Source organism: Sphingobium sp. FG11, assembly GCF_057809915.1.
This window is the reverse complement of sequence record NZ_JBMDKW010000003.1, coordinates 112,195-168,265: the sequence shown is the minus strand read 5'-3', so window position 1 is coordinate 168,265 and position 56,071 is coordinate 112,195. Positions and strand designations below refer to the sequence as shown.

Sequence of the window (56,071 nt, the reverse complement as noted above, 5' to 3'; positions counted from 1 at the left end):
CCGGTCAGGCATTCGCTGTGCAAACGCACCACCGGCGGCGACGCATCGCGCTGGCCGACGATCAGTGCGACATGCTCGCGCGGTTCTTCCGGGCTGCGGAACGCGACGATCTCGGCGCTCTGGCTCGCGGAAACCGGCAATTGCGCGCGCGTGGCGATCGACAGGTGGATCGCGTCGTCATAGGCGGCGATCGCCTCCGCGCTTACCTCCGCCTCATGCGCCCCGGCGTCGCCCGCCACGAAGAAGGCGGGGAGGATTCCGGCCAGCCGGGCGAGTCGCAAAGCGGCCTTCGCGGCATCCGGCGCGGATACCGGTTTGGCCGTGAATGGCCCCTTGAGCGGCGAGCCGAGATCGCGCACCGGATCGGCGATCGCGGTGGCGACGTCGCGATCGATCCAGGGCGAGCGCGCAATCAGCACCGGCATGTCGGGGTCGGCCGCCGCGCGCTGGTTGGCGAGCTTGAGCGTCTGCGCCCGGCTCGCGGCAATGAGGATGTCCGCAGTCCCCGCCGGGTCGAACATCGCCAGCGTCACGGCGTCGGCGCCCTCCACCGCCATCAGGCGCAAGGCGCCGTCGGCGGCCTGCACCGTCACGGTCCAGCCGCGGCGCAATGCGTCGATGGCGCGGGCGGCGTCGCGGCCGTTCATGCGCGACGGTCGATCAAAAGGCGAACTCGGTGATGATCGGCACATGGTCGGATGGGCGAGTCCAGCCGCGTGCCGGCTCGACGACATGATGGCCGACCGCCTTTTGCGCGACATCGGCGGTCATCCACATATGGTCGAGCCGCCGGCCCCGGTCCGATTCCACCCAGTCCTTTGCGCGATAGCTCCACCAGGTATAGAGCCGCTGCGGCGCGGGAAAGAAATGCCGGCCGATATCGACCCAGTCGTTCGACGCCTGTAACCGCGCCAGGATTTCACATTCCTGCGGCGTATGGCTGACCACGCCGAGCAGTTGCTTATGGCTCCATACGTCGCATTCTAGCGGGGCGATGTTGAAGTCGCCGGTCAGGATCGTCGGCTGATCGTCCAGCGCGGCTGACCATTGGATCATCCGTTCGAGGAAATCGATCTTCTGGCCGAATTTGGGATTGAGATCGCGATCGGGAATGTCGCCGCCCGCCGGCACATAGACATTTTCAATCCGCACGCCATTGTCGAGCCGCACGCCAATATGGCGCGCTTCGCCATTGGCCTGCCAGTCGAACCGATCATCCTCATGCATCGGCACCTTGCTGAGAATCGCGACGCCATGATGCATCCGCTGCCCGTTCAGCATCTGATAGACATAGCCACGTTTGCGGAACAGATCGGCGGGGAAGATGTCGTTCACCACCTTGGTTTCCTGAAGGCACAGGATATCCGGGGCTTGCTCGACCAGGAAATGATCGACGATGTCTACGCGGGCGCGAACGCTGTTGATGTTCCAGGATGCGACGCGGAGAGTCTGTGCCATGCTGCTCCCCTAGGAGCGTCAAACTGGCCGCGCAAGAGCCAGACAGTCTGCTGCAACGCACGCCGGACAAGGTAAGACCCCCGCTCCGGGGGCATGGAACGGGGGTCTCGATCGCGCCCTTGAAGCGCTTCGCGATGCGGACTGCTACCGGGTAACAGGGGGGAAATCCCGGTGATCGTCCGCGTCGTCCAGCTCTAGATAGCGGTCGTCATATGAGCGGCAGATGAACGATTTCCGCCATTTTTCGGCCCGTCGCATCCCTAGCCCGGTTCATCACCCACCCGGACGGCCTCTGGGCCGAGGATCGGTCCAGCGAAACGCCGAATCGGGAATAGGCACGCCGTAACGCTGGTTCGCCAGCCTTACCGCGGTGCGGTTATTCTGAGAATCGAGCGCCACCCAGCCATAGAGGGTCAGACCGGCCGGAGCGGCGGCCTCCCGTTTGAAGATGAGCGTGATCGTCCCGAATTCGGGCCGTTTGGGATCGCGCGCCTGAACGCTCAAAACGCTGGGATCGCCGGTCGGCACCGTCTTGGCGAAGCGCGACAGGTCCTTGGATGGATCGAGCAGCGCGCCCAGCGGCGAACTGCCGATCGGCCAGCGCTGGACCTGCCGGACCTCATAATCGATCATGATGAGCGCCTTGCCATCGCCCACGATCAACAGGGGCACGCCCTTTTGATATTGAAAGCGGATCTTGCCCGGCTGGAGCAGGGTCAGCTTGCCGGTCAGGGTCTGGCCATTACGATCTGTCTGCGAAAAATCGGCGGTCATCGATTTGACCGAACGGATATAGTCATTGACCTGACCGATGTCGGACGAAACCGCCTGTTGCGCGATCGCAGTGCCGACCGGGAGCGGGAAAAGGGCAAAGGCGAGGGCCAAAGCGGGCTGCGCGAGGATGCGCTTCATGGGATCTTCTCCGGATTGTTCGGTCTGACAGGATAGAAGTCGGGCTTGAACCCGCTGTGAACCCGCTCGTTCCGGCAAAGCAACAGCCGCGAGCGCCGCGGCGGGCGCAATATCAAAAAAAAGGCCGGTCCAAAGACCAGCCTATGAAAGTTTTAGGAGAGGATGCCTGAAAGGCCTGACCCTATTGCCGCACCGGGGTGGGTGCTGCAAATGCGAACAACTCATAAGCAGTTGCGTTTTTCACAACCATGGTTCGCGATCATAACGGATTGCCATTTTCATCGCGCAACACCTCGCGGCGGCCGACATGGTTGGGCGCGCCGACCAGACCTTCTTCCTCCATCCGCTCGATCAGGCGGGCCGCGCTGTTATAGCCGACGCGCAACTGGCGCTGGAGCCAGCTGGTCGAGGCTTTCTGGTTTTCGAATACGAGCTGGCACGCCTTGCGGAACAGCTGCGCGTCCGGGCTGTCGTCGCCCAGATCCACGCCGTCGAGCGCGAAACTGCCTTCCTCCGGCTCTTCGGTGACGGCCTGGATATAGTCGGGCTGGCCTTGCGCGCGCCAGTGATCGGCAACCACCCGCACTTCATCGTCGGACACGAAGGGGCCATGCACGCGGGTCAGGCCCTTGCCGCCATGCATATAGAGCATGTCGCCCTTGCCCAGCAGTTGTTCGGCGCCCTGTTCGCCCAATATGGTGCGGCTGTCGATCTTCGACGTCACGAAGAAGCTGATGCGGGTCGGTAAATTGGCCTTGATGACGCCGGTGATGACGTCGACCGACGGACGCTGGGTCGCGAGGATCAGGTGGATGCCCGCCGCCCGCGCCTTTTGCGCCAGCCGCTGGATCAGGAATTCGACTTCCTTGCCCGCCGTCATCATGAGGTCGGCGAGTTCGTCCACCACCACCACGATCTGCGGCAACGGCTGGAAATCGAGCTGCTCCTCCTCATAGATCGGCTTGCCCGATTCAGGGTCATAGCCGGTCTGGACACGGCGGCCGAGCGGCTTGCCCTTGGCCTTGGCGGCACGCACCTTCTCGTTATAATTGGCGAGGTTGCGAACGGAAATCGACGCCATCATGCGATAGCGATCCTCCATCTGCTCGACCGCCCATTTAAGCGCGCGGATCGCCTTTTGCGGCTCGGTCACGACCGGCGAGAGCAGATGCGGGATGTCGTCATAGGTCGACAGTTCCAGCATTTTGGGATCGATCATGATGAGGCGTAGCTGATCGGGCGTCATGCGGTAAAGCAGCGACAGGATCATGGCGTTGAGACCGACCGACTTGCCCGACCCGGTGGTGCCCGCGATCAGCAGATGCGGCATCGGCGCCAGATCGGCGATGATCGGTTCGCCCGAGATATTCTTGCCAAGGATGATCGGCAGCGTCGCTTCGGCGCCGAACTCCTCGGAGGTGATGAGTTCGCGGAAGGACACGCCTTCGCGATGGGCATTGGGCAATTCGATGCCGATGACGGTGCGGCCGGGAATGGTCGCGACGCGGGCCGAAAGCGCCGACATGTTGCGGGCGATGTCGTCGGCCAGGGCGATCACCCGGCTCGCCTTGATGCCAGGCGCCGGTTCCAGCTCATACATGGTGACGACCGGACCGGGGCGAACCTCAACGATGTTACCCTTCACATGAAAGTCGTCGAGCACGGATTCGAGGAGGCGGGCGTTGCGTTCCAGCGCCGCCTTGTCGATCTTGCCAGCCTGCGGCGGCGGCACAGGGTTGAGCAGATCGGGCGATGGCAGCGAGCTGTTACCGAACAGATCGTCCTGCGACACCGGGGCCATCAGGCGCTGCGCCGGGGCGGGCTTGGGGGTCTGGATCGTGATCGGCGGCTTGGGTTCGTTCGATACGGTCTTGCGCGGCGTGATGATACGGTCCGCCTCGGACTCGTCCGCCTGCTCTTCTCCACTGACGAAGGCCAGAGTCGGACGCGGGAGGCTTAGGCGCGGCAGACTCGGACGGCGCAACGCGATGATCGGCTTTTCCAGCGCCAGGCTGCGATAGCAGATCAAAAGCCCCGTGATGGATGAGAGGATGACGATGATTCCGGTGATCCACCCCTGCCCCGCTGCAGGGGCCTGCGCGGTCAGGCTCATGATGCCTTTTGCACTCACCAGGGCGACGATGCCGCCCCATCCGGCGGGAAGCCCCACCAGCGGATCACGCTGAAACAAGGACAGCGCAAGGCCGATGAGAAGGATGCCGAACAGGCATTTGCCGAATTGCCGCTTCCATCCCGCCATATCCTGATCGCCCCACAGCCGGCGGGCGGTGATCGCCATCAGCGGCAGCAGCAGCGCGACGGGCACGCCCAGCAGCCAAAGCAGAAAATCGGCGGTCCATGCGCCGGGGGCCTGCATGATATTCTGCACATGGTCGCCGGCCACCGTGTTCATGGACGGATCGCTCGGCACATAGCTGAGCAGCGACAGGGCCAGGAACAGCGTCGCCAGCACCAGCGCGATCGCACCGATCAGCGCGCCGCTGCGCATCAGGCTGCGCTTGAGCATTTCGCGCCATTCCGGCGCGCGCTTCACTCCGCGGCTGACAGCCATCGTCCCTCTTGTCCCCCAAATGTTCCGTTTCGGCACAATGAACCCGGCGGTGAGTCCGCGTCAACCCCGGCGCGTCCTCGACCCGTCGCAGAGACTGTTTGCTTCACGCAAGGCCGGGTTCCACATGCGGCGCGATGCCGGGGCGGGCCGCTGCGGCGAGCAGACAGGCGACGACGATCAGTGCGGCGCCCGCCACCGTGGCGAGCGTCAGCGTCTCGCCGAACACCAGCCATCCCATCAGCGCCGCCCAGACGAAGGCGCTATATTCGATCGGGATCAGCCGCTGCGCCTCGGCCCGTGCATAGGCCCAGGACAGTGCCGCCAGCGACGTGAAGGCCAGCGCCGCCGCGGCGAAAATCAACGGAATCGCGGGGAGTGGGGGCAACCGGGCGTAGAAGGGCGCGCCCAGCGCATAGACCGCCAGCATCACCAGATGCTGAAAGCAGGCGACTTCCACGGGTGAGGCGAGTTGCGCCTGCTGCCGTTGAAGAATGAGGTTCCATGCGAAGAGGACGGCGGAGAACAGCACGGCCGCCGCGCCCAGCAGCGCGTCGGCGTCATAGTTGCCGCGCAGCCGCCCCGACAGGATGATACCCACGCCGATCAGGCCCAGGAGGGAAGCGCCGATCGCCTGCCGTCCGATCCGCTCCTGAAGCAACAGCGCCGCCAGATAGAGCGCCACCAGCGGCGCGATGAAGGACAGGGCGATCGCCTCCGCCAGCGGCATCCGCATCAGCGCCCAGAAGAACATCCCTGCCATTCCCGCGACCACCGTCCCGCGCAACAGGTGTAATCGGAGCGCAGCGCGGGAAGGCCACGGCCGGCGCGTGACGCGCATCAGAATGATGCCCAGAGTCGATCCCGCCAGCGCCCGCCAGAACAGGGCATTATAAAGGCCGATACCAAGGCTGAGCCCCTTCATCGCCGCATCCATCACGGAAAACAGCGCAACGCCGACACAACAGACGGCGAAAGGAATGGCAAAGGATCGCTGCATGGGGAGCGGCGTTATTCCGCCGCCTGCGCCTGCCCTGCGTCGGTGCTTTGCGCTTCCAGCGCCGCCGCCTCGATCTCCGCCGCTCTCGCTTCCACCAGACCGACGATATGATCGACCAGACCCTCGTCATGGATCGTGTGGTCGGTGATGCCCGACAGATAGACCATATGCTTGCCCGCCCCGCCGCCCGTCAGGCCGATATCGGTCTCGCGCGCCTCGCCGGGACCGTTGACCACGCAGCCCAATACGGACAGCGACAGCGGCGTGTTGATATGTTGGAGCCGTTCCTCCAGCGCCTGCACGGTGCGGATGACGTCGAAGCCCTGCCGCGCGCAACTGGGGCAGGAAATGACCTTCACCCCGCGCGTGCGGATACCGAGCGATTTCAGTATCTCGTAGCCGACGCGCACTTCCTCCTCCGGCTCGGCCGACAGCGAGACCCGGATGGTGTCGCCGATCCCCGCCCACAACAGATTGCCGATACCGATCGCGCTCTTGACCGTGCCGCCGATCAGCCCGCCCGCCTCGGTGATGCCCAGATGGAGGGGACAATCGACCGCCTCGGCAAGCTGCATATAGGCCGCGACCGCCAGGAACACGTCGCTGGCCTTCACCGCGACCTTATATTCGTGGAAATCCTGATCCTGGAGCAGCTTGATATGGTCGAGCGCGCTTTCCACCAGCGCTTCGGGACAGGGTTCGCCATATTTTTCCAGTAGCTGCCGTTCCAGCGAACCAGCGTTGACGCCGATGCGGATCGCGCAGCCATTGGATTTGGCCGCATCGACCACTTCCTTGACCCGCGCCTCGCTGCCGATATTGCCCGGATTGATACGCAGGCAGGCCGCGCCCGCATCGGCTGCCTCCAGCGCACGTTTGTAATGGAAATGGATGTCGGCGACGATCGGCACGCGCGCGGCGCGGACGATCTGTTTGAGCGCGGCGGTCGATTCCTCGTCTGGGCAGGACACGCGGATGATATCGACACCGGCATCCTCGCAGCGGCGAATCTGGTCGATCGTCGCCTTCACATCATGAGTCAGGGTGTTGGTCATGGTCTGCACCGTCACCGGCGCGCCGCCGCCCACCGGCACATTGCCGACCATGATCTGGCGCGAGGTCCGCCGCGCAATATCGCGCCAGGGACGCAAGCCGGGATTATGATCGGACATGACAGGGAGGCTCCAGATGCTCGGAAGCCTCTATAAGACTTAAGAGTATGTTTGGAAATGCGCGGAAGAGCGCATTTCATGAGACCGCACCAAAGGCGCATTTCCAAACAACAGCTAAATGCGTCGGTTAGAAGCGCGCTGTCAGTGATGCCGCGATCTGATCGGCATTGCCGCTGGCTTGCGAACGCGTAATCGCGGTCCCAGCGGAATAATGGTCGATCCGAACGATGTCGGCTTTTGCCACGAACACATGGGCATAGCTGAGGTTCAGGGCGAGGGCACGAGAGGCGTTCCACGTGGCGCCGCCGGTCAGCCAGACGCGGTCGCCATCAGGCACCCGCGTCGTCAGCAGCTGTTTGTTGGTCGGCGTCCGGTCGAACATCGTTCCCGCCCGCAGGGTCAGCGCCGGGCTGACATCATATTCCCCGCCGACGCTGGCGCTGTAACTGTCATGATAGCGCAGATCCTTGACCGACATGCCGGCGGCGGTGGTGATGGCGATATTCTTGAACCGCGACCAATTATACCAGCGCCCGGTCAGCATCGCCCGCAGCCGCGGCGTCAGGCTGTGAGTCATGCTGACCGTGACGATGTCAGGCAGATCGAGCGGGGCCGTGAGAGAGAGCGGTCGCGTGAGATATGATGGCAGTGACGGGCCGGACAGGGTCTGATCCCCCTCCACCCGATGCGTCATCCGCGAGCGGTAATGGATGCCCAGATTGGTCCCGCCCTTGGTATAGAAAAGACCGGCGTTCCAGCCGAACGACCAGTCATGCCCCTTCGCCGTCACCAGAAGATCGTGCATCGATCCCGGCAGGAAGCTCGACGATGCGGGAGGATTGAACGGCACACCGATCAGGGCCGGATTGGGCACGGCATTGGTCAGCGTCACCTTCACATATTGCACGTCGACGCCGCCGCCGACCGAAAGGGAGTCGGTAAGCTTATAGGCCAGCGACGGCTGAATATTATAGGTTTTGAGATCGGTGTAGACACTATCGTAGCGGCCGAAAAAAGCATCGCCATAATCGAGCTTCAGGCCGAAGGGCGCATTGACGCCGATACCCAGCCACAGCCGCTGGCTCAGCTGTGCGGTGGCATAGAAGCTGGGAATCGGAATGACCTTGTCAAACGGATTGCCTCCATCAGTGCCGGTGATCGGTGCGGAGCGAGGCACAACGGGAAAGCCCAGGATAGGGAGTGTAGCAGGCCGGTTTTCGGTCGCGCTCGAACCCCGATTCGCCTGATGGGCGGACGCCATCAGCGCGACCCCGCCCACCGATGTTTGGATGCCGGGCAGATTGGTCATTGCCGCCGGATTGAAATAAACCGTCGAGGGATCATCGCCTGCTGCCGCAGCGCCGGCCATGGCGCGCCCCGTTTCCTTGGGCGACAGTTCCTGAAGATAGAAGCCACCCGCCAACGCCTGGACGGGAATAGCGAGCGAAGCGGAAAGCAATATTGCAGCAAGTGAGTGGCGGCGAACCGACATAAACCATCCTCTGTCATCAACAAAACGGAGCGCCTGACCGCCTAAATCGGCCCAAGACGAAGGAGGAGATGGTAGCTGGATTAGGGTTAATAGAGCGTCAAAACGGACCTCTGCGCGCAATTGGGCGCAACGGAAATGCAGGTCAGCAGATAAAAAAAGGCCGCCCCGAAGGACGGCCTGTAAAGTTTTAGGAGAGGATGCCTGAAAGGCGATTTCCTTTTGCAGCGCAGCAAAGTGCATCGCAAATGCGAAAAATGTCGCGCGATTGCAAAAGATGCAATCGTTTGTTCCAACCTCCCATTCCGTAACGGAAATCACGAACAGCGAGGTTGAAGAAATTTTAACCCAAACTCAAATCGCCGCCGGACGCGCTACCGCCCCGCCGTAGACCCGCTTCGGCGAGTTGTGCGTCGATTCGCGCCAACAGCCGGTCCAACCCTTCCCGGCTGGTCGATTCGGCTCGCGCGGTCAGCATGTCCTGCGTGTTGGACGCGCGCAGCAACCACCAGCCGTCGGGCGTCCGGACGCGGACGCCGTCAATGTTCATCATATCCGCGCCCGCAGCCCGCAGACGCTCTCCAATCTCCGCCATCACCGCGAATTTGCGGCTCTCGGGCACAGGAAAGCGAAGCTCGGGCGTATTCACCATGAGAGGCATCACGTCCCGCAGCGCCGTGACGCTTCGACCCAGCACCGTGGCGGCACGAATCAGGCGGACGGCGGCGTAAAGACCATCGTCGAACCCGTAATAGTCATCAGCAAAGAAGATATGGCCCGTCATCTCGCCGGCCAGTGGGCTGCCTGTCTGCTTCATTTTGGACTTGATGAGGCTGTGGCCCGTCTTCCACATCAGCGGGCACCCGCCCAGTTCGGCAATATGGTCGAACAACGCCTGGCTTGCCTTCACATCGGCGATAATCGTGGCGCCGGGCGCCTCTTTCAGCACCAGTTCCGCGAAAATTCCGAGCAGTTGATCACCCCAGATGATCCGCCCCTGCCCGTCGATCACCCCGATCCGGTCGCCGTCGCCATCGAAGGCCACGCCGAAATCGAGCTTTCTGGTGAGGACGAGCGACCGCAGATCCGCCAGATTCCGCTCTTCGGTGGGATCGGGATGATGATGGGGAAAATTTCCGTCTATATCGGTGAACAACAGATGATGCTCACCGGACAGCAATTGCGTCAGTTTCTCGACCACCGGACCGGCCGCGCCATTGCCCGCATCCCAGCCGATGCGGAAAGCGCCGCCGTCGAACCCGTCCATCAGCCGGGCGACATAGCGGTCCATGATATCGAGATTGTCGCTGCCTCCCGCGCCCTCCGCCCAGTCACCGGCGGCGGCCATCGCCCCCATATTGCGGATATCCTCCCCGAAAAACGGGCGATGCTGAAACACCAGCTTGAAGCCATTATGATCGGGGGGATTATGGCTGCCTGTTATCTGGATGCCGCCATCTACCTCGGCCGTCATTTCGGCATAATATAGCATCGGCGTAGGGCCAAGGCCGATGCGCAGCGCGTCGATGCCGCTATCGCATAGACCCAGCACCAGCGCCGCTTCGAGCGCCTGCGACGTCAACCGCCCGTCATAGCCGACCGCAACCCGCGATCCACCGGCTCGCCCGATCAGGGTGCCGAACGACCGGCCGACCGCATAGGCATCCGCCACCTCCAATGTTTCGCCGACGACGCCGCGCATATCATATTCGCGCAACAGGCTCGGATGGAAGATGTGGCTCATGACAGTCCTGTGGTCAGCGATCGCGCCCGTCCTGCGCACTCAGCAGCAGGTCGCGCGCGGCGTTGATCTGCGCCGCCAGCGCCTGCGTGCCGCCGCGATCGGGATGGACCGATGCGATGAGCCGCCGATGCGCGGCCCGGATAGCGTCGGCGTCCGCACCCGGAGCAAGCCCCAGCAGCGCGCGGGCGCTGGCGAGATCATCCACCGGCGCAGCGGAGCGGATGCGGGCCTTGCGCGCGCGCCGCCCTGTCTGCGCCAGAAAGAACAAGCTTGCGCCAAGCAGCAGTGGCGCGCCAGCCAGCGGCTTGCCCTTGGCCGCCATCACCGCGCCGACCAGCGCCACGCCGAGCGTCATCCCGTCCTTCATCGTCATCCCCTGCAATCGCCCGGTCCAGATCAGCCAGACCGCCAGCCCGGCCAGCAGCAGGGCGAGCAGCCCCATCAGGCCGCGCCGGCCATGTCCATCGGCACGGCGTCGGCGCGCATCGGCAGCGCAAGGCCCGCGACCATCTCGCGCAGTTCCTGCCGTGCGGCAATGTGGCTGACGCCCAGATCGCCAAGCTGGCCCTTGTCGAGCAAGGTCAGGCCAGAGGGGAAGAGTTCGCGGAAGATGACCCGCTCCGACAGGCCAGGAATGACGCGAAAGCCGACCCGGCGGGAGAGTTCGGCGAGCGCGTCGCCGACCCGTTTCTTGTTGCGTGCGTCATGATGCTGGACGCGGTTGCGCAGCACCACCCAGTCGATCGACACGCCGTCGGCCTTGGCTCTCGACTTGCGCGCATCGAAGATCAGTTCGGAATAGAAAGACAGCCGCTTGACCTTGAAGGTTTCGGCGTCGACCTGACCAATCAGATCGAAATCGACGAAACTGTCGTTCATCGGCGTGACCAGCGTATGGGCGCGGGCCGCCATGTGACGGGCGAAGGCGTCGTCGCGGCCGGGGGTATCGACGATCAGGAAATCCCGGTCCTGCGCGACCGCCGCTACCTCGTCCTCCAGCGCGGCGATGCTGTCGCCACGCAGCACGGCGAAGTCAGGCGCGGGAAGGGGAACGGATCGACGGCGCGCAGTTTCGGCGCGATTTTCCATATAACGGGTAACGGTGCGCTGACGCGGATCGAGGTCGATCATGCCGACGCGATGTCCCAGCACGGTGAGCGCGATAGCGGTATGAACCGCCGTCGTCGATTTGCCGGTGCCGCCTTTTTCGTTGGCGAAAACGATCATATGCGGCTGTGCGTTCGCCATCGGACCCCTGATAACCCCTTCATCGTCGCAATGATCGTTGACGCTCGCGCCGGGCCATGCCAGCCGAGAGATCGCCTTGCCCCCTGCCCTTATCGGAGCCCCTCGTCCCGTGCAAATCCTCCGTGACCTGACCGCCCTTCGCGCCGCCGTTCGGAGCCTGCGCGACGATGGGAAATCGCTCGCGCTGGTGCCGACCATGGGGGCGCTGCATGACGGGCATATGGCGCTGGTCGAGGAAGCGCGGCGGCGGGCGGATCATGTCGTCGCATCGATTTTCGTCAATCCAAGACAGTTCGGTCCCAATGAAGATCTGGCCGCCTATCCGAGACGGGAGGCGAAGGATGCGCAGATGCTGGCCGCGGCAGGGGTCGACATCCTCTGGGCGCCGTCGGTTGAAGTCATGTATCCGGCGGGGTTCGCCACCAATATCTCCGTGGCTGGCGTGGCCGAAGGACTGGACGGCGCCGCGCGGCCGGGCCATTTCGACGGGGTTGCAACCGTCGTGACCAAGCTGTTCAATCAGGTCCGGCCCAACATCGCGATCTTTGGCGAGAAGGATTATCAGCAACTGGCCGTGATCCGGCGGATGGTCGCCGATCTCGATCAGGATATCGAGATTGTCGGCCTGCCGACGCAGCGGGCGGAGGATGGCCTCGCTTTGTCATCCCGCAACGCCTATCTGACCGGGCAGGAGCGTCAGGATGCGCTGGCGCTGCCGCGCGCGCTGGGCGAGGCGAAGCGGCTGATCGAGAAGGGAAGCGGCGTCGAGGCGGCAATCGCCCGCGCGGTCGCGATGCTGACGGCGCATGGGTTCGATCCGGTCGATTATGTGAGCCTGTGCGACGCGGCGAGTCTGGAACCGATGACCGTGCCGGACCGGCCGGCACGGCTGCTGGGCGCAGCGAAACTCGGCACGACGCGGCTCATCGACAATATCGCGGTCGATCCGGCCTGACTAAAACGGCTTTACGATCACCAGCACCACGACCACCGCGACAACGATGCCGGGGACTTCGTTGAGCAGGCGCAATTGCTTGTCGCGCAAAGGGCGTTCACCGCGCGCGAGTTTTTTAGCGTAGCCCGAAATCCAGCCATGATAGCCCGAAAGCCCGAGCACAAAGAGCAGCTTGAGGTGGAACCAGCCATAATGCCACGCGCCGATCTCCACCATCAGCATCAGGCCGAAGACCCAGACCAGCACCAGCGAGGGATTGAGGATGATCCTGAGCAGCTTGCGCTCGCGGTCGATCCAGGTGCGATCCTCGTCCGATCCCACAGCCGTTTCCTGATGATAGACGAAGAAGCGCGGCATCATGAACAGGCCCGCCATCAGGAAGATGACGAAGATCAGATGCGCGGCTTTCACCCACAGATAAGCGGCCCCGAGATACGGCATCAATCGGTCTCCTTGCCCCCGGCATGGGTATCCCGCACATAGCTAAGCAGCGCGTCGACATGCGCAATGGGCGTGTCGAGCAATATGCCATGGCCAAGGTTGAAGATATGCGGCCGTCCGGCAAAAGCAGCGCGGATCGTATCGACGGCCTGCGTCACCGCGTCACCGCCCGCGATCAGGGCCAGCGGATCGAGATTGCCCTGCACCGGCAGGCCTTGCGGCAGGACCGCATTCGCCCAGTGCGGATCGACGCTTTCATCGACGCCGATCGCATCGACCCCGGTGCCGGCGGCATAGGCGGCGAGTTTCTCGCCCGCGCCCTTGGGGAAGCCGATGATCGGCACATGCGGATGCAGCGCCTTTAATTTGCGCACGATCGCGGCGTTCGGCTGGATCACCCAGCGATCGAACTGGAGCGGGGCGAGGCTGCCCGCCCAACTGTCGAACAATTGCACGGCTTCGACGCCCGCCCTGATCTGGCCGTCGAGATAGATGACGGTCGCATCGACGATGGCGTCGATCAGTGCGCCGAAGCGCACGGGGTCGGCATAGGCCAGGCGACGAGCCGCGCCCTGATCCTTGCTGCCCTGTCCCGCGACCATATAGGTGGCGATCGTCCAGGGGCTGCCGGCAAAGCCGAGGAAGGTCACAGCGGGGTCGAGCGCTGCCTTCACCTGCCGCACGGTTTCGTACACCGCCTCGAAGCGGCTGAAATCCGGGGTGAGGGCGGACAGATCGGTTTCGGTCAGGATCGGCGCGAGGCGCGGGCCTTCGCCGGCCTCGAACCATAGATCCTGCCCCATGGCATAGGGCACGATCAATATGTCGGAAAACAGGATCGCGCCGTCGAACCCGAACCGGCGCAGCGGCTGGAGCGTGACTTCGGCGGCGGAGGGGCTGTCATAGACGAGTTCGAGGAAGCCACCCTTGTCCGCCCGCAGCGCACGATATTCAGGCAGGTAACGGCCCGCCTGACGCATCAGCCATATAGGCGGCGGCGTCACAACCTTGCCCCGCAGGACCGAAAGCAACGGCTTGGCGGAGTCCTCGCCAGGGGAAAGATCGGGTCCCGACATATATACTCTTATAGAATGATTCAGAAAGGATGATGGAGATAGTAGGGCGGTTGGCAGCGGGGTTTATGCGCAGCGCCCCGATTTGCCAACAGCTTGACTCCGCGAGGGAGCGGTTTGCCGTCCGAGTCAGTCGACTTATCCCCGCTATCCACAGGCTGTGGATGAAATTGGCGGCCTGTTGGGAGGTTGTGGACAAGATTCCGGCGAATGGGGAGCGATGGAGCCCCGCGTTTTTTTGCCGCTTTCGTCCCTTGCTTTATCCACAGCCTGCTAACAGAGATATGCAGGTGTCCCGCATCCACCTTCATCTCCTTTCGGACTCGACCGGCGAAACGCTGGAGAATATCGCCAAGGCGGCGATCGGCCTGTTTGAGAATGTGGATGCGATCCGCCATTTCTGGCCGATGGTGCGATCCGATGTCCATCTCGACCGGATCATGGAAGAGATTGCGCAAAATCCCGGCCTGGTGCTGTTCACCCTGACCAACCAGCCTTTGCGTCGCCGGCTGGAGACGCGCTGCCGCGCGCTGGGCCTGCCCCATGTCGCCGCGCTCGACAGCGTGACCGATGCGCTCTCCAACATATTGGGGCAGGAGACCCGCACCCGGCCGGGGCGCAAACATATATTGGACGAAGCCTATTTCGCGCGGATCGAGGCGATTCAGTTCACCATCGCCCATGATGATGGTGTCGGACATGAAAATTGGGAAGAAGCAGACATCCTGCTCGCGGGAGTGTCGCGCGCCTCGAAAACACCGACATCGATCTATCTCGCCAATCGCGGTTACAAGACCGCCAATATCCCGCTGGTGCCGGAATCGCCGCCGCCGCGCAGTCTCTACAGCCTGAAACATCCGATGGTCGTGGGCCTGACCGTCAGCCCCGACCGGCTGATCCAGATTCGGCGCAACCGGCTGCTTTCGCTCAACCAGGCGCCCGAGACCGCCTATGTCGACAGCGAGAAGGTCCAGGCCGAACTGGCCTTCGCCCGGCGGATGTTCGCGGACAATGGCTGGCCGGTGATCGACATGACGCGCCGGTCGATCGAGGAAGCGGCGGCGGCGATCATCAACCTGTTCAACGATCATGTGCTGGCCGAAGGCAGCGCGTCATGATCGTGCTGGCGTCGCAGAGCGCGAGCCGCCGGGCGCTGCTGGCAGCGGCGAAGGTGCCGTTCGAGGCGCTGTCGCCGGGGGTGGACGAGGAGGCGGCCAAGGAGGCTTTGCGCGCCGACGGTCTCGACGCGCGGGCGCTGGCCGATGCGCTGGCAGAGCTGAAGGCGCTCAAGGTCTCGCGCCGCGTGCCGGGCGCGCTGATCCTAGGGTGCGACCAGACGCTCAGCCTGGATGACGGGACTCAGATCGACAAGGCAGAGAATCGCGACGATGCGGCGCGGATCTTGCGGCTGTTGTCGGGGCGGGTGCATCATCTGCACAGCGCCGCAGTGATCGTGCTGAACGGCGATGCGATCTGGCGTCATATCGAGCGGGTGCGGATGACGGTGCGCCCCCTGTCGGACGCGTTCATCGACGCCTATCTGGATGATGACTGGGAGGAATGCCGCTGGTGCGTCGGCTGTTACCGGATCGAGGGGCCGGGCGCGCAATTGTTCAGCAAGGTCGAGGGCGGCCAGTTCGCGATTCAGGGCCTGCCGCTGCTGCCGCTGCTTGACTTTCTGCGTGTGCGCGGCGTTCTAGCGGCATGAGTAACGGACTTCCCTATGCCGAGGTGATCGGTGATCCGATCGCCCATAGCAAATCGCCCCTCATTCATAATTTCTGGCTGAGCGCCCTCGACATCGAGGCGGAATATCGCAAGACCCATGTGACGCCGGACGGGCTGGCCGCCTATTTTCTGGAACGGCGCGGCGATCCCGACTGGCTTGGCTGCAATGTGACGATTCCGCACAAGATCGCGGTGATGGACTATACCGACGATCCGGGCGGGGTGCGCGCACGGATCGGGGCGATGAACACCATCGCCTGCGAGACCGGCGGGCCGCTGGTCGGCACGAACACCGATGCGGGCGGCTTCCTCCAGCCGCTGTTGCGCGACCAGTGGCGAGGCAAGAGCGCGGTGCTGATCGGCGCGGGCGGCGCGGCGCGGGCACTGTTGTTCGCGCTGTCGAGTCTGGGCGTGCCCGACATCGTTGTGATGGCGCGCGACGCCGCCAAGGGACAGGCGCTGCTGGATCGCGCAGGAGTGAAGGGCCGGGTCATCGGCATGGGCGATCCGCTGCCGCCGGTCGATCTGCTCGTCAACAGCAGTCCGCTGGGCATGGTGGGGCAGGCGCCACTGGACCTGGACCTGTCGCCGCTGCCCGAAAGCGCGACCGTCTATGACATCGTCTATGCGCCGCTGGAGACGGGCTTGCTCAAGGCGGCGCGGGCGCGGGAATTGAAAACGCTCGACGGGCTGGAGATGCTGATCGGGCAGGCGGCGCTGGCCTTCGACATTTTCTTCGACGCCACCGCCCCGCGCGAGCGCGACGAGGAGTTGCGCGCTTTGCTGACGGCAGCCTGAGCGCCATGAAAATCTATGGCCTGACCGGCTCGATCGGCATGGGCAAGTCGGCGGTCGCTAATATGCTGCGGCGAGAGGGCGTGCCGCTGTTCGATGCCGACGCGCAGGTGCATATCCTGCAGGGACCGGGTGGCGCGCTGCTGCCAGCGATCGAGGCGCGCTTTCCCGGCACGACCGCGGCTAAAGGCGTCGATCGCGGGAAGCTGGGCGCGGCGGTGTTCGGCCATCCGCAGGAACTCAAGGCATTGGAGGGGATCGTCCACCCTGCCGTTCAGGCGGCGCGACGGACATTCCTGCGTCGCAACCGGGGGCGCGCCTTTGTCATCCTCGACATTCCGTTGCTGTTCGAAAAGCACGGGCAACGGCGGCTGGACGGTGTCATCGTCGTTACCGCGCCGGCATGGAAACAGCGTAAACGGGTGCTCGCCCGTCCGGGCATGACGGCGGCCAAATTCCACCGGATCCTCCGACTGCAAACACCCGACGCGCAAAAGCGCCGGCTGGCGGATCATATCATCAACACCGGGACGACATTTGCCGACACGCGAAGTCAGGTAAGGGCGCTCGTCGCTTGCCTTGGCCGCAAGACAGGCAGATAAGAGTAGGTCCGGACCAGAATCGCATGACGAGGGCAATGCGCGAGATCATTTTCGATACCGAAACGACCGGGTTCGATCCCGCTTCCGGCGACCGGATGGTCGAAATCGGATGTGTGGAACTGATCAATCGCGTGCCGAGCGGCCGGACCTTCCACGCTTATTATAATCCCCAGCGCGACATGCCGTCCGCGGCCGAGGCGGTGCATGGTCTGTCCAGCCTGTTCCTCTCCGACAAGCCGCTGTTTTTGCATGGCGTCGATGAACTGCTCGACTTTCTGGAGGACAGTCCGCTCGTCGCGCATAATGCGCGGTTCGATTTCGGTTTCCTCAATCACGAACTGCGCCTGTGCGCCCGGCCCGATATCGCGATGACGCGGATGATCGATACGGTCGCGATGGCGCGGACCATGCATCCGGGCGCCAAGCACAGCCTGGATGCGCTGTGCAGCCGCTATGGCATCGATCGCAGCCATCGCGTCAAACATGGCGCACTGCTCGACGCCGAATTGCTGGCGCAGCTTTATATCGAACTGACCGGCGGCCGTCAGATCGGCCTGGGGCTCGCACAGGAGGAGAAAGCACTTATCGACGGGGAACCGGCCGCTCTGGCCGCCGTTCGCCCCTTACGTCCCGCGCGCGTCTTTACGGCGAGCGCGGAAGAGCTGGAACGGCACGCAGCGTTCATCGCGACGCTCGATAAGCCGCTCTGGCTAGAGGGGAGCCGGGCGGCCTGATCGGCCGGGTCGGATCCCATGCCAACCGGGCCGCTGATCCGGCGACCCGGCAAGAACAAGGAGCAGGCATATGGATATTCGTGTTTCCGGGCATCAGGTCGATACTGGCGAGGCGCTCAAGGAGCATGTGTGGGCGCGGCTGGAGGCGATGGCCGAAAAATATTTTTCCCGCACGATTTCTGCGCATGTCACCTTCCGTCCCGCTCCCCACGGTGCGTTTCATTGCGATATCGTCTGCCATGTCATGACCGGCCTGATTCTGAAAGGCGCGGGCGAGGCGCAGGAGGCGCATCCCGCCTTCGATCAGGCGGCGACCAAGATCGAACGCCAGCTGGTCCGCTATATGCGTCGGCTGAAGGACCGGCACAGCCAGGCCGTGGCTGCCGAGGCGCAGCGGGTCAGCAGCTATGATCCGGAAGCGGTGGACGGCGCGGGCTACACCATCTTTGCGGGCGCGCCCGAGGAAGAGGAACCGCATGATGCGCCGCTGATCGTTGCGGAGACCCGTGTAGACATTCCCGAAGCGAGCGTATCCGATGCGGTCATGATGCTCGATCTGCGCAACACCAACGCGCTGCTGTTCCTCAATGCCGGAACCGCCGCCTATAATATGGTCTATCGCCGCCATGACGGGACGATTGGATGGGTAGAGCCGCGCGGCTGACCCCTGTCCGGCCCCGGAGCCACCAGTTGACCTTGGTCGGCGGGCGGCTTATGGGGCCGGGCTTCATTTGTCCGGGTGGCGCGCAAATCGAAAGCTGGCGCGGCTCGGCTGCGCCGGATTGACCATGGTTCATTTCAACGACATCGTTTCAGCGGACGCGCTTGCCACCGGACTTTCGGCCAATGGCAAGAAGCAGCTGTTCCAGAAGATCGCGGCGATCGCCTCGGTCGCTTATGGCCTTGCTCCCGGCGATGTCGCCGACGCGCTGTTCGAGCGGGAACGGCTGGGATCGACCGGCTTTGGTGGCGGCGTCGCCATTCCGCATGCCAAGATAGCCGGCCTGCAACAGATGCGTGGCATCGTCGTGCTGCTCGATCCGCCCCTGCCGTTCGACGCGGTCGATGAGGCACCGGTCGATATCGTGTTCGCCCTGCTGTCTCCGCTCGACAGCGGCGCCGAACATCTCAAGACATTGGCGCGGGTGTCGCGCTATCTGCGTGACGATGGCGAGATTACACGATTGCGCGGGGCGCAATCGGCCGAAGCCCTGTTCGCGCTGATCGCCGGCAGCGAGGCACGTGACGCCGCCTGATCCTGCGCCCGCCGCAACCGGCGAGGAAGCGCATTTTCGCGCCCTGGAAGCGCTCTATCGGTCGGCGCCGATCAACCGGCTGTTCCGGTCTGAACTGCGCATTCCGTCGGCTGGCCACGCCATCATCGATTTCGACGTCGATGACAGTCAATTTCATGCGGCGGGTGCGGTGCATGGCACGGTCTATTTCAAGATGCTGGACGACGCCGCCTTTTACGCCGCGAACAGTCTGGTCAGCGATCGATTCCTGCTGACCACCGCGTTCAACCTGCTGTTCACCCGGCCGATCGGCCCCGGCCGGCTGCGCGCCGAGGGCCGGTGGATCAGCGGCAAGCGGCGCGTCTATGTGGGCGAGGCCAGTCTGATCGATTCGGACGGCGAAGAGGTCGGACGCGGCACCGGCACCTTCATGCGTTCACAATATTCGCTTTCCTCTTTGCCCGGCTATGGTGACTGACCGGGGCCACGACCGGCTGACCAGCGCCATGCTGGCGGGCGTGCTTGTGCGGCGGGCGGCGGCGGCCGGAGGCTTTGCCGTGATCGTCATGAGGGGCGACTCCACTAGTGGCGTGATCCTGTTGCAACTGGTTGAAAGAGGGCGTGAAATCGGTCTGTTCGAGCGTATGGCGGGGCTGGACGGGCGCTATCGGCTCAACCGCTGCGGACCCGCGCCGGAGGAAGGCGGGGAGGCCCTGTTCCAATATATAGCGCGCCGGCGGCGCGCGGACCCCGACCTGTGGATAATCGAACTCGACATCGTGGATGGAGAACGGTTCGCCGCTGAAACGATCTGCTGATCGTTGACAGGCTGTAACGGGTCGGGCAGAGGCGCGCTCACGCTTAACGCGCAGGTTGCCGGTGATCGCCCAAGGGGGGCGGGCGCGGTAAACACGCAGACGGGGGGCGGCCGGACGTCGGCAGAATAACGGTTACATACGACGTCATCGGCCAAGAACCGCATGGTCCAGAGTCGTAATGAGTTTTCGTTTGAAGGCCGCCATATGCGCGGCATTTGCCCTGTCCGCCGCAGCGGCGGTCGCGGCCACCGATATGTCGATCGCCAGCGAGGCGACCACATCCCTGTCCTCGATTCCTACCAGCGTCGCGCAGAATTCCGCGCCGCAATCGGGCGAAAAGCCCGTCATATTCGCCGCGCCGCGCGAGATCGTGCAGCCGCTGGCGACTTCTACACCGAATCAACCCTCGCTTCCCACTGATGGTTCCGACGTTAAGGCCGAGAGCCTGAGCGCCCTGGTCGATGCGCATGGCGCGCCCGAGGCGCTGGACAGCGACATGCAGTGCCTGGCAAGCGGCATCTATTTCGAATCCAAGGGCGAGAGCCTGGAAGGCCAGCTCGCCGTTGCGCGGGTCATCATCAACCGCTCCAAATCGGGCCGCTTCGCCAGCAGCCTGTGCGGCGTCATTCACCAGCGCGGCCAGTTCAGCTTCGTCCATGGCGGCGGTATGCCCGCGATCCCGCAGGCCAGCCGCAGCTGGCGCCAGGCGGTGGCCATCGCGCAGATCGCCAATCAGGGCCGCTGGAACAGCAAGGCCGAAGGCGCGCTGTTCTTCCACGCCCGCCGCGTCTCGCCCGGCTGGGGCAAGCGTCAGCTCGCCGCGATCGACAATCATATCTTCTATCGCTGATCGACACCGCGCGGCGTCGAGAGCATGAGAATCAGGCGGGTTCGGCAATATCGTCCGAATCCGCCTTTTCTTTTGTTCTCTTCCTGTTCTAGACTGGCGGCATGACGCAAGCGATCGCCGACCACTGTTCCCCGATGACCGATGGCACCGCGCTGGCGGTGGCGCGCGGGACATTGCGGCTGTTCGTCCGCCACGACATGCCCGGCCTGCTGGAAGTGCCGCTGCCCAATGGACGGCGAGCGGACATCATGGCGATCGACGGCGCGGGTCGGCTGACAATCGTGGAGATCAAGTGCAGCCGTGCGGATTTGCTGGGCGACATGAAATGGCCCGACTATTTCGATTATTGCGACCGTTATTTCTGGGCCGTGCCGGCGGGGTTCGACCTGGCCCTGTTCGACAGCGAGGCGTTGTGGCCAGCGCGGACCGGGCTGATCGTCGCCGACCAATATGATGCCGAGCTGGTGCGGCCTGCGCCGACCGAGCCGCTGGCGGCGGCGCGGCGCAAGGCGGAGACGCTGCGATTCGCCCGGCGGGCGGCGCGGCGGCTGACGGCGCTGGCGGATCCGGAGCATGCGGCCGAGATCGGCTGGTGACGCGCAGCGCAACCAGCGTGGTGGATCAGAAGCTGGGGCCTTGCACCGGCCCCTTGGGCGCCGCCTTGGTCTTGGCTGTGTTCAGCGCCTCGATGATGCCGGGGGTGCGCCCGTCCCGCTCCGCATAATCGCGCGCGGACATGCCGGCGATGGTGTCGCGCTTGTCCGGATTGGCGCCGTTGGCCACGAGCAGGCGAACGATGCCGATATCCCGCAGCTGCACAGCGCGGATGAGCGGGGTTTCCCCGCTGCCATTGGTCTTGTCGACCTGCGCGCCGTAAGTAATGAGCGTCCGAATCCCGTCCTCGAAACGGTTCTGCACCGCTTTGAGCAGCGGGGTATTGCCCTGATTGTCGGTAAGGTTGGCGTTGGCCCCTTTCGACAGCAGGAAGGCGAGCCAGCCGCTGTCGCGCCGGCCGATGACGATGTGCAGCGCGGTCTCGCCGCTGGAAACGTCGCGGCTGTTGATGACCGTCGAGCCGGGTTTTTGCAGCAGATCGGTCGCCTTTTGCCCGTCGACGTCCTTGACCGCTTTGAGGAAACTATAATTATCGGAAAATTGCGCCTGTGCCGCAGTGGGCATGAGCAGGGCCAGGGCCGCTGCGCTCATCCAGGCCGAAATCGCTCGCTTCATCATCGTCGCCCCGTTGGCATTTGCAAATGGCCCCTTAGCAGGGCATGGCTGGCGGCACCATGAACAAAGCGTCGCTCGTCCTGCTGCCCCTGCTCGCGCTGCTTGGCGCGTGTCAGCCCGATGGCGATCACGCGGCGGCGGAGTCGGCGCAGGGCGAACTGGTGGGCGCGCGGATCGGCGGGCCTTTCACCCTCACCGATCAAAACGGCAAGGCGGCGCGCTGGGATGATTTCCGGGGCCAATATCGCATCGTCTATTTCGGCTACACCTATTGCCCGGACGTCTGCCCGCTGGACCTGCAACGCATCATGCAGGCGTTCGGGCGGTTCCAGAAGGAAAAGCCCGTGCTGGCGGCAAAGGTGCAGCCGATCTTCATCAGTGTCGATCCCGGCCGCGATTCGCCGGCGGTATTGAAAACCTATGTCGCGGCTTTTTCGCCGCGGTTGATCGGCCTGACCGGCACCGCGGAACAGATCGCTGCGGTGGCGAAGGATTTCGCGGTCCTCTACCATCGCGAACCGGCAAAGGGCGGGGCCGACTATATGGTGAGCCATAGCCGCACCCCTTATCTGTTCGGGCCGGACGGCAAGCCGATCGCCCTGATCCCGGTGGACGACCCCGGCACGCCGAACGTGGACGAGGGCACGCCCGATGCCGTGCTGGCCTCGCTCGAAAAATGGGTCAGGTGACGGTTGGATTTCTGGGATAAACCCCTCGACAAGCTGGACCGCGCGGAGTGGGAAGCGCTGTGCGACGGATGTGGCAAATGCTGCCTGCATAAAGCAGAGGATGAGGATACGGGTCGCATCTATCCGACCAATGTCGCCTGCCGCCTGCTCGACCGCCATAGCGGCCAATGTTCCAACTATCCGCAGCGGCGGACCTTCGTCCCCGATTGCGTGCGACTGACGCCGCAGAAGGTCAAGACCATCGGCTGGCTTCCGCGCACCTGCGCCTATCGTCTGCGCGGCGAGGGCAAGCCGCTGCCGGAATGGCATTATCTGCGCAGCGGCGACCGGGAAGCGGTGCATCGCGCGCAAGAGTCGGTGCGCGGCTGGACCGTGGCGGAGGCCGATGCGGGCGATTGGGAGCATCATCTTGTCGACCGGGAACTGTAGCAGCGATCCCGACGCTGCGATCCTGATCGACGGGGTCGCCATGCCGGTGCGGGTCCGCCGGTCGGCCCGAGCGCGAGCCTATAAGCTGTCGATTGACGCCACGCGGGGCGAGTTGCGGCTGTCGCTGCCCGTGCGGGCCAACCTAAAGCGCGCGATCGGCTGGGCGCAGGGTCATGAAGGCTGGGTGCGGGCGCAGATGGCGGCGCAGCCGGCGATCAAGACGCTGGCCGATGGCGCGCTGTTCCCGCTGGAGGGGCGCAAGGTTCGCATATGTTGGTCGCCGGACGCTGGACGCCGCATCATCCTCGCGGATGACCGGCTCATGTTGGGCGGGGCGGCGGAGTCTGTCGGTCCGCGCGTGCTGCGCTGGCTGAAGGCGCGGGCGCGGGTGGTGCTGGAGGCGGAGAGTTATCAACTGGCGCGCGATCATGGGTTGATCGTCGCGTCGGTGGGCGTCGGCGATCCGCGCAGTCGCTGGGGCAGTTGTACGGCCGATGGAGCGATCCGCTATAGCTGGCGGCTAATCCTCGCACCGCCCCATGTCCGCCGCGCGACGGTGGCGCATGAACTGGCGCACCTGCTGCATATGGACCACAGCGCCGCCTTTCATGCCGCCCATGCGCGGATTTACGGGGCGGACCCGAAGCCGGCTCGCACCTGGCTGAGGGCGCATGGCGTGGGGCTACATCGCTATCGGGCCGGTTAGCCGCGGTGTGGCCAGGCCCCGGTTGCGTCGGGCGGGCAGGCGTGGATGGCGTCGCTGGCATGGGGCAGGCCGCAATCACCGCAGGTCCGGTAATCGCCCTGTTTGAGACCATGGCCGACCGCCACGCGCTCGTCGAACACATAGCAATTGCCGCGCCAGCGGCTCTGGGCTTCGGGCATCTCCTCCAGATAGCGCAATATGCCGCCGTCGAGATGATAGACCTCGTCAAAGCCGTGCGTCTTGACCAAAGCCGTCGATTTTTCGCAGCGAATCCCGCCGGTGCAGAACATCGCGATTTTGGGCGAGCGGCCCTGCGCGCGCAGATCGTCCGCGAAGGCGTCGAACCAGCCGGGAAAGTCGCGGAAGGCGCGGGTGCCGGGGTCGATCGCGCCCTGGAACGAGCCGATCGCGACTTCATAGGCATTGCGCGTGTCGATGAGGATCGTGTCCGGGTCGGCGATCAATGCGTTCCATGCGGCGGGGTCGAGATGGACGCCAGCTTGGGTCGCCGGGTTGAGATCGCCCGCGCCGAGCGTCACGATTTCCGCCTTCACCTTGATCTTCATCCGGCGAAATGGGGCGGCGGTGGCGGTCGCATATTTGACGTCGAGATCGGCGCAGCCGGGCAAGGCGCGGATGGCGTCGATCAGTTGGGCGATGGCCGTCGCGCTGCCCGCGACCGTTCCGTTGATCCCTTCATGAGCGAGGATCAGGGTGCCACAGGTTTGAAGGTCCGCGCACAGGGCGCGCAATTGCGCCGCCAGTGCGTCTGGATCGGCAAAAGCCGCGAAGCGATAGAGCGCGGCGACCGTGAAGGAATCGGGAGTGAAAGGGGCGGTTTGGGCCATGCCCGGCCTATAGGGACTCCACGGCCCACTTGAAAGCGGGGCGGCGGCGGCGCATAGGCAGGCCATGGTTCCCCTTTCGTTCGCAGGTCAGGAGTTTCTCGCGCTGCCCGAGGCCGCGCTCTATTGGCCCGCGCGCGGGGCGTTGCTGGTGGCTGATCTCCATTTCGAAAAAGCAAGCTGGTTCGCGCGTTTCGGCCAGTTTCTGCCCCCGCATGACAGCCAGGCGACGCTTGACATGATCGAGGGGATGGTGGCGCGGACCGGCGCGCGGGCGGTCTGGTCGTTGGGAGACAGTTTCCACGACGCTGATGGCGCGGCGCGGCTGGACCGGGCGACACGGGACCGGCTGACGGCGCTGACCACGCGGCTCGACTGGCTGTGGATCACGGGCAACCATGATTCGGGCGTGGCGCAGATGCCGGGCGGCCGACGCTTGGCGGAAGCCGAGATCGACGGCATCTGGCTGCGACATGAGGCCGAGCGCAATGACCCGCGGCCGGAAATTTCCGGGCATTTCCATCCGAAGCTGCGGCTCTCGCTGCGGGGTCGGCGGGTGTCGCGGCGATGCTTCGTGGAAGCACCGGCGAAGTTGATTCTCCCCGCTTTGGGCGCGCTGACCGGGGGGCTGGATGCGGGTCATAGAGAGATTCGGCGCGCTGTTGGTCCCGGTGCGATGGCGCTGGTCCCCGTCGCCGACCGGCTGCTGCGCTTTCCGCTTACGTAAAGCGACGTTACGGAAACCATAATTTAAGCTGTTGCCCATAAACCACGAGCTATGCGATTCATGGCGTCCATTAGGGTGAAAGTCCCGGAAAAGCTGGCCTCTCTTGCCTTAGGGCGGGTGTGGCCGCATAATCGCGCGACGCGCATTCCGATGTGGTCAAAGCCATGCGGAACAGGAGAGGAAGCGAGATCATGACACAAAAAAGCCTTTTGTTGCTGTCTGCCGGCCTTGTCGCCCTGACCGGTGCGATGCCGATCGTCGCTTATGCTCAGGACGCGGCGACCGCGCCGCAGGCGGCGGTCGATCAGGAAGAGGCGCAGATCATCGTGACTGCCACGCGCCGCGCCAGCCCCTTGTCCGACGTGCCCATCGCGGTATCGGCGGTTACGGCGCAGGCGATGCAGAATAGCGGCGCGAGCGACATCCGGACCCTGAACCAGCTGGCTCCCTCCTTGCTGGTATCGTCGAGCGGGACGGAAGCGAACGCGTCGGCGCGTATCCGCGGGATCGGCACGGTGGGCGACAATCCGGGCCTTGAAAGCTCGGTCGCGGTGTTCATTGACGGCGTCTATCGCTCGCGCACCGGCGCGGGTCTTACCGATCTGGGCGAAATCGAGCGGGTGGAAGTGCTGCGCGGGCCGCAGGGCACGCTGTTCGGCCGCAATGCTTCGGCGGGCCTCATCAACATCGTCAGCAAGGCCCCGGAATTCACCTTCGGCGCGAAGGGCGAAGTCACTTACGGCAATTATGATTATTGGCGGCTGGCGGGCCGTGTCACCGGGCCGATCGCGCAGGGCGTGGCGCTGAGCCTCGATGGCGTGTGGAGCAAGCGGGATGGCTTTTACAAGCTGCTCGATCGCACTGGTGCCAAAGTCGGCGATACCAACGACCGCGACCGCTATTTCCTGCGCGGACAAGCGCTGATCGAGCCAAACGACGCGCTGTCGATCCGCCTGATCGGCGATTATACCCATCGCGACGAAAGCTGTTGCGGCGCGGCCTATACCGAGACGCGCGAGCGGCGGCCCTTGCCCGGCGGCGGCTATGCGACTGCGCCCAGCAACCGGATCGCAGCGATTTTGGCGGCGCAGGGCAGCGTGTTCCCGGCTGACCCCTATGATCGCGAGCTGACCATCACGCCGGGCCGCGATTATGTGAGCAAGCTCAGGGACTGGGGGGTGTCGGGCGAGATCAACTACGATCTGGGCGACGCGAAACTGACCAGCATCACCGCCTATCGCGACTATAAGAGCCAGGATTATGGCGATTATGATTATTCGGGCGCGGACCTGCTCTATCGCGATCCCAATACCTATCGCCAGTTCAAGACTTTCACGCAGGAATTGCGCGCGCAAGGCTCGGCTTTCGGCGGGGTGCTCGACTGGCTGGTGGGCGGCTATTATGCCGACGAGAAGCTGACGCTGGAGGATAATATCCGCTTCGGCGCGGACTATGGCGCGTTTGCGACGTGCCGTCTTTTGCTGGGTGCGGGGGCGAACCCCAGTGGCCTTGCACCGTTCATCAATCCATCACAGCAGCGCTGTCTGACCGCGACCGGCCGGGCTGTAGCGACTGGGTCATTCGGGCCGCTGGCGCCGCTTCTCAATGGATCACTCGACCGGCTTTATAATATCGGCAACGCCGGTGACGTCGGTTCGCGTTATTTCCAGAGGAGCAAGAACTGGGCGCTGTTCACGCATAATATCGTCCACATCACCAACCGTCTCGATCTCACGATGGGCCTGCGATACACGCATGAGAGCAAGCGCTTTTCGGCCGATCTGAACAACGACAACGCGACCTGCGCGGCCTTGCAGACGCGCAGCGCGGGGCCGGATCTCTATGAGCTGGCGACGGGACAGATACCGGGCGCGCCGCTCGGATCGACGGGCGCGACGCTCGCTGGTGGCATCCTGACGCTCGGCTGCCTCGGTAATGGTTCGACCTCGCTCAATGCGCTGAACCTCAACGACAAGATGAGCGAGGGGCAATTTTCCGGTACGGGGGTGCTGTCGTGGAAGCCGATCGATGAACTGCTGCTCTATGGCAGCTATTCGAAGGGCTATAAGGCGGGCGGTTACAATCTCGATCGCTTCCAGCTCGGCAGCACCGGCACCAATCTGGTGCCCGCCGTGTTTTCGCCCCGCAACGATGCCGATGTCGCAAGCCTGCGCTTCGCCGCCGAGAAGGTCGATGCGTTCGAGATCGGCCTCAAATATCGCCAGCCCAAATGGAGCGCGAACGTCGCTGTCTTCCATCAGGCTTTCAAGAATTTCCAGCTCAACACATTCAACGGCACCAGTTTCGTCGTGCAGAATATCAATGGCTGCGACGGGGCGCTGACGCCCGGAACGCTCGCCGCCGGCGGTGGCCGTTGCGCGAAGGATGATGTGAGCGCTGGCCTCATCAGCCAGGGTGTCGAGCTGGAACTGACCGCCGCACCGGCGCGCAACTTCCGCGTTTCGGGCGGGCTGACCTATGCCCGCGCCAAATTCGCCAACCGGCTGGTCGGTAGCAGCAATGGCGCGGTGCCGCTTGACCCCGCCTTGTTCCTGCTGCCCGGATCGATCAACAGCAATGCGCCGCAGATCGTGACGACCGCCAGCGTAGCCTGGACCCCCGATATCGGCTCAAATGGCCTGTCGGCGCTCTTTTACGTCGATGGCCGCATGACCAGCGATTACAATACCGGGTCGGACCTGTTCCCCGAAAAGCGGCAGGATGGCTATGCGGTCGTCAATGCACGCGTCGGCATTCGCGGGCCGAACCAGCGCTGGGCTGTGGAATTCTGGGGCCAGAATATCTTCAACCAGAATTATACGCAGGTGTCGTTCAGCAGCCCGTTGCAATCGAGCAGCCCGGCGACATCGACCACCGGCCAGTTTGCGGGCGGTGCGGTGATGGCGAACCAGCTAATCTCTTCCTACCTCGCCGAGCCGCGCACTTACGGCATCACCTTGCGGGGGAGTTTCTGATCATCCCCCGGCCGCTGCCCGGAACCGGGCGGGCCGGGGCCTGACGATCGCCGAACAGGGCGGTGCCGATGCGGACATCGGTGGCGCCCAGCATGATCGCGGTTTCGAAATCGCCGGACATGCCCATCGACAGGCGGGGCAGCCCCTCTTCGCGCGCCATTTTGGCGAGCAGGGCGAAATAGGGGGCTGGCTCGACATCGGCGGGAGGCACGGACATCAAGCCGAGCAGCGGAATGTCGGCGGCGCGCGCGGCGGCGATCAGCGCGGGGGTTTCGGCGATGGGGCAGCCGCCCTTTTGCGGCTCCGCGCCGATATTGACCTGGATGTAGCAGGGAATGCGGCGCCCGGCGGCGTCCATCGCGCGGACGAGCGCGGTCAGCAGCGACGGGCGGTCGAGGCCGTGGATCACGTCGAACAGCGCGACCGCATCGGCCGCCTTGTTGGATTGTAGCTGCCCGACATGATGGAGCGCGATATCAGGATGCGCCTCCCGCAGCGCGGGCCATTTGTCCTGCGCTTCCTGCACGCGATTTTCGCCGAACACGCGCTGGCCCGCCGCGATCAATGGACGGATGGCATCGGCATCCTGCGTTTTCGAAATGGCGATCAGGGTGATGGCGTCGCCGCTGCGGTCGGTGAGGCGCGCGGCGCGGTCGATCGCCGTGCGGATGTGGTTCAGCCGCTGATCGGCCGTCATGCTATCACTGGTCATGCGGGCTGCTATAGGCGAGGGCGATGATGCGCCGCTACGCCAAAAAACTGCCGACGATCTGGCTGATGACCGATGAGCGGGTCAGCGAGGAGGCGCTGCTGGCGGCAGTGGCGCGACTGCCGAAGGGGCGTGGGGGGGTCGTGTTCCGCCATTATCGCACCGGACCGGCGGCGCGGCGGGCGCTGTTCGATCGAGTGGTGCGGATAGCACGGCGACGACGACTGATGCTGATGCTGGGCGGGACGGTGCGGCAGGCGGCGGCGTGGGGCGCGGATGGCTGGCACGGGCGCGACGCGCGGCGGGTGGCGCGGCCGCTGCTGCACAGCGCGCCGGCGCATGATGCGCGGGAACTGGCGAGCGCGGGGCGGATGCGGGTGGACATGATCTTCCTCTCGCCGCTGTTTGCGACGCGCTCGCATCCCGGCGCGGCGGCGCTGGGGCGCACGCGCTTCGCGGCGCTGGCGAGGGATGCGAAGGTGCCGGTGATCGCGCTGGGCGGGGTTAGCGCGGCGCACGAGCGGTTGTTGGGCGTCATTGGCGCCTATGGGTGGGCGGCGATCGATGGGCTAATGGTTTGATGCTTTGGGTGGTGAACGGACTAGGGGGGGTGGAATGCGTAGCTCATAGCAGACACCCCAAGACGCTGCTAATAAGCTCATTAATCGGTGATAATGAAATTTAGCGAGACAACGGAACAGGGCATGGCAGAATTACTCAACATTATAAGTTTAATACTTTTGGCTGCATCCTTTATTTCTGGGCCATTTTCTATATATTTGGTCGATATCCATCGTTATTGGAGCAGTGCCGGGATTTTATTTCTTGGAATTTGTTTTGGATTTTTCGGCCTGATCGGTTCGTTGATAGCTGTTCAGATTCATTACGGTGAATTAGAAGCGCATGGTCATAAGGTCATCAACGATATGTCGGGCTACGGTCAAGCACTCGTTGGCGGATTAGGCCTGATCTATTTCTCTGTAGTGTTTGCAATCATATTGATGATTGTTGCCGTTAGGGGCCTGTGCTCTTGGCAGCGGTCGCAAAAACATGGCCGCGACTGAGAACACTGCTGCCTATGATTGCTGTTGAGCGTCCGCAGCTGCTATCTCAAGCGCATCTGATAAATGGCAAAAATGGTCGCTTGCCGACATTTCGCGATTCTCACCTTGGCTTGAGACATAGGGGTGATACGCAAACTGGGGCTTAATAAGCTGCGTTGACCTTGGGAGACTACAAAGTCCCCGCAGCCGATCAGAACTTAAAGATCGTGCCCAGATACACGGCCTGGGCGTCGGCCCGGTCGTCGGTCATCGGGGTCAGTCGGCCCGCGGCGCTGTTATTGTAGCGCACGCCCGCAGTGACGTTGAGATTGCGGGTCAGCGCGTAGGAACTGGCTAGATCCAGCGAATAATCCTTATCCGCGGACGGATTGCGCAGGGCGATTGCGGCATCGCGGCGGCTTTCGACCAGAACCTTGGTGCTGAAGCGGTCCTTATGCCCCTGATCCAGCGAGAAATTCTTCGCATCGACCATGGTTTCGACCGGCACGGGATCGAGCGCCTTGCGGCCGAGCGATTCGGGCAGGGCGAACTTGCGCCAGCCATGCGCGCCGCCATTCAGGCTGAACCCGACGGGCGCGATATTGACCGGGGTCAGCGTGCGGCTTATCGCGACGCGATTGTCGTCGCCGGCGCGAACCATCACCGTGACCGAACGCTTGCCGCTCAGCGAGCCGCTGGTGGGGGTAAAGCGGAAGCTTTGGCGGCTCGCCGTCAGGGCGATCTTCGCATAGGCCGCCGCCAGACGCGGGTCCTTGGTCGTGGGAGTGAAGGAGGATATGCTGCCCAGCGCGCCCAATGACACCGGCGCTTCAGCACGAAGCCGGGCGATATCCGTCGCGGCGCCCATGGCAGGAGACAGCAGGAAGCCGGCGACGGCGATCGCCACGCCAGAAACTGCCAGATGTCCCCTATTCGCACGCATGATACCGACTCTCGCCCCACCCACTATATTTGCAGGACGTTCTACACCCGCACATGCTCCACTGGCTAGAGCGGATCGGCATTTTATAGGATGGCTGTTGCATGGAACACACATATATCTGAATCGGGTTGCCGGAGAGGGCCGGGACTCCGCGCCGCCGTCCCCCTTGCCCATTGCCGCCGGTCCACTATAGAAGCGTGGCGTTTTCACCAGTTTTCGAACAGGACATGCCCTGATGGTCCGCCGCTTTTCTGTCTCTGCTTCCGCCGGCCTGGCGCTGATCGCCCTTTTGCCGCTCGCCGCTTGCGGTGGCGGGGCCAAGGAACGTCCCAAGGCGGATCTCGCCGCGTCGAAGATCACCACGATTGGCGTGAACAGCTATTTGTGGCGCGCCAGCCTCGACACGATCTCGTTCATGCCGCTGGTTCAGACCGATTCGAACGGCGGCGTGATCGTCACCGACTGGTACGCCAATCCGGGCAGCCCCAATGAACGGATGAAGCTGACCGTATCGATCCTCGACCAGGATCTGCGCGCCGACGCGCTGCGGGTCGCGGCCAGCCGGCAGATTTTGCAGGGCGGCCAGTGGGTCGACGCCCCGGTCGCGGCGGCCACGGTGCAGAAGCTGGAGGAAGTGATCCTCACGAAAGCGCGCGACCTGCGTCGCATGGCGATCGCCGGATAAGTCCTGTTTTTCATTTTGGGTTCGCATGAAGGGCTGGGCTTGGAAAAGCTCAGCCCGCATGCATTTGTAAGCCCGCATGCATTGTAAGCATGCATTTGTAAGGATGTGACATGCAAAGGCGCTTCAACCCGTTTGAGGCCGACGCCCGGTGGCAGGCGGTGTGGGACGAGAAGCAGAGCTTCAAGGCATCCGACAGCTCGCCCAAACCGCGTTCCTATGTGCTGGAGATGTTCCCTTATCCGTCAGGGCGCATTCATATCGGCCATGTCCGCAACTATTCGATGGGCGACGTGCTGGCGCGCTTCCGCCGGATGACGGGGCATGAAGTGCTGCACCCGATGGGCTGGGACGCGTTCGGCATGCCCGCCGAAAATGCGGCGATGGAAAAGAAGGTGCATCCCGGCGACTGGACCCGGTCCAACATCGCCAACATGCGCGCGCAGTTGAAGAAGCTGGGTTTTGCGATCGACTGGTCGCGGGAACTGGCGACCTGCGAGCCGGACTATTATGGCCATGAGCAGGCGCTGTTCCTCGACATGCTCGAAGCGGGCCTCGTCTACCGCAAGGAATCGGCCGTCAATTGGGACCCGGTCGACATGACCGTGCTGGCGAACGAGCAGGTGATCGACGGCAAGGGCTGGCGATCGGGCGCGGTGGTCGAGAAGCGTAAGCTGAGCCAGTGGTTCCTCAAGATCACCCAGTTCGCCGACGATCTGCTGGAGGGGCTTAAGAGCCTCGACCAGTGGCCCGACAAGGTGCGCACGATGCAGGAAAACTGGATCGGCAAGTCGGTGGGGCTTCAGTTCCGCTTTCAGCCGGTCGGGCCCTTCGATCAGGCGATCGAGGTCTATTCGACCCGGCCCGATACGATCTTCGGCGCCAGCTTCGTCGCGATCGCCGCCGACCATCCGGTGGCGCAGGCGGTGGCGGCGGACAACCGCCAAGCCGCTACCTTCATCGAACAATGCAAGGCCGGGGGCACGACCGCCGCCGAGCTGGAAACGGCGGAGAAGCTGGGCTTCGACACCGGCCTGTCGATGGTGCATCCATTCGACCCCGACTGGCATCTGCCCGTCTTTATCGCCAATTTCGTGCTGATGGATTATGGCACCGGCGCGGTGATGGGCGTGCCCGCGCACGACCAGCGCGACCTCGATTTCGCGCGCAAATATATGCTGCCGGTCGAGCGCGTGGTCGCGGCCGAAGGGGACGAGGCGAAGCCAATCCATGACGAGGCCTATGTGGGGCCAGGCAAGCTGGTCAATTCACGCTTTCTCGACGGAATGGCAATCGAGGAGGCCAAGGCAGCGGTCATCACCCGCGCCGAGGCGGAAGGCTGGGGCGCGGGGCAGACCGTGTTCCGCCTGCGCGACTGGGGCGTGTCGCGCCAGCGCTATTGGGGCACGCCGATCCCGGTGATCCACTGCGCGGGCTGCGGCGTCGTGCCGGTGCCCAAGGCGCAACTGCCGGTGGTGCTGCCGGAGGATGTGAGCTTCGACATTCCCGGCAATCCGCTGGACCGGCACTCGAGCTGGAAGCATGTCGATTGCCCGTCCTGCGGTAAGCCGGCGGTGCGCGAGACCGACACGCTTGACACCTTCGCCGATTCGAGCTGGTATTTCATCCGCTTCGCCAGCCAGCCCAAGGACAAGCCTTTCGACCGCGCGACCGTGGAGCAATGGCTGCCGGTCGGGCAATATATTGGCGGTGTGGAACATGCGATCCTGCATCTGCTCTACGCCCGCTTCTGGACCCGTGCGTTGCAGCATATGGGGCAATTGGGCTTTGCCGAGCCGTTCACCGGCCTGTTCACGCAGGGGATGGTGACGCATGAAGTTTATCACTCTTGGACAGTGTTCTATTCAGAGAATCCCCCGCAATTCTACCGGTCTGAAGATTTGGATTTTCGTCACGGAAAGGCCTTTGTAAAAGGCACGGAAATCGAGGTTATTGGTAGAGAACCGCAGGCGGGCGATCTGGCTTTTTATGCGCCTGTGAGCCTTGTAGAAAAGCGTGACGGCAAGGCATTCTTCAGAGGCACCGACTTTCCGGTCAAGATCGGCCGCGTCGAGAAAATGTCCAAGTCCAAGAAGAATGTCGTCGATCCTGATGACATCATCGCCCAATATGGCGCGGACGCGGTACGCTGGTTCATGCTGTCCGACAGTCCGCCCGAGCGCGACCTGCCCTGGACCGAAAGCGGCATCGAGGGATCGTGGCGGTTCGTGAACCGGCTGTGGCGCCTGTTCGGCGAGATCGGGGCCGACGCGCAGGGGCAGGACAAGGCGCTCGACCGCAAGCTGCACCAGACCATCGATGGCGTCGCGCGCGATATCGAGGCGCTGTCGTTCAACAAGGCGGTCGCCAAGATCTACGAACTCACCAATGCGGTCGAAAAAGCCGCGCCGTCGGCCAGCCGCAATGCGGCGATTCGCGCGCTGGCGCTGCTGGTCGCGCCGATGACGCCGCATCTGGCCGAAGAGGCATGGGCGGATATGGGCGAAACCGGCCTGATCGCCGACGCCGCCTGGCCGCCGGTCGATCCGGCGTTGCTGGTCGATGACGAGGTGACGATCGCGGTTCAGGTGATGGGCAAGCTGCGCGATACGATCACCGTGCCCAAGGGCATGGAGAGGCAGGCGCTGGAAGGGCTGGCGCTGGCCGCGCCCAATGTCGCGCGCATATTGGACGGCGCCACGCCGAAGAAGATCATCGTGGTGCCGGACCGGCTGGTTAATCTGGTGATCTAAAGCATTTTCAAAGCGGACGGGATCGTTCGCTGGTTCGGAAAATGCGGAAACAAAGGAAAGCTAGAGCATGATCCGATCATATTTGATCGGATCATGCTCTAGCGTTAGGATTGGTCGATGAAACGCGCGCTCCCCCTGATCCTTCTCGCCTCCCTCACCGCCTGCGGGCTGCGGCCGGTCTATGGCGGCGGCAGCCAGGGTGCTGTTGCGCAGGCGCTCGGCCATGTCGAGGTGGTGGCGATTCAGGGCAAGGGCGGCTGGCTGGTGCATAATGCGCTCAACGACCGGCTGTCTGCGCTGAACGGCGTCGGTGGCGGCAAGCGTTATCGGCTGGTGGTGAAGCTGGACGACCAGATCAGCGGCTTCGGCTTGCGTTCGGACGCCGCGATCACGCGCGAGCGGCGGAGTTTGCGCGCGCGCTATCAGCTCATCGACGAGACGACGGGCGCGCAGGTGGTGGACGACACGGCGGGATCGGACGCGGGCATCGACGTGGTGTCGAGCGAATATGTCACTATCGCCGCCGAGGATACGGCGCTCGAACGGCTGGCGCAGACGGTGGCCGACCAGATCATCACGCGGCTTGCGCTGTATGCGGGTCGGGAACAGGGCGGCCGCAAACCGATCTCCCAGTGAAGGCCAATCGCGGCCAGATGGAAAAGGCGCTGGATGCGCCGCCGCCCGATGTCCGGTTCTTTTTGCTCTACGGTCCCGATGAGGCCGGGAGCATGGCGTTGGCCAAACGGCTGGAGCGGGCGATGGGGCCGGGGGCCGAGCGCGTCGATCTCGACGGGCCGACCTTGCGCGACGATCCGGCGCGGCTGTCGGATGAGGCAGCGTCTTTTTCGATGTTCGGCGACAAGCGCTGGATTCGGATCAGCGGCATGGGTGAGGAATCGGTGCCGGCGTTGAGTGCCTTGCTGGATGCGCCAGCGGCGGGCAATCCGGTGATCGCCGTCGCGGGCGCGCTCAAGGCGACGAGCAAGCTCGTCAAGCTGGCGCTGGAGCATCGCGCCGCGCTGGCGCTCATTTCCTATCAGCCCGACGCGCGGGAAGCCGAACAGATCGCAATGGCGATCGCACGGGAGGGTGGCCTGCGGTTGCCGCAGGATCTGGCGCGTCGGATCGTCGATCTGGCCAATGGCGACCGCGCGCTGATGACGGGCGAGATCGAGAAGCTGGTCCTGTATCTGGACGCCGCGCCCGACCGGCCGGTCGAGGCCACGGGTGAGGCGCTGGACGCCCTTTCGGCCGACAATCCCGATAGCGACGCCGCGCCGCTGGTCAATGCCGTGCTGGGCGGGGACCTGAACGCGATGCACCGCGAACTGGGGCAGTTGACCCAGACCGGCACCAGCATGGCGTCGGTGCTGCGCCCGCTGCTGACGCGGGCGATGCTGCTCGCCCATATCCGCGCCGACGCCGACCGCAGCGGGCGGATCGATGCGGCGGTGGAGGCGGCGGGCAAGGCAGTGTTCTGGAAGGAAAAGGGGCTGGTCTCGCGGCAGGTGCGGTTGTGGGACGCCGGCGGTATCGCCCGCGTCATCCAGCGTCTTGCCCATGCCGAGCGGGCCAGCCGGTCCGGGCGCACCATGGGCGACCTGCTGGTGCGGCACGAATTGCTGGCGATCGCGCGACAGGCTGCGCGGGAGCGGTGAGCGTATTCATGGATGATAAAGCCGCGATAGGCTTGTAGGGCCACCCAAGGCGGATATTCGGGGCAGCACGAGACGAAATGGCAAAATCGGGCAAGAGCAAGGAGCCGCCGGGCAAAGCCCGGTTATGGCTGGGTCGCATCGTCAAGATCGGCCTGCTGGGCGCGCTGGCGGGAATCATCGCCATCGTCATCGCCGTGGTCGTCGCGATGCAGTCGCTGCCCGATTATCACAGCCTCAAATCATCGCCCAACGGCCAGATGATCCGCGTCCATGCCGCCGACGGGTCGGTCATCGTCTCGCTCGGGCCGAGTTTCGGCCAGTGGTTGAGCTATGACCAGATTCCGCAAGTCATGGTCGACGCCATGGTTTCGACCGAGGACAAGCGATTCTATCATCATCCCGGCGTCGATCCGATCGGCATGGCGCGCGCGGCCTGGGTCGCGATCGAGAATCGCGGCAGCGGGCGGCGGATGCAGGGTGCGTCCACCATCACCCAGCAGGTGACGCGCAACATCTTCCTCAACAACAGCTATAGCTGGGGCCGCAAGGTGCGCGAGATGGTGCTGGCGATGGCGCTGGAGCGCAAATTCACCAAGCGCCAGATTCTCGAACTCTATCTCAACAAGGTCTATTTCGGCGGGGGCGCCTATGGCATCGATGCGGCGAGCCGCAAATTTTTCGGCCATCCCGCAACCAGCCTGAGCTTGCCCGAAGCGGCGATCGTCGCCGGACTCGTGAAAGCCCCGTCCAGCTATTCGCCGACCGCTGACGCGGACGCGGCGATCGGGCGCGCGGGCGTCGTGCTCGATCTGATGCAGGAAAATGGCGTCATCAGCGCGAGCGAGCATCAGGCCGCCAATCTGCAAGGCACCAAGCTGGCGCCCGAGCCGCCGCAGAACAGCGTGCGCTACTTCACCGACTGGGCGCTGCCGCAGCTCGACGTGCTGATCGACGAGCCGAACGAGCCGCTGGAGGTATACACCACCATCGATCTGGGCATGCAGAAGGCGGCGACGGCAGCGATTCAGGCCAATGTGCCGGCGGGCACGCAGGGGGCGCTGGTCAGCCTCGACCGGGATGGCGCGGTGCGGGCGATGGTCGGCGGGCTGGATTATGTGAGTTCCAACTATAATCGCGCGACCACGGCCACGCGCCAGCCGGGTTCGGCGTGGAAGCTGTTCGTCTATATGGCGGCGCTGGAGGCGGGCTATACCCCCGACACCGGCGTCACCGACAAGCCGGTGACGATCAACGGCTGGAGCCCGCGCAACAGTTCCGGGCATTTTTCGGGCGACATCGATGTTCGCACCGCCTTTGCCTATTCGATCAATACGGTCGCGGCGCAACTGGGCGTGGAGGTGGGCTTTCCCACGATCGCCGATATGGCGCGGCGCTTTGGCGTGACGACGCCGATCAATACGCACCCGTCCATGGTACTGGGCACATCGGACGTGCGGCTGATCGACATGACCCGCGCCTTCGCCTCGGTCGCGCGCAAGGGGGTGGCGGTGACACCCTATGGCATCACCAAGGTGACGACGGCGGAGGGCCGGCTGCTCTATAATCATCAGGACGATACCAGCCGCGTGCTGGTCGCGCCCTGGGTGGCGGCGGGGATGACCGACCTCATGCAGACGGCGGTATCGACCGGCACCGGCAAGGCGGCACAGATCGGCCGCCCGGTCGCGGGCAAGACCGGCACGACCAGCAGCAACAAGGATGGCTGGTTCCTCGGCTTTTCCAGCGGGATCACCACCGGCGTCTGGATGGGCCGCGACGATGCGCGCGCGGTCGGCGGCTTGCAGGGCGGCCGCGCCCCGGCCCGCGCCTTTTCCGATTATATGCGGGTGGCGGTCGCCAAACGACCGGTCGAGCCGTTCGATACGCAGGTGACGTTGCCCGAATGGCGGCTCGAGCCCGATGAGGAAGCCTATTATGGCGCGCCGGACGCTGGCACGGATGGCGGCATGCAGGTGGATGAAAACGGCCTGCCGATCGAGCGTGCCACGCCTGCCAGTCCCGATTCGGAGGGCGATCAGGGACAATCCGCGCCGGACGGGCAGGATCGAGCGCCGCCGCAGCGGCTGGATCAGCAGTGGATCGACAATGTGCTGGGCCGGGACCGCCAGCGCCCCTCACAGCCTTCGGGCGGGCGCGCTATCCCTTAGCAGGCCGCGCTTCGGCGAAATGAAGCGGGTCTAACGCGCCGCTGTCGGGGAGCAGGAAGTCGACCCGGCCCCGGCCGAAGTCGATCGCCACCCGATCGAACAGGCGCAGCGCATCGATGCCCAGCAGCAGGGCGGGGCGTTGTTTGAGGCGGAGATGGTCGAACGGACTGACATCGGCGAATAGCACTGGCACGCCCTTGAGCGTCACGGGACCCAGACGCAGCGCTGCGATGATGCCGGTCGGACCTTCCAGCGAACCGCCGGTCACGCTCGTCAGCCTGCCAGGTTCCACGCCGGGCAGCAGGCCCCGAGCCTGAAGCATGCGCATCAGGGCGAGATTACCGACGCTGATATTGGTGCCGGTGTCGAGCATGATGTTCACATCAATGCCGTTGACCTGCGAATTGAGCAGGATCAGCTGGCCCTTGCGCCGCCGCGCCTGCACGATGATCGTATCCGGATCGCTCGTCACGCGCAGGCGGCTATCGCTGATCTCCATCCGGCCAGCGCGGAAATCGAGCAGCAATCGCTTTTCGTGCAGTCCATCAAGGCCAAGCAAGCCGGGTGCGCCGATATCCCGGCTTTCCAGCACGGGCGCTTCGATATTCTCGATCCCGTCCGCGCCGAAGCTCAAGCGTGGTAGCGCGACCGTCACCGTGTCGCTGCGGCCCGTCATGCTGATGATGGTGACCGGGACGCCGGCCGGCAGGGCAAGCTGTTGCGCCAGATCACGCGCGATGACGGTGCGCTGGGCGCCCGTATCGACGATAAAGTTCCACGGCCCCTTGCCGCCGATAGCCACCGGAATTGTCACGCGGGCGTCCACGGGCGGGCCGGTAGGCACGACGACGGGGGGCGTGGCGGGGTCGAGCAAAGGGGCATTCTGCGCGTGGACCGCCGGACAGAACAGCATCGCCGCGCAGGCGAGACCGGCCAGGAACCGTGCCATATCCTCATCCCTTCATAGTCGTCATCTTATAGCATGCGGGATGGCGGGCGGTCCATCGCCGCAGCGACCACAATTCGCCGCGTTCGCCCCTCTTCACGGCGGTCCGTCGCGTGCTGATGCCCGTGCCACCTTGACTTGGCGGCGTTCGTCTCGCTAAACGCGGAACAATCATCCCGCCCGTCCGGCGCGGGATCGCCCCGTTAGACATTATCGGGCCTGCCCATTCCCCTCGACGCCCAAAAACCCTCTTCTCCACTGGACCGACTCGCATGCACCTCAAGGACCTCAAGAAACAAGCGCCCGCCGACCTCGTCACCATGGCGGAGGAACTGGGCGTCGAAGGCGCATCGACGCTGCGCAAGCAGGATCTGATGTTCGCGATCCTGAAGGCCGAAGCGGAAAACGGCGAACAGATCATGGGCGAGGGCACGATCGAGGTGCTGCCGGACGGTTTCGGCTTCCTGCGTTCGCCCCAGGCCAATTATCTCGCGGGTCCCGACGATATCTATGTGTCCCCGAATCAGGTCCGCAAATTCGGCCTGCGCACCGGCGATACGGTGGACGGCGAAATCCGCGCGCCCAAGGATGGCGAGCGCTATTTCGCGCTGACAAAGCTCAACACCGTCAATTTCGACGATCCCGATGCGGTCCGTCATCGCGTCAATTTCGACAATCTGACGCCGCTCTATCCCGAAGCGAAGCTGACGCTCGATCCGGGCGACCCGACCCAGAAGGACAAGTCGGCGCGCGTCATCGACATCGTGTCGCCGCAGGGCAAGGGTCAGCGCACGCTGATCGTCGCGCCGCCGCGCGTCGGCAAGACGGTGATGCTCCAAAATATCGCCAAGGCGATCACCGACAATCATCCCGAAGTGTTCCTGCTGGTGCTGCTGATCGATGAGCGCCCCGAGGAAGTGACCGACATGCAGCGCAGCGTGAAGGGCGAGGTCGTTTCCTCGACCTTCGACGAGCCGGCGACGCGCCACGTCCAGGTCGCCGAAATGGTGATCGAAAAGGCCAAGCGCCTCGTGGAACATAAGAAGGATGTGGTGATCCTGCTCGATTCCATCACCCGGCTTGGCCGCGCCTACAACACGGTCGTGCCGTCATCGGGCAAGGTGCTGACCGGCGGCGTCGACGCCAATGCGCTCCAGCGGCCCAAGCGCTTCTTTGGCGCGGCGCGCAACATCGAGGAGGGCGGCTCGCTCTCGATCATCGCCACCGCGCTGATCGATACCGGCAGCCGGATGGACGAAGTTATCTTCGAAGAATTCAAGGGCACCGGCAATTCCGAAATCGTGCTGGATCGCAAGGTGGCCGACAAGCGTATCTTCCCTGCGCTCGATGTCGGCAAATCGGGCACTCGCAAGGAGGAGTTGCTGGTCGACAAGGCCAAGCTGTCCAAAATGTGGGTGTTGCGCCGCATCCTGATGCAGATGGGCACGATCGACGCGATGGAGTTCCTGCTCGACAAGATGAAGGATTCCAAGACCAATGAGGATTTCTTCGACTCGATGAACCAGTAAGCCCGAAGGATATCAGGCCGCTATGCTCGACATTATCGCCACCGCCGCGACTGCCGCATCGGGGCTGGGTTCACCCGCCGATATCTGGGCACATATCGTCAATGATTTCAGTAATATAGGGTCGCCGTCCGCGCTCGCGGCCTTTGGTCAGGTGCTGATGATCGACATATTGCTCGCGGGCGACAATGCGATCGTCGTCGGCGCGCTGGCGGCGGGACTGCCCGTCGATCAGCGCAAGAAAGTCATCCTGATCGGCATCATCGCCGCGCTGGTGCTGCGGATCGCGTTCGCGCTGGTGGTGACGCAGTTGATGCAGATCGTCGGGCTGATCCTGGCCGGCGGATTGCTGCTGCTGTGGGTAAGCTGGAAAATGTGGCGTGAATTGCATCCGGCCAGCGGAGCCGGATCGCCCGAGATCGAAGGCGATGAATCCAGCGGCGTCCGGCCAGCCAAGAGCTTTGCCGCCGCCGCCTGGGCGGTCGCGGTCGCCGATGTCAGCATGAGCCTCGACAATGTGCTCGCCGTGGCCGGTGCGGCCAAGGATCATCCCGGCATTCTCATCATCGGCCTGGTGCTGTCGGTCGCCCTGATGGGTATCGCCGCCAACATCATCGCCAAATATATCGAGCGCTTCCGCTGGATCGCCTATCTCGGCCTCGCCGTCATCATCTATGTCGCGGGCAAGATGATCTATGACGGGATCGTCGATCATCAGGTCGGACTGCTGACGCTGTTTAATTAAACGCTGCGCGGGCGCGCAGCGTCAGGGGAGCAGGATGGTCGATCCGGTCGTCCGCCTCGCTTCCAAGGCGCGGTGCGCTTCGGCTGCGTCCGCGAGCGGGAAGCGTTGGCCGATCACGGGCTTCACTACGCCGCGCGCCATCCGGTCGAACAACCGCTCGGCGCAATGGGCGAGATCGCCCGACGTTGCGATATAATCGAACAGGGTCGGGCGCGTCACATAAAGCGAGCCACCCTTGCTGAGATCGAGCAGGTTAATCGGCGGGACCGCGCCCGATGCGTTGCCGAAGCTGACCATCAGGCCGCGCCGTTTGAGGCACGCCAGCGAGGCGCTCCAGCTATCCTTGCCGATGCCGTCATAGACGATATCGACGCCCTGGCCATTGGTGAGGTCGCGCACCGTCGCGGCGAGAGCATCGAAGGGGCTGTGCAAGCTATGGTCGGCGTCGACCGATGCGGCTTTCTCTGCCGAGCCGCTATGGGCGATAACGGTGACGCCCTTGTCGCGCAGCCAGGGGACGAGCACGCTACCCACGCCGCCCGCCGCCGCATGGACCAGCGCGATCTGGCCAGGGCCAAGCGGGATCATGTCCTCGGCCAGGTAGCAGGCGGTCATGCCCTTGAGCATCATCGCGGCGGCATCCTGCGCATCGATGCCATCGGGAATCTTCACTGCGTGCGCCGCCTGGACGATGCGATGGGTGGCATAGGCCCCGGTCCCGTTGACGCTGCCGATGCGGTCGCCGACTGCAAAGCCCGAAACGCCCGCACCGATGGCGATTACCCTCCCCACGCTTTCGGACCCCAGCACGACCGGCATAGGCGCTGCATAAAGCCCCGTGCGGAAATAGGTGTCGATGAAGTTCAGCCCGACAGCCTCCTGCAAAATGAGGAGTTGGCCCGGCTCAGGCGGAGCGGGGGTAAATTCTTCCCGCTCGATGACCTCTGGCCCGCCGGGGCGGTGAACTACCATGCGCCATGCGTGGACCTCATCCATCACAGATGCTCGGCGAAGAAATCGGCGGTGCGCCGGTCGGCCAGTTCCGCGCCGGCCTCGTCGCGGCGGTTGCCCATCTCGGCGGCAAAGCCGTGGTCCAGCCCTTCATAGTCGTGCAGCGCGAGATGGCGATTGTCCGCCAGCCCTTCATGCATCGCCTGCTGCGCCTGCGGGCTGACGAAGCCATCAGCGGTAGGAATATGCAGCAGTACCGGCTTGCCGATGGCATGTTGCTCGCCGAGCAGGCCATCGACGCCGACACCATAATAGCCGACAAAGGCATCGCCGTCGGTGCGGCAGGCTGCCATGAAAGCGAGCCGTCCACCCAGGCAATAGCCGACCAGACCGACCTTCCCCGATGCGCCCAGCGCCGACCGCGCCGCCTTGATGGTCGCTTCGAGATCACGGATCCCTTGATCCTGATCGAACTCGCCAAACAGACCGAACGCTTCCTGAAGCTGGTCGGGTTGGTCGGCATCGAGTTCGATATGCGGGCGGATGCGCCAGAAAAGATCGGGCGCGAAGGCCAGATAGCCCGCCTTCGCCCAATTGTCGCATTTACGGCGGATCCCTTCATTCACGCCGAAGATTTCCTGAATGACGATGATCGCCGCCCTGGGCGTGCCTTCCGGCTCCGCCACATAGGCATCGAATTGCGCAGTGTGATCCAGCGTGGCGATGGGTTTGAAGTCGGCCATGGGAATCCTTTCCGTCTCTTTCCCCGCATCATGCCCATTCCATCCGGCCGTGCCAACCGTCCGCTTTTGCAAAATATTTGCCAAGATGGGCGTGAATGGGCCAAAGAGGAGGGACGCGGCATGGGCGCGCGGCGATTTCCTGTCTGGGAGCAGCTTCATGAAGGTTACGGTAGATGTGGATTGCACCCCCGCCGAAGCGCGCGCCTTTTTGGGATTGCCCGATGTGTCGCCGATCCATGACAAATATGTAAAAGCCATGCTGGATAGCCTCGACGGTATCGGCAGCATCGAACAGATGGAAACCATGTTCAAAAGCTTCTCGCCCTTGGGCGATGCTGGCGTGCGGCTATTCAAGCAGATGATGGATATCGGCTTGACCGGCGCCATGTCAGGCAAGGGTAGCGAGAAAAAATAGTTCTGGTGCAGGATACGATTTTCGCCCTGTCGAGCGGCGCACCGCCGGCCGCCATCGGGGTGTTGCGCATTAGTGGCCCCGAGGCGGGCAACGCATTGATGGCGCTGGCGGGGCGGATGCCTCGGCCCCGCACGGCCAGTCTTGGACTGTTGAGCGATCCCCTTGACGGTGCGTCGCTCGACCGCGCGCTGCTGTTATGGTTTCCGGGACCGGACACGGCTACGGGCGAGGATCTGGCCGAACTGCACTGTCACGGCGGCCGGGCGGTGATCGCGGCGGTAGAATTGGTTCTGGGCGCGATGCCGGGCCTGCGACGAGCCGAGCCGGGGGAGTTCACACGCCGGGCCTTCGCTAACGGACGGATGGACCTCAACGCGGTGGAGGGACTGGCGGACTTGCTGGCGGCGGAAACGCAGCAGCAGCGGCGCGCCGCCTTATTGATGACGGAAGGGCATTTTTCCCGCCAGATCGAAATGTGGCGGCAGGCGATTCTCCGGCTGGCGGCCATGGCCGAAGCGGCGCTCGACTTTTCCGACGAGGATGATGTGCCGGGGGCGGAGATCGAAGCCCAGATCGGCGACGGGATTGCCGCACTGGCAGGGGAAGTCGCACGGCAACTGGACGCGCCATCGGCCGAGCGGCTGCGCGATGGGGTCAGGGTGGTGCTGGCCGGGCCGCCCAATGCGGGCAAATCGACTCTGCTCAATGCCCTGGTGGGGCGGGAGGCCGCAATCGTATCCGATATAGCCGGGACGACGCGCGATCGAATCGAAGTGCCGGCGTCGTTGAGCGGCACAGCATTTCTGTTCACCGATACCGCGGGCCTGCGCGATGCGACCGACGATGCGATCGAAGCGATTGGCATCGACCGTGCCCGCGCTGCTCTGGACAGTGCCGACATCATATTATGGTTGGGCGCACCGGCGGACGCGCCAAGCGGGAATTGTCTGATCGTGACGCCCCGGTCCGACTTGCTGGATCATGACCCGTCGAACCCGGGCATGCGGGTGTCAGCCCATACCGGACAGGGTATGGAGGCGCTGGTTCGGGCGATTCTGGCCAAGGCAGAGTCTTTGTTGCCCGGACCTGGAGACTATGCGCTGCATGACCGCCAGCGGCGCGGCGTGGCGGCTCTTCGGGATCACCTTCGCGCTGCGAGCGCGGCGCATGATATGCTGATCGTCGCCGAGGAATTGAGGATGGGGCGGCAGGCGATCGACGCATTGGCGGGACGGGCGGGCACCGAGGATATGCTCGATCACCTCTTTTCGGGCTTTTGCATCGGCAAGTAAGATTGTTCCACGTGGAACGCTTTTGACCATCCCCTAATTCTGTTATGGGACGCTCATGCGGAAAAGTTATGATGTGATCGTGGTCGGCGGCGGCCATGCCGGGTGTGAGGCAGCGGCAGCGGCGGTACGCAAAGGCGCGCGGGTCGCACTTCTGACGTTTGACGAAGCCACTGTCGGCGCCATGTCCTGTAACCCCGCGATCGGGGGATTGGGTAAGGGTCATCTGGTTCGCGAAACGGATGCGCTCGATGGCCTGATTGGTCGCGCGGCGGATGCGGCGGCCATTCACTACCGCATGTTGAACAGCAGCAAGGGCGCCGCGGTGCAAGGGCCGCGGGTCCAGGCAGATCGCAAGCGCTACCGCGCTGCGATCCAGACTATGCTTGGCACATTGCCGGGCCTGGCCATTGTTGAGGGAGAGGCGGTCGGGTTGGTCATGTCCGACGGTTCAGTCGTAGGCATAACGCTTGCCGACGGGCGTGTGATGGAGGCCAGCGCGACGGTGCTGGCGACCGGCACGTTTCTGGGCGGCAAGCTTTTTCGCGGCGAAGATATCTTCGTTGGTGGAAGGACCGGGGAGCGAGCCGCCACGGCCTTGGGTGTCCAGCTCCGCGCTATGGGCCTGCCAATTGCCAGGCTCAAGACCGGGACACCACCGCGTATCGACGGGCGAACGATTGATTGGGCGCAGCTGGAGATCCAGCCTTCGGACCTGAACGAATGGACGATGTCGCCGCTGTCGCCGGGACGGGTGCTGCCGCAGCTTGCCTGTGCGATCACCCGGACCAACGGGACGACCCATGACATCATCCGGGCGGGATTGAACCGCTCGCCTTTGTTCAGTGGCGCAATCGAGGGGAGAGGGCCACGCTATTGTCCCTCCATCGAGGATAAGGTCACTCGGTTCGGCGACCGGGACGGCCATCAGATTTTTCTGGAGCCGGAGGGGCTGGACGATCACCTCGTCTATCCCAATGGGATCAGCACATCGCTTCCAGCGGATGTGCAGAGCGCCATGGTGCGATCCCTGCCGGGGCTGGAACGGGCAGATATTGTCGTGCCGGGCTATGCGGTCGAATATGACCATATCGATCCGCGCGCTCTCTTCATGTCGCTAGAGCTGCGCGATGCGCCGGGCCTGTTCTGTGCCGGTCAGATCAACGGCACGACCGGCTATGAGGAGGCCGCTGCCCAGGGCTTGATTGCGGGGGCGAATGCAGCCGCACAGGCATTGGGCGAGCCGCCTATGATACTGGATCGGGCCAGCAGCTATATCGGAGTGATGATCGACGATCTGGTTTTGCAGGGCGTGACCGAACCCTATCGTATGCTGACGGCGCGCGCGGAATATCGGCTACGCTTGAGGGCGGATAATGCGGAGACCCGGCTCGGTGCGATCGGTATGGCGCATGGGCTGATCGGGGAGGCACGGTGCGCCCGACTTGGGAGCAGGACCGTTCAGCGCCAAGCGATCGAAACCGACTTGCAACGTCTCTACAGCGCCAGTGAAATGGCGAGGGCAGGGGCGCATGTGAGGCAAGACGGAGCGCGTCGGAGCCTGTTCGATTGGGCGCGCTTTCCCGAAGTGGGGCATGATCTCTTGACGACGCTCGCACCGAAATTGCGAGAGGTCCCCGCGGAGTTGCGGGCCGAAATCATGGAAGATGCGCATTATGCGCCCTATCTCGATCGGCAAGATGCGGAGATCGCCGAACTTCGTCGAGACGAGCGCGTATATCTACCGGCCGACTTCAGCTTCTCCATGATCGGTGGGCTGTCACATGAAATGGTCGAGCGACTGGAACAGGCGCGTCCCGAGACGCTGGCGGCGGCGAGTCGCATTCGCGGGATTACGCCGGCGGCACTGGCCGCAATATTGGTCCATGTCCGGCGGCGCGCGGCATGAGCGAGGATGAAGCGAAGGCTTGGCTCGCCACGCAGTTCGATGTTCCACGTGAAACATGGGTTCAACTTGAACGCTTCGTCGCTATCCTGCTCGAGGCGATGGATGGCCAAAACCTGATCGCGGAATCGACCCGCGATCATATTTGGGCGCGACATATTGTCGATTCTGCCCAACTGCTCACACATAGTGAGGCGGCAGCGCAGCCGGGTGTATGGATGGATTTGGGTTCGGGCGCGGGTTTGCCGGGGTTGGTAATCGCGATCCTCTCGCCGTGGGATGTTTTGCTGGTCGAATCACGCCGTAAGCGGATCGATTTTCTCAGCCATGTCGTCACCGAACTCGACCTAACCAGAACGCGCATATTTGGCGGGCGGGTCGAAGCGGTGGAATCAGCGCCTGCGGCAGTCATCAGCGCGCGCGCCTATGCGCCGCTGGACCGCCTTTTGGCCTCGGCGGTCCATCTCGCGGACGAAAAAACAGTTTGGATCCTGCCAAAAGGCCGAAATGCGCAAAATGAACTGGAGGCGATTCGTCCATCGTGGCAGGGTGCGTTTCACGTGGAACCGAGCATCACCGATCCCGACAGCGCGATCCTCGTTGCGCGCGCGGTGAAGCCCGCTGCTAGAAGGAAGGGCCAAGGATGATCTGCATCGCCATAGCCAACCAAAAAGGCGGCGTGGGCAAGACCACCACCGCGATCAATGTGGCTACCGGGCTGGCGGCGACGGGGCTTCGGGTGCTGCTGGTCGATCTCGATCCCCAGGGCAATGCATCGACGGGGCTTGGCATCGGGCAGGCTCAGCGCACCCATTCCAGTTATGATTTGCTTGTGGGAAATTGCGCGCTCGAAGACGCCGTGCTGCCAACGCGTGTGCCCAAGCTGGATCTGGTGCCCGCGACCCAGGATCTGTCGGGTGCGGAGATCGAGCTGATCGAATATGAGCAGAGGACGCACCGGCTGGATCGGGTACTGTCGGAAGCGTCGCCGGGGCGATGGGATATTTGCCTGATCGATTGCCCGCCGTCACTCGGCCTGTTGACCGTCAATGCCATGGTGGCCGCGCAATCGCTGCTGGTGCCGTTGCAATGCGAGTTTTTTGCGCTGGAGGGCCTTTCACAGTTGCTCCAGACCGTCGAGCGCATTCGCGAGCGGTTCAATCCGCATCTGTCTATTACGGGCGTGGCGCTGACCATGTATGATCGCCGCAACCGGCTGACCGATCAGGTCGCCGATGATGTCCGGGCGTGCTTGGGCGATCTGGTGTTCACGACCGTCATTCCACGCAATGTGCGTTTGTCCGAAGCACCGAGCCATGGTGTGCCAGCGCTGATTTATGATTTTCGTTGTGCGGGGTCGGAAGCCTATATGCGGCTTGCGCGGGAATTGATCGCCCGACTGCCACGACAGGAGGTTGCGGCTTGAGCGACGATACAGGCGAAAAGCCGAAGGCGGTGAAACGTCCTCATGGGCTGGGCCGGGGCCTTTCCGCCCTATTGGGCGACGTCACGCGGGAAGAGCCGGTAACGACCGCGCCCGGCGGCAGCGCGCCAAGCAAGGCGGTGCAAAGTATCGAGATCGCGCTGATCCACCCGCACCCCGAACAGCCACGCCGCCATTTCGATGAGGGCGCGTTGCAGGAGTTGGCCGAAAGCATCAGCAAGCGCGGCGTCATTCAGCCGATTATCGTGCGACCGCATGGTGGTGGTTTTCAGATCGTCGCCGGTGAAAGGCGCTGGCGGGCGGCGCAACGGGCGCAGCTCCATCGTATTCCCGCGATCGTCCGCGATTTCGACGAAGCCGAGACGCTCGAAATCGCCCTTATTGAAAATATCCAGCGAGAGGATCTCAATCCGATCGAGGAGGCGAAAGCCTATCGCAAGCTGATCGGCCAGTTTGATCACAGCCAGGAGGCACTGGCGCGACTGGTTGGAAAGTCGCGCAGCCATATCGCCAATCTCATGCGATTGCTCGATCTGCCCGAAAGCGTGCAGCAGGCGGTCACGGAACAGCGATTGAGCATGGGCCATGCCCGTGCCCTGATCGGCGCGCCGGACTGCGAGGGACTGGCGCGTACGGTCGAACAAAAGGGCTTGTCGGTCCGCGATACCGAGGCGCTCGTTCGCCGTTCCCGCAAAGGCGGATCGGCGCCCGTCGCGTCGGCTCGGGCGGCGCCGACGGGCGGCAAGGATCCTGATATCGCCGCGCTGGAGGAACATCTGGCCGATATATTGGGGCTGAAGGTCGATATCACCCATGGCGAAGGTGGCGGTGCAGGGGGACATCTGACCCTTCGCTATTCGACGCTGGATCAGTTGGACATGCTTTGCCTTCGGCTGACGGGAGAGCGCATTTAGCGCGCGGCCACTGGCCTTTCGCGCGCCCAGTCCCTAGGCTGAAGCGATGGCCGATATACAAACCACCCACGCCGCCGCTCCTTCCGTCATTCGCCGTTCCGACTATCGGCCGCCCGATTGGCTGGTCCCCGACATGGCGCTGGACTTCGATCTGGACGCGGCCCTTACCAGAGTACATGCGCGCCTTTCGGTCACACGCAACGGGGCGCATGACCGGGCGCTGCGACTGGATGGCGAAGGGCTGATCCCGCTGGAGGTCAGGGTGGATGGCCGCTCGCTCCGTCAGGACGAGTGGGTGCTGGATGCCGGGGCATTGGTCATCCCGCTGTCGGGTGAGGCACATATCGTCGAAACCTGCGTCGAGCTGGCGCCCGCGAGTAACAGCAAACTGATGGGCCTTTATGCAAGCGGCGGGTTGCTCTGCACTCAATGCGAAGCAGAGGGCTTTCGGCGTATCACCTTCTTTCCCGACCGCCCCGATATCTTGTCCCGCTACAGCGTACGGATGGCGGCGGAAAAGGCGCGTTATCCGATACTGCTGGCGAATGGCGATCCGGTGGAAAAGGGTGAGGACGAAGGCGGCCGTCATTGGGCGCGCTGGGTCGATCCTTTCCCCAAGCCCTGCTACTTGTTCGCGCTGGTCGCCGGCGATCTGGCCTGTAATGCCGACCGCTTCGTGACGATGAGCGGGCGTGAGGTCGCGCTCGGCATCTGGGTGCGCGAAGCCGATCTGCCCCGCACAGCGCATGCTATGAAGGCGCTCAAGGATTCGATGGCGTGGGACGAGCGCGTCTACGGTCGCGAATATGATCTGGACGTGTTCAACATCGTCGCGGTGGCCGACTTCAACTTTGGCGCGATGGAGAATAAGGGCCTTAACATATTCAATTCTCGCTATATTCTCGCCGATCCCGAAACCGCTACGGACATTGATTATGACGGGGTGGAGGGGGTCGTCGCCCATGAATATTTCCACAACTGGTCCGGCAATCGCGTAACCTGTCGCGACTGGTTCCAGTTGAGCCTCAAAGAGGGGTTCACGGTCTATCGCGACCAGAATTTTTCCGCCGACATGGGGTCGCATGCGGTCAAGCGGATCGAGGATGTGCGGCTATTGCGCGCGGCCCAGTTCCAGGAGGATTCGGGGCCGCTCGCCCATCCGATTCGACCTGAATCCTATATGGAAATCAGTAACTTCTATACGGCGACCATCTATAATAAGGGGGCCGAGATCATCCGCATGATGGCGTTGATGCTGGGCGCAGAACGGTTTCGCGCGGGCACCGACCTCTATTTCGACCGGCATGACGGGCAGGCTGCCACCTGCGAGGATTTCGTGGTGGCGATGGAGGAAGGGGGAGGCATCGACCTCACTCAGTTCCGTCGCTGGTACGAGCAGGCCGGGACCCCGCACGTCCGCGCCTTGTTGCGGCATGATCCGGCGACCCGCACCGTGGAACTGAGTCTGGAGCAAGGCACGCCGTCTACGCCGGGTCAGCCGGACAAGCTTCCCATGGCGATTCCGTTGCGGACGGCGCTGTTCGATCCAGTGATGCAGACCCATCATGGCGACCAGTTGCTGATGCTGACGGAAAAGCGCCAGAGTTTCACCTTCGAAGGCTTCGCCAATCCACCGATATTGTCGATCAATCGCGGGTTTTCCGCCCCGGTCATTGTCGAAACCAACAATAGTCAGGCCGATTTCGCCTTCCTGTCGGCGCATGACGACGATCCCTTTGCCCGTTACGAGGCGATGCAGCAGTTGATGGTCAATATGCTGGTCGGCGCCATTGCGGGGCATGATGTCGATCCGGGGGCGGTCGTCGCGGCCGTGCGCAACACGGCGAGCGATCCGTCGCTCGATCCGGCCTTCATCGCCGAGGCGATCCGCCTGCCGAGTGAAGCCTATTTGGGAGATCAGATGCGTCTGGTCGACCCCGATGCGGTCCACGCCGCGCGTGACGGGTTGCAACGGCGTATCGGCGCGGAACTGGAGCCGCTCTGGCGTGATATTCACGCGCGCACGCGGGCGAACGGCTTTTCCCTGTCCCCTGCCGCCAAGGGTGCGCGCAAGCTGGGCAATGTCGCGTTGCTCTATCTCGCGGCGTCCGGCGCGCAGGATGGTGATGCGATCGCCTTCGCACAATTCAACGAGGCCGATAATATGACCGAGCGACAGGCCGCGCTCGCGGTGCTCGCCAATGGGACCGGCAGCGAGCGCGAGGCGGCGCTCGATATCTTCTACAACCGCTATCGGGACGACGCGCTTACGCTGGATAAATGGTTCCAGACGCAGGCCTTCGCCTTCCATCCCGATACGGTCGATCTGGTGGCTGAACTTGGCCGGCACAAGGACTTTACCCTCGCCAACCCGAACCGCGTGCGATCGCTCTATGGGGCGTTCGCGGGCAATCAGTGGGCGTTCCACCATATTTCCGGCAAAGGCTACGCGATGGTCGCCGACTGCATCATCGCGCTCGACAAGCTCAACCCGCAGACGGCGGCGCGGCTCGTGCCACCGCTCGGCCGGTGGAAGCGCTTCGACGCAAACCGGGCGGCGATGATGCGCGCCGAACTGGCGCGCATATTGGCGGAACCCGGTTTGTCCAAGGACGTCACCGAGCAGGCCGGCAAGAGCCTGAACTGATCGCCCAATTCACCCGGTGGTGGCGATCCATGCGGCGACATCGCTGGCAACCTTGTTGGCCGCCGCGTTGAGCGGCGTGCCGACGGTGGTGGCGTCGATCCTGCTGCCCACGGGCACGCTGGCGGTGAAGCGTTGTTTGGCGATCACGATCCCGCCCGGACCGGACAGAATCGCATCATAGGTGACGACCGCGCTGTTGCTCGGGCCGTCGATACCGAAGGCGACGAGCGCGCCCATGAGCCGCTGCCCCGGCACGCCCGAATATTGGCCGGGATCGAGCACGATCCGGTTGCCGCTGGCGGCGATGGTTTCGGCCAGCATCTGCTGGAACAGGTGGCGCGGCGTATCGGCCCACTGAACCTTGGTCACATAGGCGACCGACGTCGGCGTGACCTGTACCGGCACACGCACCGTATCGAGCATCTTGGGCGCTTCGGGGTCGGCCACGACGAGGCTGGCCCCGCCGGTGCGGACCGCGCCCGGCGCGACCTTGTGATCCGCACTCAGCGAGAGCAATTGCGCGGGCGGCTTGGCGCCGAAGGAGATGCAGCCCGGCAGAGCGAGCATGGCGGCGAGCGCGAGGGCGGCTGCCCCCTGTTTCGGGTGGAACGTCATGCCAATCCCTCTCATGGCTTGTAATCGGGCAATTTGGGCGATCCGACGATCGATCCCGCGCCCTGCTGGTCGAGTTTCTCGGCCACACCCCGGAAGGCGCGCGACATTTCGCGCAGGTCGCGGACCAGCTGGTTGACCTCCGGCATCGTCTGATTGCTGAACGCATGCACGCCCGGCTGGGCTTCGGCGATCGTCTTGTCGAGCGTGTCAATACTGCGGGTCGCCGCCTGCACACTCTTGCGCAGATCGCCCATCAGCGGACGGCCCTCGTCATTAAGCAGCGAGTCGGTCGTCGCCGCCAGCTTGCCGATCTGTTCGGCGGCAATGCCGGTGCGCTGCACTGCGACGCGCGCTTCGGCCAGAGTGGCGGAAATTTCAGGGCTGCGGTCGGCCAGCGAACCCGAAATGCGCTCGACATTGGCGAGGATGCTGGCGATCGATTGCTGGTTCTTGTCGTTGAGCAACTCGGTCAGCCGCTCGGTCAGCGTCGACAGCCGTTCCAGCAGTTGCGGCGCGTTGTTGAGCAATTCACCGAGCGCGCCCGGCTTGGTCGGAATGACCGGGATGCCATCGGGGCAGGCGGACAGCGGGTTCTGCGCCGGGCAGGCGATCGGCGGCGCGCCCTTGACCGCGCCGTCCAGCACGATCTCACTGACCCCGGTGAAGCCGACCCCGGCGATGGTCGCGGTCGTGCCCTGAAGTACGGGGGTCCCTTCCTTCACGGAAATGCGGACCTTCACGAAGCCGGGATCGCGCTTCCACAGCTCGATTTTCTCGACCTGGCCGGATGGAACGCCGGAATAATTGACACTCGATCCCTTGGCGAGACCGTTCACCGACTGTTTGAAGAAGATGTCATATTCCTTATTCTCGCCATCCGACAGGCGCGAGAACCAGAAGGCGGCGATCATGATCGCCGCCAGCAGCAGCAATGTGACGGTGCCCACCAGCACATGATTGGAGCGGGTTTCCATAGTCTAAAGCCTTCCGTCCGGCTGCATGGGGGCGTTGTTCGCGGTCGAGGCGGCCTTGTCGCGCTCGCGCGATACGGCGGCGGTTGCGGCGCGCCCGCGCGGCCCGTTGAAATATTCCTGGATCCAGCCATGGTCGGTCGCGAGCAATTCGTCGATCGTGCCGACGGCGATCACCCGCTTGTCGGCCAGCACCGCCACCCGGTCGCAGATGGAATAGAGCGTGTCGAGATCATGGGTTATGAGAAAGACGGTCAGGCCCAGCGTCTGCTGAAGCTGGCGGGTCTGCTCGTCGAACGCGGCCGCGCCAATCGGATCTAGTCCTGCGGTCGGCTCATCGAGAAACAGCAGGTCGGGATCGATCGCCAGCGCGCGGGCGAGACCGGCGCGCTTGCGCATCCCGCCCGACAGTTCGGAAGGATATTTAGGGCCTGCCTCGGTCGGCAAGCCGGTCATGCGGATTTTATAGGCGGCGATCTCGTCGCGCAGTCGGGCATCGATATTCGGATAATATTCGCGGATGGGCACTTCGACATTTTCCGCCACGGTCAGGGTCGAAAAGAGCGCGCCGCCCTGAAACAGCACGCCCCAGCGCTTGCGAATGGCGAGCGCCTCGTCATCCAGCCGACCGATCATCGATTCGCCGAACACATGAACTTCGCCCTCGACCGGCGTTTGAAGGCCAATGATCGAGCGCATCAGCACCGATTTGCCCGTGCCCGACCCGCCCACGACGCCCAATATCTCGCCCTTGCGTACGTCAAGGTCCAGCCCCTCATGGACCACCTGATCGCCGAAGCTGTTTTTGAGGCCGCGTACCGAAATCGCGATATCGCTTTGTTCGACCGCATCATCCAGCCGAGAGTCATCCTCGGGCGTGATGTCCTCCCCGACCATCAGTTCCAGCCCAGCCAGGTGAAGAATACCGCGAAAAAGGCGTCGATCACGATGACGAGGAAGATCGCCTGCACCACGGCGGCGGTGGTGCGCAGGCCGACTTCCTCCGCATTGGCTTCGACCTGCATGCCCTGAAAGCAGCCGGCGAGTGCGATGATGATGCCGAACACCGGCGCTTTGATGAGGCCGACCCACAAATCCGTAATAGGGACCACTTCGCGCAGGCGCTGGACGAAGGTGACAGGCGGGATATCCAGGGCGACAGCGCAGAGAAATCCCCCCCCGATGACCGACAGGACCGAAGCGTAGAAGCCGAGCAACGGCATCATGATGACCACCGCGAGCGTGCGCGGCAGCACCAGCGCCTCCATCGGCGACACGCCGATCGTGCGCATCGCGTCGATTTCCTCGGTCAGCTTCATCGTGCCGAGTTGCGCGGCAAAGGCGGACCCCGAACGGCCCGCGACCATGATCGCGGTCATCAAAACGCCGAGTTCACGGAACGTCAGCCGCCCGACCAGATTGATCGTCAGCATTTCCATGCCGAACTGGCGCAACTGCACCGAACCCTGCTGCGCGATGACGATGCCGATCAGGAAGCTCATCAGGCCGATGATGCCGAGCGCGGAGACGCCCACCACCTCGAACCGCTGCACCACCGCGTTGATGCGGAAGCGGCGGGGATTGCGGATGAGCGCCCAGCTGGCGACCAGCGTGCTGCCGAAAAAGCCAAGGAGGCCGAGCAGGGTCGATCCCGCCGACATCACCGCTTCGCCGATCTCGCCGATGACGCGGCGACCGGCGGGCATATGATCGGGACGGATTGAAACCGGCTCGTCCGCGCCGTCACCGACCGCGTCGATCAGCCGCTGTGCGCTCTCGTCCGCGCCCGTAATGTTGCTGTCCAGCCGCCGGGCGGTGCGGTGCACGGTCCAGGCTCCGACGGTATCGATATGATCGACCCCGGCGAGATCGATCGCCGAGACGGGACCAGCGATGGCCTCCAGCCTCGCAGGAAGATCGCCCAGATATGCGATCGAAAGATAGCCTGAAAGTCGAACCACGGTGCTGCCGTCGCGCGAGTCTTCGGTCAGGTCGGCGGCTCTGTTCATCGGATGGGATTACTGATCCATTATCGGTTGCACGGCAAGCCGAAACGGCCCATCCGCGAGACAGAACGAAGTGGGGCTGGAAAAGTTTCGGATACGGCATGACGCACAGGCTGGCGATCTACGATATGGACCGGACGGTGACGTTCACGGGCACCTATACCGGGTTCCTCGTGCATGTCGCGGCGCGGCTTGCGCCATGGCGGCTGATCTTGCTGCCGTTGGTGCCCATCGTCATGCTCGCCTATGTGCTGCGGCTGATCAAGCGGCAGCAATTGAAGGAAATCAACCAGTTGCTGATGATCGGCGGGCAGGTCGACCGGGCGAAGCTGATGCCGCATGTCGAAAGCTATGCCGACAAGGTGGTCGGCGGCAATGTCCGCGCTGGGGCGCTGGCGCAGATCGCGCGCGACAAGGCGGACGGATGCCGGCTGGTGCTGGCGACCGCATCTTATCGCCTCTATGTGACGCCGATCGCGCAGCGGCTGGGCTTCGACGCGGTGATCGCCACGGACCATCTCAATCAGGATCTGCGCTATGTCCGCGCGAAAATCGCGGGGGAGAATTGCTATG

General features: G+C 63.8%; 57 protein-coding genes (2 of these 57 running past the window's edge). 34 read left to right on the top strand and 23 right to left on the bottom strand.

The window, feature by feature from the left end; translation table 11 throughout:
• The 10 genes from ribA to ACODSN_RS03775 form a co-directional block, all read right to left on the bottom strand.
• Window positions 1-647 carry the 5' portion of a GTP cyclohydrolase II gene (ribA, locus tag ACODSN_RS03820; RefSeq protein ID WP_489053282.1) on the bottom strand. The gene continues 415 nt to the left of window position 1, outside the view, so the window shows 647 of its 1,062 coding nt (coding positions 1-647); the start codon lies at window positions 645-647; its stop codon lies beyond the left edge, outside the window.
• Between the two features lie 13 nt (window positions 648-660).
• Complete coding sequence (locus ACODSN_RS03815; RefSeq protein ID WP_489053281.1) at window positions 661-1,458, bottom strand: exodeoxyribonuclease III; 798 nt, start codon at window positions 1,456-1,458, stop codon at window positions 661-663.
• Between the two features lie 273 nt (window positions 1,459-1,731).
• Entirely contained in the window at window positions 1,732-2,370 is a 639-nt protein-coding gene (locus ACODSN_RS03810) for a LolA family protein (RefSeq protein WP_489053280.1), read from the bottom strand.
• 259 nt (window positions 2,371-2,629) lie between these two features.
• Complete coding sequence (locus ACODSN_RS03805) at window positions 2,630-4,942, bottom strand: DNA translocase FtsK (RefSeq protein ID WP_489053279.1); 2,313 nt, start codon at window positions 4,940-4,942, stop codon at window positions 2,630-2,632.
• Between the two features lie 103 nt (window positions 4,943-5,045).
• Window positions 5,046-5,939, bottom strand: coding sequence for a DMT family transporter (locus ACODSN_RS03800; RefSeq protein WP_489053277.1), 894 nt, complete (start codon window positions 5,937-5,939; stop codon window positions 5,046-5,048).
• 11 nt (window positions 5,940-5,950) lie between these two features.
• Entirely contained in the window at window positions 5,951-7,111 is a 1,161-nt protein-coding gene (ispG, locus tag ACODSN_RS03795; RefSeq protein ID WP_489053275.1) for a flavodoxin-dependent (E)-4-hydroxy-3-methylbut-2-enyl-diphosphate synthase, read from the bottom strand.
• A 127-nt stretch (window positions 7,112-7,238) separates the two neighbouring features.
• Complete coding sequence (locus ACODSN_RS03790) at window positions 7,239-8,603, bottom strand: OmpP1/FadL family transporter (RefSeq protein WP_489053274.1); 1,365 nt, start codon at window positions 8,601-8,603, stop codon at window positions 7,239-7,241.
• A gap of 340 nt (window positions 8,604-8,943) precedes the next feature.
• Window positions 8,944-10,344 (bottom strand): phosphoglucomutase/phosphomannomutase PgmG, encoded by a 1,401-nt coding sequence (gene pgmG / locus ACODSN_RS03785; protein WP_489053272.1) that lies wholly within the window; start codon window positions 10,342-10,344, stop codon window positions 8,944-8,946.
• Window positions 10,345-10,357: 13 nt separating this feature from the next.
• Window positions 10,358-10,786 carry a J domain-containing protein gene (locus ACODSN_RS03780; RefSeq protein WP_489053271.1) on the bottom strand — a complete coding sequence of 143 codons (429 nt, stop codon included), beginning with the start codon at window positions 10,784-10,786 and terminating at the stop codon, window positions 10,358-10,360.
• Window positions 10,786-11,592 carry a division plane positioning ATPase MipZ gene (locus ACODSN_RS03775; protein WP_489053269.1) on the bottom strand — a complete coding sequence of 269 codons (807 nt, stop codon included), beginning with the start codon at window positions 11,590-11,592 and terminating at the stop codon, window positions 10,786-10,788. Before ACODSN_RS03775 ends, ACODSN_RS03780 begins: the two co-directional genes overlap by 1 nt.
• Window positions 11,593-11,701: 109 nt before the next feature.
• On the opposite strand from ACODSN_RS03775, the gene panC reads away from it, so the two are divergent.
• Window positions 11,702-12,547 (top strand): pantoate--beta-alanine ligase, encoded by an 846-nt coding sequence (panC, locus tag ACODSN_RS03770; RefSeq protein ID WP_489053268.1) that lies wholly within the window; start codon window positions 11,702-11,704, stop codon window positions 12,545-12,547.
• Here panC and ACODSN_RS03765 read toward each other — a convergent pair whose 3' ends face one another.
• Both ACODSN_RS03765 and hemE read right to left on the bottom strand, forming a co-directional pair.
• Window positions 12,548-12,988 (bottom strand): CopD family protein, encoded by a 441-nt coding sequence (locus tag ACODSN_RS03765; protein ID WP_489053267.1) that lies wholly within the window; start codon window positions 12,986-12,988, stop codon window positions 12,548-12,550.
• A complete protein-coding gene (gene hemE / locus ACODSN_RS03760; protein WP_489053265.1) occupies window positions 12,988-14,064 on the bottom strand; it encodes a uroporphyrinogen decarboxylase in 1,077 nt (358 codons plus the stop codon). The genes ACODSN_RS03765 and hemE overlap by 1 nt, the downstream gene beginning before the upstream one ends.
• 287 nt (window positions 14,065-14,351) lie before the next feature.
• Between hemE and ACODSN_RS03755 the strand changes: the two genes are divergently transcribed.
• The 11 genes from ACODSN_RS03755 (at window position 14,352) to ACODSN_RS03705 (ending at window position 21,419) form a co-directional block, all read left to right on the top strand.
• Window positions 14,352-15,179 (top strand): pyruvate, water dikinase regulatory protein, encoded by an 828-nt coding sequence (locus ACODSN_RS03755; protein WP_489053263.1) that lies wholly within the window; start codon window positions 14,352-14,354, stop codon window positions 15,177-15,179.
• On the top strand, window positions 15,176-15,769 hold the full coding sequence (locus ACODSN_RS03750) for a Maf family protein (protein ID WP_489053262.1): 594 nt from the start codon (window positions 15,176-15,178) through the stop codon (window positions 15,767-15,769). The genes ACODSN_RS03755 and ACODSN_RS03750 overlap by 4 nt, the downstream gene beginning before the upstream one ends.
• A complete protein-coding gene (aroE, locus tag ACODSN_RS03745; protein ID WP_489053261.1) occupies window positions 15,766-16,587 on the top strand; it encodes a shikimate dehydrogenase in 822 nt (273 codons plus the stop codon). Before ACODSN_RS03750 ends, aroE begins: the two co-directional genes overlap by 4 nt.
• A 5-nt stretch (window positions 16,588-16,592) precedes the next feature.
• Window positions 16,593-17,186 (top strand): dephospho-CoA kinase, encoded by a 594-nt coding sequence (gene coaE, locus ACODSN_RS03740; RefSeq protein WP_489053260.1) that lies wholly within the window; start codon window positions 16,593-16,595, stop codon window positions 17,184-17,186.
• Between the two features lie 23 nt (window positions 17,187-17,209).
• Window positions 17,210-17,920, top strand: a complete 711-nt coding sequence (gene dnaQ, locus ACODSN_RS03735) for a DNA polymerase III subunit epsilon (protein WP_489053259.1) — start codon at window positions 17,210-17,212, stop codon at window positions 17,918-17,920.
• Window positions 17,921-17,990: 70 nt separating this feature from the next.
• The gene (gene hpf, locus ACODSN_RS03730) at window positions 17,991-18,584 is read left to right on the top strand and encodes a ribosome hibernation-promoting factor, HPF/YfiA family (RefSeq protein ID WP_489053257.1); all 594 of its coding nucleotides are present in this window, start codon (window positions 17,991-17,993) and stop codon (window positions 18,582-18,584) included.
• A gap of 124 nt (window positions 18,585-18,708) precedes the next feature.
• Window positions 18,709-19,176, top strand: a complete 468-nt coding sequence (locus ACODSN_RS03725; RefSeq protein WP_489053256.1) for a PTS sugar transporter subunit IIA — start codon at window positions 18,709-18,711, stop codon at window positions 19,174-19,176.
• Window positions 19,163-19,633 (top strand): PaaI family thioesterase, encoded by a 471-nt coding sequence (locus ACODSN_RS03720; RefSeq protein WP_489053255.1) that lies wholly within the window; start codon window positions 19,163-19,165, stop codon window positions 19,631-19,633. Before ACODSN_RS03725 ends, ACODSN_RS03720 begins: the two co-directional genes overlap by 14 nt.
• On the top strand, window positions 19,623-19,973 hold the full coding sequence (locus ACODSN_RS03715; RefSeq protein WP_489053254.1) for a DUF1491 family protein: 351 nt from the start codon (window positions 19,623-19,625) through the stop codon (window positions 19,971-19,973). Before ACODSN_RS03720 ends, ACODSN_RS03715 begins: the two co-directional genes overlap by 11 nt.
• A gap of 178 nt (window positions 19,974-20,151) precedes the next feature.
• Window positions 20,152-20,823, top strand: a complete 672-nt coding sequence (locus ACODSN_RS03710; protein ID WP_489053253.1) for a cell wall hydrolase — start codon at window positions 20,152-20,154, stop codon at window positions 20,821-20,823.
• A 101-nt stretch (window positions 20,824-20,924) separates the two neighbouring features.
• Window positions 20,925-21,419 carry an MmcB family DNA repair protein gene (locus tag ACODSN_RS03705; protein WP_489053252.1) on the top strand — a complete coding sequence of 165 codons (495 nt, stop codon included), beginning with the start codon at window positions 20,925-20,927 and terminating at the stop codon, window positions 21,417-21,419.
• Window positions 21,420-21,444: 25 nt separating this feature from the next.
• Here the strand turns inward: ACODSN_RS03705 and ACODSN_RS03700 are convergent, their stop codons facing one another.
• Window positions 21,445-22,056: an ankyrin repeat domain-containing protein gene (locus ACODSN_RS03700; protein ID WP_489053251.1), complete on the bottom strand. Its 612-nt coding sequence runs from the start codon at window positions 22,054-22,056 to the stop codon at window positions 21,445-21,447.
• Window positions 22,057-22,097: 41 nt separating this feature from the next.
• Here ACODSN_RS03700 and ACODSN_RS03695 point away from each other — a divergent pair, with 41 nt between their 5' ends.
• The 3 genes from ACODSN_RS03695 to ACODSN_RS03685 are packed head-to-tail and all read left to right on the top strand — an operon-like array spanning window position 22,098 to window position 23,877.
• Window positions 22,098-22,742, top strand: a complete 645-nt coding sequence (locus ACODSN_RS03695; RefSeq protein WP_489053249.1) for an SCO family protein — start codon at window positions 22,098-22,100, stop codon at window positions 22,740-22,742.
• A gap of 3 nt (window positions 22,743-22,745) precedes the next feature.
• Complete coding sequence (locus tag ACODSN_RS03690) at window positions 22,746-23,171, top strand: YcgN family cysteine cluster protein (protein WP_489053247.1); 426 nt, start codon at window positions 22,746-22,748, stop codon at window positions 23,169-23,171.
• A complete protein-coding gene (locus ACODSN_RS03685) occupies window positions 23,128-23,877 on the top strand; it encodes a M48 family metallopeptidase (RefSeq protein ID WP_489053246.1) in 750 nt (249 codons plus the stop codon). Before ACODSN_RS03690 ends, ACODSN_RS03685 begins: the two co-directional genes overlap by 44 nt.
• On the opposite strand, the gene trhO is transcribed toward ACODSN_RS03685, so the two are convergent.
• Entirely contained in the window at window positions 23,874-24,725 is an 852-nt protein-coding gene (gene trhO / locus ACODSN_RS03680) for an oxygen-dependent tRNA uridine(34) hydroxylase TrhO (RefSeq protein WP_489053244.1), read from the bottom strand. The two genes, ACODSN_RS03685 and trhO, sit on opposite strands and share 4 nt — an antisense overlap.
• A gap of 64 nt (window positions 24,726-24,789) precedes the next feature.
• Between trhO and pdeM the strand changes: the two genes are divergently transcribed.
• Together pdeM and ACODSN_RS03670 are read left to right on the top strand one after the other, a co-directional pair.
• Complete coding sequence (gene pdeM, locus ACODSN_RS03675) at window positions 24,790-25,449, top strand: ligase-associated DNA damage response endonuclease PdeM (protein ID WP_489053243.1); 660 nt, start codon at window positions 24,790-24,792, stop codon at window positions 25,447-25,449.
• A gap of 191 nt (window positions 25,450-25,640) precedes the next feature.
• Window positions 25,641-28,424, top strand: a complete 2,784-nt coding sequence (locus ACODSN_RS03670; protein ID WP_489053242.1) for a TonB-dependent receptor — start codon at window positions 25,641-25,643, stop codon at window positions 28,422-28,424.
• Here ACODSN_RS03670 and ACODSN_RS03665 read toward each other — a convergent pair.
• Entirely contained in the window at window positions 28,402-29,136 is a 735-nt protein-coding gene (locus tag ACODSN_RS03665; RefSeq protein ID WP_489053241.1) for a YggS family pyridoxal phosphate-dependent enzyme, read from the bottom strand. The genes ACODSN_RS03670 and ACODSN_RS03665 overlap by 23 nt on opposite strands.
• Before the next feature lie 23 nt (window positions 29,137-29,159).
• Between ACODSN_RS03665 and ACODSN_RS03660 the strand changes: the two genes are divergently transcribed.
• On the top strand, window positions 29,160-29,714 hold the full coding sequence (locus tag ACODSN_RS03660; protein ID WP_489053239.1) for a thiamine phosphate synthase: 555 nt from the start codon (window positions 29,160-29,162) through the stop codon (window positions 29,712-29,714).
• A 123-nt stretch (window positions 29,715-29,837) separates the two neighbouring features.
• Complete coding sequence (locus ACODSN_RS03655) at window positions 29,838-30,197, top strand: hypothetical protein (protein WP_489053238.1); 360 nt, start codon at window positions 29,838-29,840, stop codon at window positions 30,195-30,197.
• A 190-nt stretch (window positions 30,198-30,387) separates the two neighbouring features.
• Here the strand turns inward: ACODSN_RS03655 and ACODSN_RS03650 are convergent, their stop codons facing one another.
• Window positions 30,388-31,119 carry a hypothetical protein gene (locus tag ACODSN_RS03650; protein ID WP_489053236.1) on the bottom strand — a complete coding sequence of 244 codons (732 nt, stop codon included), beginning with the start codon at window positions 31,117-31,119 and terminating at the stop codon, window positions 30,388-30,390.
• A gap of 235 nt (window positions 31,120-31,354) precedes the next feature.
• Between ACODSN_RS03650 and ACODSN_RS03645 the strand changes: the two genes are divergently transcribed.
• From ACODSN_RS03645 to ACODSN_RS03625, 5 genes are all read left to right on the top strand, one after another.
• Window positions 31,355-31,804 carry a DUF3576 domain-containing protein gene (locus ACODSN_RS03645; RefSeq protein ID WP_489053234.1) on the top strand — a complete coding sequence of 150 codons (450 nt, stop codon included), beginning with the start codon at window positions 31,355-31,357 and terminating at the stop codon, window positions 31,802-31,804.
• Between the two features lie 110 nt (window positions 31,805-31,914).
• Window positions 31,915-34,554, top strand: a complete 2,640-nt coding sequence (gene leuS, locus ACODSN_RS03640) for a leucine--tRNA ligase (RefSeq protein ID WP_489053233.1) — start codon at window positions 31,915-31,917, stop codon at window positions 34,552-34,554.
• Between the two features lie 117 nt (window positions 34,555-34,671).
• A complete protein-coding gene (lptE, locus tag ACODSN_RS03635; protein ID WP_489053231.1) occupies window positions 34,672-35,190 on the top strand; it encodes an LPS assembly lipoprotein LptE in 519 nt (172 codons plus the stop codon).
• Window positions 35,187-36,212 carry a DNA polymerase III subunit delta gene (gene holA, locus ACODSN_RS03630; protein WP_489053230.1) on the top strand — a complete coding sequence of 342 codons (1,026 nt, stop codon included), beginning with the start codon at window positions 35,187-35,189 and terminating at the stop codon, window positions 36,210-36,212. Before lptE ends, holA begins: the two co-directional genes overlap by 4 nt.
• A 77-nt stretch (window positions 36,213-36,289) precedes the next feature.
• Entirely contained in the window at window positions 36,290-38,380 is a 2,091-nt protein-coding gene (locus ACODSN_RS03625; protein ID WP_489053228.1) for a transglycosylase domain-containing protein, read from the top strand.
• Here the strand turns inward: ACODSN_RS03625 and ACODSN_RS03620 are convergent.
• Window positions 38,370-39,329 carry a retroviral-like aspartic protease family protein gene (locus ACODSN_RS03620; protein ID WP_489053227.1) on the bottom strand — a complete coding sequence of 320 codons (960 nt, stop codon included), beginning with the start codon at window positions 39,327-39,329 and terminating at the stop codon, window positions 38,370-38,372. The genes ACODSN_RS03625 and ACODSN_RS03620 overlap by 11 nt on opposite strands.
• Before the next feature lie 269 nt (window positions 39,330-39,598).
• Between ACODSN_RS03620 and rho the strand changes: the two genes are divergently transcribed.
• Window positions 39,599-40,855, top strand: coding sequence for a transcription termination factor Rho (rho, locus tag ACODSN_RS03615; RefSeq protein WP_489053226.1), 1,257 nt, complete (start codon window positions 39,599-39,601; stop codon window positions 40,853-40,855).
• Between the two features lie 22 nt (window positions 40,856-40,877).
• Window positions 40,878-41,597, top strand: a complete 720-nt coding sequence (locus ACODSN_RS03610; protein ID WP_489053224.1) for a YjbE family putative metal transport protein — start codon at window positions 40,878-40,880, stop codon at window positions 41,595-41,597.
• A 21-nt stretch (window positions 41,598-41,618) separates the two neighbouring features.
• Here ACODSN_RS03610 and ACODSN_RS03605 read toward each other — a convergent pair whose 3' ends face one another.
• Together ACODSN_RS03605 and ACODSN_RS03600 are read right to left on the bottom strand one after the other, a co-directional pair.
• A complete protein-coding gene (locus ACODSN_RS03605; RefSeq protein WP_489053406.1) occupies window positions 41,619-42,569 on the bottom strand; it encodes a quinone oxidoreductase family protein in 951 nt (316 codons plus the stop codon).
• Window positions 42,570-42,592: 23 nt separating this feature from the next.
• Entirely contained in the window at window positions 42,593-43,291 is a 699-nt protein-coding gene (locus ACODSN_RS03600; RefSeq protein ID WP_489053222.1) for a dienelactone hydrolase family protein, read from the bottom strand.
• A gap of 157 nt (window positions 43,292-43,448) precedes the next feature.
• On the opposite strand from ACODSN_RS03600, the gene ACODSN_RS03595 reads away from it, so the two are divergent.
• The 7 genes from ACODSN_RS03595 to pepN are packed head-to-tail and all read left to right on the top strand — an operon-like array spanning window position 43,449 to window position 51,906.
• Window positions 43,449-43,706 carry a DUF6489 family protein gene (locus ACODSN_RS03595; RefSeq protein ID WP_489053220.1) on the top strand — a complete coding sequence of 86 codons (258 nt, stop codon included), beginning with the start codon at window positions 43,449-43,451 and terminating at the stop codon, window positions 43,704-43,706.
• A 5-nt stretch (window positions 43,707-43,711) separates the two neighbouring features.
• Window positions 43,712-44,998 (top strand): tRNA uridine-5-carboxymethylaminomethyl(34) synthesis GTPase MnmE, encoded by a 1,287-nt coding sequence (mnmE, locus tag ACODSN_RS03590; protein WP_489053219.1) that lies wholly within the window; start codon window positions 43,712-43,714, stop codon window positions 44,996-44,998.
• A gap of 55 nt (window positions 44,999-45,053) precedes the next feature.
• Window positions 45,054-46,904 (top strand): tRNA uridine-5-carboxymethylaminomethyl(34) synthesis enzyme MnmG, encoded by a 1,851-nt coding sequence (gene mnmG / locus ACODSN_RS03585; RefSeq protein WP_489053217.1) that lies wholly within the window; start codon window positions 45,054-45,056, stop codon window positions 46,902-46,904.
• On the top strand, window positions 46,901-47,548 hold the full coding sequence (gene rsmG / locus ACODSN_RS03580; RefSeq protein WP_489053216.1) for a 16S rRNA (guanine(527)-N(7))-methyltransferase RsmG: 648 nt from the start codon (window positions 46,901-46,903) through the stop codon (window positions 47,546-47,548). Before mnmG ends, rsmG begins: the two co-directional genes overlap by 4 nt.
• Window positions 47,545-48,327 (top strand): ParA family protein, encoded by a 783-nt coding sequence (locus ACODSN_RS03575; protein ID WP_489053215.1) that lies wholly within the window; start codon window positions 47,545-47,547, stop codon window positions 48,325-48,327. The genes rsmG and ACODSN_RS03575 overlap by 4 nt, the downstream gene beginning before the upstream one ends.
• Window positions 48,324-49,259 carry a ParB/RepB/Spo0J family partition protein gene (locus ACODSN_RS03570; RefSeq protein ID WP_489053214.1) on the top strand — a complete coding sequence of 312 codons (936 nt, stop codon included), beginning with the start codon at window positions 48,324-48,326 and terminating at the stop codon, window positions 49,257-49,259. Before ACODSN_RS03575 ends, ACODSN_RS03570 begins: the two co-directional genes overlap by 4 nt.
• A 46-nt stretch (window positions 49,260-49,305) precedes the next feature.
• Entirely contained in the window at window positions 49,306-51,906 is a 2,601-nt protein-coding gene (pepN, locus tag ACODSN_RS03565) for an aminopeptidase N (protein ID WP_489053213.1), read from the top strand.
• 9 nt (window positions 51,907-51,915) lie between these two features.
• Here the strand turns inward: pepN and ACODSN_RS03560 are convergent, their stop codons facing one another.
• From ACODSN_RS03560 to ACODSN_RS03545, 4 genes are read right to left on the bottom strand one after another with little or no spacing between them, the layout of a single operon-like run.
• Complete coding sequence (locus ACODSN_RS03560) at window positions 51,916-52,521, bottom strand: ABC-type transport auxiliary lipoprotein family protein (protein ID WP_489053212.1); 606 nt, start codon at window positions 52,519-52,521, stop codon at window positions 51,916-51,918.
• Window positions 52,522-52,532: 11 nt separating this feature from the next.
• The gene (locus ACODSN_RS03555; protein WP_489053211.1) at window positions 52,533-53,495 is read right to left on the bottom strand and encodes an MlaD family protein; all 963 of its coding nucleotides are present in this window, start codon (window positions 53,493-53,495) and stop codon (window positions 52,533-52,535) included.
• A gap of 3 nt (window positions 53,496-53,498) precedes the next feature.
• Window positions 53,499-54,389: an ABC transporter ATP-binding protein gene (locus tag ACODSN_RS03550; protein ID WP_489053210.1), complete on the bottom strand. Its 891-nt coding sequence runs from the start codon at window positions 54,387-54,389 to the stop codon at window positions 53,499-53,501.
• Window positions 54,389-55,501 (bottom strand): ABC transporter permease, encoded by a 1,113-nt coding sequence (locus ACODSN_RS03545; protein WP_489053209.1) that lies wholly within the window; start codon window positions 55,499-55,501, stop codon window positions 54,389-54,391. Before ACODSN_RS03545 ends, ACODSN_RS03550 begins: the two co-directional genes overlap by 1 nt.
• A 98-nt stretch (window positions 55,502-55,599) precedes the next feature.
• Between ACODSN_RS03545 and ACODSN_RS03540 the strand changes: the two genes are divergently transcribed.
• A protein-coding gene (locus ACODSN_RS03540; protein ID WP_489053207.1) for an HAD family hydrolase crosses the window boundary here: on the top strand, window positions 55,600-56,071 show its 5' portion. The gene runs 203 nt beyond the window's last position; the window shows 472 of its 675 coding nt (coding positions 1-472); it begins with the start codon at window positions 55,600-55,602; its stop codon lies off the right edge, out of view.

Coding starts and splice junctions, on each gene's coding strand:
- ACODSN_RS03815 (WP_489053281.1), bottom strand. CDS start 1,458: ATGGCACAGACTCTCCGCGTCGCATCCTGGAACATCAACAGCGTTCGC.
- ACODSN_RS03810 (WP_489053280.1), bottom strand. CDS start 2,370: ATGAAGCGCATCCTCGCGCAGCCCGCTTTGGCCCTCGCCTTTGCCCTT.
- ACODSN_RS03805 (WP_489053279.1), bottom strand. CDS start 4,942: ATGGCTGTCAGCCGCGGAGTGAAGCGCGCGCCGGAATGGCGCGAAATG.
- ACODSN_RS03800 (WP_489053277.1), bottom strand. CDS start 5,939: ATGCAGCGATCCTTTGCCATTCCTTTCGCCGTCTGTTGTGTCGGCGTT.
- ispG (WP_489053275.1), bottom strand. CDS start 7,111: ATGTCCGATCATAATCCCGGCTTGCGTCCCTGGCGCGATATTGCGCGG.
- ACODSN_RS03790 (WP_489053274.1), bottom strand. CDS start 8,603: ATGTCGGTTCGCCGCCACTCACTTGCTGCAATATTGCTTTCCGCTTCG.
- pgmG (WP_489053272.1), bottom strand. CDS start 10,344: ATGAGCCACATCTTCCATCCGAGCCTGTTGCGCGAATATGATATGCGC.
- ACODSN_RS03780 (WP_489053271.1), bottom strand. CDS start 10,786: ATGGGGCTGCTCGCCCTGCTGCTGGCCGGGCTGGCGGTCTGGCTGATC.
- ACODSN_RS03775 (WP_489053269.1), bottom strand. CDS start 11,592: ATGGCGAACGCACAGCCGCATATGATCGTTTTCGCCAACGAAAAAGGC.
- ACODSN_RS03765 (WP_489053267.1), bottom strand. CDS start 12,988: ATGCCGTATCTCGGGGCCGCTTATCTGTGGGTGAAAGCCGCGCATCTG.
- hemE (WP_489053265.1), bottom strand. CDS start 14,064: ATGTCGGGACCCGATCTTTCCCCTGGCGAGGACTCCGCCAAGCCGTTG.
- ACODSN_RS03750 (WP_489053262.1), top strand. CDS start 15,176: ATGATCGTGCTGGCGTCGCAGAGCGCGAGCCGCCGGGCGCTGCTGGCA.
- aroE (WP_489053261.1), top strand. CDS start 15,766: ATGAGTAACGGACTTCCCTATGCCGAGGTGATCGGTGATCCGATCGCC.
- coaE (WP_489053260.1), top strand. CDS start 16,593: ATGAAAATCTATGGCCTGACCGGCTCGATCGGCATGGGCAAGTCGGCG.
- dnaQ (WP_489053259.1), top strand. CDS start 17,210: ATGACGAGGGCAATGCGCGAGATCATTTTCGATACCGAAACGACCGGG.
- hpf (WP_489053257.1), top strand. CDS start 17,991: ATGGATATTCGTGTTTCCGGGCATCAGGTCGATACTGGCGAGGCGCTC.
- ACODSN_RS03725 (WP_489053256.1), top strand. CDS start 18,709: ATGGTTCATTTCAACGACATCGTTTCAGCGGACGCGCTTGCCACCGGA.
- ACODSN_RS03715 (WP_489053254.1), top strand. CDS start 19,623: ATGGTGACTGACCGGGGCCACGACCGGCTGACCAGCGCCATGCTGGCG.
- ACODSN_RS03710 (WP_489053253.1), top strand. CDS start 20,152: ATGAGTTTTCGTTTGAAGGCCGCCATATGCGCGGCATTTGCCCTGTCC.
- ACODSN_RS03705 (WP_489053252.1), top strand. CDS start 20,925: ATGACGCAAGCGATCGCCGACCACTGTTCCCCGATGACCGATGGCACC.
- ACODSN_RS03700 (WP_489053251.1), bottom strand. CDS start 22,056: ATGATGAAGCGAGCGATTTCGGCCTGGATGAGCGCAGCGGCCCTGGCC.
- ACODSN_RS03695 (WP_489053249.1), top strand. CDS start 22,098: ATGGCTGGCGGCACCATGAACAAAGCGTCGCTCGTCCTGCTGCCCCTG.
- ACODSN_RS03685 (WP_489053246.1), top strand. CDS start 23,128: ATGCGGGCGATTGGGAGCATCATCTTGTCGACCGGGAACTGTAGCAGC.
- trhO (WP_489053244.1), bottom strand. CDS start 24,725: ATGGCCCAAACCGCCCCTTTCACTCCCGATTCCTTCACGGTCGCCGCG.
- pdeM (WP_489053243.1), top strand. CDS start 24,790: ATGGTTCCCCTTTCGTTCGCAGGTCAGGAGTTTCTCGCGCTGCCCGAG.
- ACODSN_RS03670 (WP_489053242.1), top strand. CDS start 25,641: ATGACACAAAAAAGCCTTTTGTTGCTGTCTGCCGGCCTTGTCGCCCTG.
- ACODSN_RS03665 (WP_489053241.1), bottom strand. CDS start 29,136: ATGACCAGTGATAGCATGACGGCCGATCAGCGGCTGAACCACATCCGC.
- ACODSN_RS03660 (WP_489053239.1), top strand. CDS start 29,160: ATGATGCGCCGCTACGCCAAAAAACTGCCGACGATCTGGCTGATGACC.
- ACODSN_RS03655 (WP_489053238.1), top strand. CDS start 29,838: ATGGCAGAATTACTCAACATTATAAGTTTAATACTTTTGGCTGCATCC.
- ACODSN_RS03650 (WP_489053236.1), bottom strand. CDS start 31,119: ATGCGTGCGAATAGGGGACATCTGGCAGTTTCTGGCGTGGCGATCGCC.
- ACODSN_RS03645 (WP_489053234.1), top strand. CDS start 31,355: ATGGTCCGCCGCTTTTCTGTCTCTGCTTCCGCCGGCCTGGCGCTGATC.
- leuS (WP_489053233.1), top strand. CDS start 31,915: ATGCAAAGGCGCTTCAACCCGTTTGAGGCCGACGCCCGGTGGCAGGCG.
- lptE (WP_489053231.1), top strand. CDS start 34,672: ATGAAACGCGCGCTCCCCCTGATCCTTCTCGCCTCCCTCACCGCCTGC.
- ACODSN_RS03625 (WP_489053228.1), top strand. CDS start 36,290: ATGGCAAAATCGGGCAAGAGCAAGGAGCCGCCGGGCAAAGCCCGGTTA.
- ACODSN_RS03620 (WP_489053227.1), bottom strand. CDS start 39,329: ATGGCACGGTTCCTGGCCGGTCTCGCCTGCGCGGCGATGCTGTTCTGT.
- rho (WP_489053226.1), top strand. CDS start 39,599: ATGCACCTCAAGGACCTCAAGAAACAAGCGCCCGCCGACCTCGTCACC.
- ACODSN_RS03610 (WP_489053224.1), top strand. CDS start 40,878: ATGCTCGACATTATCGCCACCGCCGCGACTGCCGCATCGGGGCTGGGT.
- ACODSN_RS03605 (WP_489053406.1), bottom strand. CDS start 42,569: ATGGTAGTTCACCGCCCCGGCGGGCCAGAGGTCATCGAGCGGGAAGAA.
- ACODSN_RS03600 (WP_489053222.1), bottom strand. CDS start 43,291: ATGGCCGACTTCAAACCCATCGCCACGCTGGATCACACTGCGCAATTC.
- ACODSN_RS03595 (WP_489053220.1), top strand. CDS start 43,449: ATGAAGGTTACGGTAGATGTGGATTGCACCCCCGCCGAAGCGCGCGCC.
- mnmG (WP_489053217.1), top strand. CDS start 45,054: ATGCGGAAAAGTTATGATGTGATCGTGGTCGGCGGCGGCCATGCCGGG.
- rsmG (WP_489053216.1), top strand. CDS start 46,901: ATGAGCGAGGATGAAGCGAAGGCTTGGCTCGCCACGCAGTTCGATGTT.
- ACODSN_RS03575 (WP_489053215.1), top strand. CDS start 47,545: ATGATCTGCATCGCCATAGCCAACCAAAAAGGCGGCGTGGGCAAGACC.
- pepN (WP_489053213.1), top strand. CDS start 49,306: ATGGCCGATATACAAACCACCCACGCCGCCGCTCCTTCCGTCATTCGC.
- ACODSN_RS03560 (WP_489053212.1), bottom strand. CDS start 52,521: ATGACGTTCCACCCGAAACAGGGGGCAGCCGCCCTCGCGCTCGCCGCC.
- ACODSN_RS03555 (WP_489053211.1), bottom strand. CDS start 53,495: ATGGAAACCCGCTCCAATCATGTGCTGGTGGGCACCGTCACATTGCTG.
- ACODSN_RS03550 (WP_489053210.1), bottom strand. CDS start 54,389: ATGGTCGGGGAGGACATCACGCCCGAGGATGACTCTCGGCTGGATGAT.
- ACODSN_RS03545 (WP_489053209.1), bottom strand. CDS start 55,501: ATGAACAGAGCCGCCGACCTGACCGAAGACTCGCGCGACGGCAGCACC.